The organism is Tessaracoccus zhenghani (assembly GCF_055326325.1).
This window is the reverse complement of record NZ_JBUZNQ010000002.1, coordinates 115344-169204: the sequence shown is the minus strand read 5'-3', so window position 1 is coordinate 169204 and position 53861 is coordinate 115344. Positions and strand designations below refer to the sequence as shown.

Below are 53861 nucleotides of genomic sequence, written 5' to 3'. Positions count from 1 at the left end.
CCCTCAAGGATGGCATGCATGACGGCGGCACTACTGCCGGAACGTTGGGAACGCACCAGCAGCGTGGCGCCGTCGGCGAACTGGAGCCTGGCCGTCCGCTGCACCGGGCCCGGGGACACGTTGCGAACCGGGATGCGCCGCTGGATCAACCGGTCCAGACGGATCATGAGCAGGGCGAAGATCCGCTCCTGCACCTCATAGATTTCCCGGTCCATACTCCAGTGTGAACCGGTTGTCCGGGGAAGTCACGGACTTGTCGTGGCAAAGGCCGCTGTTGACATCGCCTCAGGCCACCGTCGTATCGTCGGCGAAAGTCGGTGCGGCACCGCGCCACTGACATAGGGAGCCACGATGAGCCACTACATCATCTACTTCAACCAGCAATGGGTGGGCGACCACAGCGAGGAGTGGTTCGCCAGCCGCGGACCCCTCGCCAACGCGGTCGTGGACGAGATGAAGGAGGCCGGCGTCTACGTGTTCGCCGGCGGGCTCGAGGAGAACATCGACGAGGCGTGGAGCGCAGACGCGACGAGCGGCACGGTCGAGATCAACGACGGGCCATTCGGGTCGTCCAGCGAGTTTCTCGGCGGACTGACGATCATTGATGTCGCAGACGACGAGGCCGCGAAAATGTGGGCCGGCAAGGTCGCTGTTGCCTGTGGCTGGCCCCAGGAAGTCCGGCAGATCAAATGAGTCAGTCGCCGTATAGCCCGGAGTGAACAGTCGAACCGGTAGCGGTCAGGCGCGTTCGGCCATGATCTGTTCGACGAGAATCTCGGCGTGACCGGCGTGCTGGGCCAACTCGCGGATGCAGTGGTTCAGCACCCAGCGGAGCGAGAGCTCCCCCATGACGGGGTGCGTGCAGCGGTCGTCGAGTCCCCATTGAGCGATGACCTCGTCAGCTGCGGCAACAGCCAGCTCGTGATTGCGCGCAAGTCGCGCAAGCGTGTCATCCGGCTCCAGGGTGAAGCTCTCGTCCACCGTCTCCGGAATTCCCGCTTCTGCGCGAGTCAGGCCACCGAAGCGACAAGGGAACCAGGCCGTTTCGACGAAAGCTGCGTGCTTGAGCAGGCCCATCGGCGTCGTCAGCGACGGCACCAACCTTCGCCTCGCCTCCTCGTCGGTCAGCACGAGGACCGTCTCGCGGACGAGTCGGCGATGCTCACCGAGGAAGGCGAGAAGGACCTCGCGCTCGGTACCGGCACTCGCATCCAGGGCAGTGATGCCAGCCATATCACCCTCCTTCACCTCAGAGCGTCACACACCCGCTGCCGCACGGCACTGCTACGCCACAATCACGGTAGACGCTCACCCGGATCTCCACCGAGTTCCGGCGCGCGCACGTGTCCGATCAGTTGATGATCTCCGCGTCCGACTCCCGCATCTCCCTCAACCGCTCGCGCCACACGTCGAGCTCATCGGGCCCCAGACGGGTCCAGCTGGCGATCTCCTCGATGACGCGCAACGGAGCCGCGCTGCGGTAGGACAGCGTCGGGTTGCCGGGGAACTTCTTGTCGGTGACGTTCGGATCGTCCTCGAAAGGACCGGTCGGCTCCACGAGATACACGTGCGGTTCGGCGCCCACGGGACCGAGCATCGCGGCGATTTCGGCCGCCAGGCCACCGCCGTCGAGCCGCGCGGTGAAGTAGACGTGGTTCATGGTCACTTCGGCCCGGTAGTTCGAGGGGCGCCCCGGGGTGACCAAGTCACCGGGAGACAGCACCGCTCGGGTGCCGTGGTAGTACCGGGTGGGTTGCGACTCCTCCGACGTATCCACAACCTGAGTGTGCCACGACGCCACCGTGCCAAGAGCCGGCTCTTGGGCGCTCGTCACCTCCGCGAAGAATCCCCCGAGCCATTCCGCGGTGGAAGCTGGTCGACGGCGCGGCGCACGTCATCGAGTCGCGAATGCCAGCGGGCCAAGGCCACTTCGTCAGCACTCCCGGTCGCCCGCTCCCTGGTCATATCTGGGAGTCATGGCGAATCAGACGTTGAAGCGGAACTCCACCACATCCCGCCACGAAAAGGCCTCAGAGGTCCAGCTCTGCGTTCGCCCCGTCGGACGCAGCGCTCGCACTGTAGATTTCCGCCATGAAGCGTGTGAACGAGTTCCGCGATGCCGCGGCGCAGTGCAACGCGTCCGAGGATCGGCTGAACCAGGCGTGGAAGGGCGTCCCGCGCGCCCTCGAGGAAGTCCTTGCCCACGACAAGTTCGTCGAGGCCTTCCACGAGGCTTGGGATGCGGCCGTCCCAGAGTCCTCCCTCCATGGTGGCGATCCCAAGGCCGTGGAGGAGGCGATCCGCTTCCTTGAGGCCGACGCTCGATTTTTCCGGTCCGGCTACATCAAGGCCGACCTCTGCAACCAACTCAAGCGTCTCTCCTTGAGCGAGGAGGATCGGCAGCGCCTGCGCCGCGTGATCCTCGCCGTCGTCCAGGACCGCCGGCCCGGCATACGTCGCGAGACCCGCCACTTCGGCAGGCTCGCCGCCGTGGTCGCGGACGCTGCCCTGATCGCTGCACTGGTCGCGTACATCCGCTCCGGTGTTGCACCTCAGGATCGCCGTGCGTGGCTCATCCTCGATTCTTACCACTCGGCAGTCGGCGCCCCCGCTCGCGACCGAGAGCCTCTCGGCAAGCCACGTCGACGCTCGTAGACAGACCGAAATCGTCACAGGCACCAAGCACGTGCTGGTAGGCATCCGCGACGACCAAGACGCCGCGCTGAGCTGAGCTACGCCACGGCGCCTAGGAAAAGAACTGCGGCCAAGAGTCAGACGTTAAACCGGAACTCCACGACGTCGCCGTCGGCCATGATGTAGTCCTTGCCCTCGAGGCGGACCTTGCCGGCGGCCTTGGCCGCGTTCATCGAGCCGGCGGCCATCAGGTCGTCGAAGCTGACCACCTCGGCCTTGATGAAGCCCTTCTGGAAGTCGGTGTGGATCACACCGGCAGCCTCGGGCGCGGTGGCGCCCTTCTTGATCGTCCAGCCGCGGGCCTCCTTGGGGCCGGCGGTCAGGTAGCTCTGCAGGCCGAGGGTGTCGTAGCCCACGCGGGCCAGCACGTCGAGGCCCGGCTCCTCCACGCCCATCTCGGCGAGGAACTCGCGAGCTTCGTCCTCTTCCATCTCGACCAGCTCGGACTCGAACTTGGCGTCGAGGAAGATCGCCTCGGACGGGGCGACGATGGCGCGCATCCTGGCCTTGAGTTCCTCGTCGCCCAGTTCGTCCTGGTCGCAGTTGAACACGTAGAGGTACGGCTTCGCCGTGAGGAGGTGCAGTTCGTAGAGTTCCTCGGTGTCCAGACCCGCGGCGCGGACGCCCTGGCCCGACTCGAGGGCATCCTTCGCGGCCCTGAAGGCCTCGAGCTTCGGCTGCGCATCCTTCTTGATCCGCGCCTCCTTCTCGATGCGCGGCAGGGCCTTCTCGACCGTGGCGAGGTCGGCGAGGATCAGTTCGGTGGAGATGGTGTCGATGTCGGAGGCGGGGTCCACCTTGCCGTCGACATGGGTGACGTCCACGTCGTCGAACACGCGGGTGACCTGGCAGATCGCGTCGGCTTCGCGGATGTTGGCGAGGAACGCGTTGCCCATGCCTTCACCCTGCGAGGCACCCTTCACGATGCCGGCGATGTCGACGAAGCTGACGACAGCCGGCACGAGCCGCTCGGAGCCGAACACCTTCGCCAACTCCGCGAGCCGCGGATCCGGGACGCCGACCATGCCGACGTTGGGCTCGATCGTCGCGAACGGGTAGTTCGCAGCGAGCACCTCCGCGCGAGTCAGTGCGTTGAACAGGGTCGACTTGCCGGCGTTGGGGAGACCGACGATTCCAATGGTGAGTGCCACGAGAGCGCAGCTTACCGCTCCGCGCTGAGGCGACCGAATGCCGCGCACCGCTGGAGCCCCCGTCTCGGGTATCCCGGGCGCGAGACGGACCCCCGGCAGAGTTGAGTTGTGCAGCAAGTCCGCTGCACAACTTCACACTGCCCACCCCGACCAGGCTCCGGCTCGTGGCCAGAGTTGAGTTGTGCAGCAACTCCGCTGCACAACTTCACACTGTCCCCTGTCCGCATTTTGGCCACGTTTGCGTAGCGTTAATGGGTTGGTTAGGGTTGCCTAAGTCGCGACACCGACAGCTACTACTGAAAGACACCGATGAAGCAGACTCTGCGCCTCCTCGCCGCCACCGCAGCCGCTGGGGCCCTCGCCCTCACGGCGTGCGGCACCCCCGATACAGCCCCCGCCGCAGACGAGACCTCCGGTCAGACCATCTCCGTCGCCCACACCCAGGGCACCGCTGAACTCGACGGCACGCCCAGCAAGATCGTCGTCCTCGACTTCGGCGCCCTCGACACCCTGGACGCGCTCGGCGTCAGCGGCTCCGTCGTCGGAGTTCCCAAGGGCGGGGCCTTCCCCGACGCTGTGAGCTCCTTCAAGACCGAGTCCACCACGGACGTCGGCACGCTCCAGGAGCCCAACTTCGAGGTCATCGCCTCCCTGCAGCCGGATCTCATCGTCGCGGGCTTCCGCTCCGCGAAACAGGTTCCTGAGCTGAGCAAGATCGCGCCGACCATCGACATCACCTACGACTACTCCAAGAGCTTCTACGACGGTGTCGCCTACGCCACCGACATCCTCGCCCAGGCGACCGGCACAGAGGAACAGGCCGAGGCCGAGCTCAAGGAGCTCGAGGAGGCCATCGCCGCCGCCAAGGACAAGGTGCCCGCGGGCAAGAACGCCATGGTCCTCATGACCTCCGGCGGCAAGGTCTCGGCGCACGGCACCCAGTCGCGCTACAACGCCCTGTTCAACGACCTGGGCATCGAGCCCACCATCTCCGACGTCGAGGCCGAGGCCCACGGCGACGCCATCTCCTTCGAGGCCATCCAGCAGGCCAACCCCGATCTGCTGTTCGTCGTGGACCGCGACGCCGCCATCGGGGAAGAGGGTGCCGCCGCCGAACAGGTGCTCGACAACGAACTGGTGGCCACCACCTCTGCCTGGAGCAACGACGACGTCGTGTACCTCGAGGGCCAGCGCTGGTACATCCTGATCCACGGCGCCAACAACGCCGTCGAAATGATCAACCAGGTGGCTGCCGAGCTGTGAGCGTCGCCGCCCTGCGCACCACGCGTCAGCCCGCCACCCGTCCCCTGAACCGGGGATGGGTCGGCGGGCTCGCCGCGCTTCTCGTGCTGGCGGCGGTCTCGCTGTTCGTCGGCGTCGCTGACCTCTCCCCCTGGGATTTCGTCTCGGGGCAGGCCACAGACCAACAGGTGCTGAACCTGTTCGCGTCTCGCATTCCCCGCACCGTCGCCGTGCTGCTGGCCGGCGCCTCCCTCGCACTCTCCGGCCTGTTGATGCAGTTGCTGGTGCGCAACCGGTTCGTCGAACCCACAACGGTGGGCACCTCCGAGTCGGCCGGCGTGGGCATCCTCATCGCGGTGATGCTATTCCCCTCCGCGCCGCTGTGGGTGAAGATGCTCATCGCCGTGGCCACCGCGCTGGTCGGCACCGCCGTGTTCGTCCGGCTCGTCAGGGCCCTGCCGCCTCGCGCGCCCATCGTCGCGGTGCCGCTCGTCGGCATCATGCTCGCCGGCGTCATCTCCGCCGGCACCACATTCGTCGCCTACCACTTCGACCTCCTCCAGAGCCTCGGCATCTGGATGCAGGGGGACTTCTCCGGCGTGCTGCGCGGCCGCTACGAACTGCTCTGGCTGCTGGCCATCGTCGGCGTCGTGTTGTGGGTCTTCTCGGACCGCTTCACCGTCGCGTCGCTCGGGGAGGAGCAGGCGACCTCGCTGGGCCTGTCCTACAAGACCACCCTCAACCTCGGCCTCGGCATCGTCGCCGTGGCGTCCGCGGTGACCCTGGTGGTGGTCGGGGCCATCGGCTTCGTGGGCCTGATCATCCCCAACCTCATCGCCATGTGGCGCGGCGACAACCTGCGCCGCAACATCGCCTGGACGGCCCTCGCAGGCTCCGGTTTCGTGCTGGTCTGCGACCTCCTCGCGCGCACCATCAACTACCCCTACGAGATCCCCGTCGGCACCATCTCCGGCGTGCTGGGCGGCACCGTCTTCCTGGCGCTGCTGCTCACCGGCAAGCTGAGGACCGCCAGATGACCACTGTCGCCTTCGTCCCGGACACCAAGGTCCGACGCCAGGTCGGCCCCGACGCCCGACTCTGGCTGGCCGTCGCCTTCTGCCTGCTGGCGGCCGTCGCGTTCGTCACGATCAACGCGGCTGGCAACCTCGAGTTCATCCTGCCGTTCCGCGGCCGCAAGCTCGCCGCGATGGTGCTCGTGGGATGGGCCACCGGGGTGGCGACGGTGGCCTTCCAGACGGTGACCAACAACCGGCTGCTCACCCCTTCGATCCTCGGTCTCGACGCGCTGTACGCCTTCATCCAGACGCTGTTGATCTTCCTGCTCGGGGTAACCTTCGTCTCGGCCGTCGGGCCCTACACGATGTTCGCCATCACGGTGGTGATCATGCTGGCTTCCGCCATGGCACTCACGGGCCTGCTGTTCGGCCGCAAGGGCCGCTCCGTCTACCTCGTGGTGCTCGCCGGCCTGGTGTTGGGCGCGATCCTGCGCTCGTTCTCCTCGCTGATCAGCCGGATGCTGGACCCCACGAGCTACCTGGTGCTGCAGGGCAACCTGTTCACCTCCTTCAACGCCGTCCACCCGGAACTGATCTGGGTGGGCTTCGCCGTCGTCGCTGCCTGTACCTGGTGGCTGTGGCGGGCACGCAACACGCTCGACGTACTCACGCTCGGCAGGGAAGCCGCCGTGTCGCTCGGTGTCCCCTACCACCGCACCGTGCGCACCGTGCTCCTCGTCGCCACCCTGCTGGTGTCGGTGTCGACGGCGCTGGTCGGACCCATCACGTTCCTCGGCCTCATCGTGGCGGCCGTGGCCTATCAGGTCGCCGGCACCGGCAAGCACGCCTACACCATGCCGATGGCGGGGCTGCTCGGCGTGGGCGTCATCGTGGCCGGCCAGGCCATTCTGGAGCAGGTGTTCGGGCTGGGCACCGTGCTCTCCGTCATCATCGAATTCGCCGGTGGCATCGCGTTCATCTGGCTCGTCATCAGGAAGGCTGCACGGTCATGATCGAGGTCAAGGACGTCACCAAGCGCTACGGCAAGTCGGTCGTCGTCGACGACGTGTCGGTGTCGCTGCCCAGCGGCGGCCTGACCGCCATTGTGGGCGCCAACGGAGCGGGCAAGTCAACCCTGTTGTCCATGGTCGCGCGCCTGCTCGGAGCCGACACGGGCGAGATCACCGTCGGGAACCTCGACGTAGCGAAGGCAGACTCCAGGGAACTGGCCAAGCGGCTCGCCATCTTGCGGCAGAACAACGACGTGCAATCGCGGCTCACCGTCACCGACCTCGTCGGATTCGGGCGCTATCCCCACAGCGGCGGACGGCACACGAAGGCCGACCACGAGGCCATCGACCTGGCCATCCGCTGGATGGGCCTCGAGGACCTCCGGAACCGTTTCCTCGACGAGATGAGTGGAGGCCAGCGGCAGCGCGCGTTCGTCGCGATGGTGCTGGCGCAGGACACGGAGTACGTGCTGCTCGACGAGCCCCTCAACAACCTGGACGTGTCACACGCGCACGGCATGCTGCAGACGCTGCGCCGCGCCGCCGACGAGCTGGGCAAGACCGTCGTCATCGTGCTGCACGACATCAACTACGCCAGCTGCTGGGCCGACCAGATCGTCGCCATGAAGCACGGCCGGATCCATGCCGTGGGCACACCGGCCGAGATCGTGCGGCCCGGTCTGTTGCGTGAGGTGTTCGATCTGGACATTGAGGTGGGCGAGTTCCAGGGCCGGCCCATCGCGCACTTCTACCTGCCCATCCCGACGTGCAACAACTGCCACCGGTCGCAACGGGAGGGCTGCTGCCTGGACCGCCAGGTCGGCGCCCCCGTGCCGCTCGTCCTCAACGCCGGTTGAGCTGCCCGGTTCCTTATCAGGCCGCAGCACCGCCTGCGTAGTACGACTCCATCGCGCGGGCGAGGAACCAGGCGTCCTCGACCCCACACAGCTCGCGCGCCGAGTGCATGCTCAGCAGGCCGATGCCCACGTCGACGGTGGTGATGCCCAACCGGGTGGCCGTGATCGGCCCGATGGTGGAGCCGCAGGGCATCGAGTTGTTGGACACGAACGGCTGCGTCGGCACGTCGGCGCGCGCGCAGGCGTCCAGCCAGAGGGCGGCGCCTACCGCATCCGTGGCGTAGCGCTGGTTCGCGTTGATCTTCAGCAGGGGGCCGCCGTTGGCCTCCGGATGGTTCTTCGGGTCGTGGTGGCCCACGTAGTTGGGGTGGACCAGGTGCCCTGAATCCGCCGAGACACAGCTGGACCGGGCGAACATGGCGCGCGTGGCGTCCAGGCCCAGCCCGTAGCCGGCCGCGATCCGCTCCAGGACGTCCTGCAGGAGGGGCCCGCCGGCGCCGGTGGTGGTGGCGGAGCCCACCTCCTCATGGTCGAAGGCGACGAGGACCGACACGTCGGAGCCCACCTCGAGCGCCTCGAAGGCCGTGAGGCCCGCGTGGGTGGAGGACAGGTTGTCCAGGCGACCCGAGGCGAAGAACTCATCCTCAGCCCCGATCACGGCGGGCGGCTGGGTATCGAACAGGTACAGGTCGTGGTAGGCGACCTCCTCGGCCTCAACACCCGCCAGTACCGCGAGATGCTCCTTCACGGGCCGCTTCAGGTCGACGGCGACCACCGGCTGCATGTGCTGCTGCTTGTCCAGCTTGAGCGCGTCGTTGACGCCGCGGTCCAGGTGGATGGCCAGCTGCGGGATCCGGGCGATGGGCCCGCTCTTCACGAGGTGGCTCTGCCCATCACGGGTGACGAGGCGGCCGGCGATGCCGAGATCGCGGTCCAGCCACGCATTGAGCAGCGGCCCCCCGTACACCTCCACGCCGACCTGGACCCAACCTGCCGAACGGATCAGGTCACCTGGCTTGATCTTGAACGACGGCGAGTCCGTGTGGGTGCCGACGATGCGGAGCCCGGCGGTCTCGGTCAACTCCTCGGGCGCGACCCAGGCGACAACGGCGCCGTCGCGCTGGATGAACCGCTTGCCGGCGACGCCGTCGAAAGGCCGACGCGGGTCCAACTGCTCGAAGCCCGCCTCCCGCAGGCGCCGTGCCATCGTGCTGGCCGCGTGGTAGCTGGTGGGCGACGCGGTGACGAACTCCGCGAGATCTGCGATGTGGTCCTGGGCGGTGCTGAGCATGGCGTCAAACATAGCCCCAGCCCGATGGGCGTGCGACCAAGGGTGGCGTGGGGCCTCAGCCGGCGTCCGTGCGGCGGGGAAGCTGGCGGACCGGCGGATCGAGCAGCGTCTGCTCAGGCGAGAGCAGCGTGCGCTCCCGCTCGCGCAGGTCCTCGTAGTCGAGCATCTCCGTGACCGTCACCTGGCGGGTGGTCAGCTCGACGCCCTTCAGCTCCGTGAGGTCTTCCGACGCGACCTCGTAGTCACGGAACCTGCGGGCCGACACCATCACGCGGGTCTCCAGCGCACCCACGGCGCTGTTGTAGTTCGTCACGGCGCTGCGCAGCGAATTGCCGAGCTTGTCGAAGTGCTTTCCGAGGGTGGCGAGCCGCTCGTAGAGTTCGCGGCCGAGTTTCGAGATCTCGCCGGCCGTCTCCGCGAGAGCCACCTGCTTCCAGCCGTTCGCCACGATCTGCAGCTGAGGGATGAGCAGCCCGGGTGAGGCGAGCACGACGTGCTTGCGCGTGGCGTAATCATGCAGGTCCGGCAGCTGCTCCATGGCCAGGCGGTAGAACTCGTCCGAGGGCAGGTACAGCACGACGAACTCCGGCGAGCCCAGATCCAGCTGCCAGTAGTTCTTGCCGGCCAACTGGTCGATGTGGGTCTTGACGTGCCGGGCGAAGGAGGCGAAGTGCCCCTTCTGGGCCTCCGGGTCTTCGGTGTTGTACGCCTCGAGGACCGCAGACAGCGGCACCTTCGCGTCGACGAAGATCACCTTGCCGGCGGGGAGGTTCACCCGCAGGTCAGGGCGGAACAGGCCGTCGTCGGAGGTGTAGCTCTGCTGGGTGTCGAAATCACAGCGCTCCATGAGGCCGGAGATCTCGACGATGCGCTTGAGGCTGCTCTCCCCCCACGCGCCGCGCACCTGGGGCGTCCGCAGGGCCTGGCTGAGGCTGGTGGTCTCCTTGCGGATGGCCTCCCCCGACATGCGCACGGTGTTGACCTGCTCAGCCAGCTCAGCAGCCATCCGCACGCGGTCCTTCTCCACCGCCTGCAGTTTCTCCTGCATCTGACGCAGCCCATCCGCCAGCGGGGCGACGAGTTGCTCCGTGGCCTTCATCCGCTGGTCTGCCACGACGTCTGCGGCCTTGCCGTGCTTCTCCAGCGACTCCGAGGACAGGACCTTGAACTGGTTGAGGAGCACCTCGCGGTCTGCCGCCTGTTCCTTGGCCTTCTGGACCGCGGCGTCACGCTCCGCCTCTGCCGCCGCCACGAGCGCCTGCACCCTGGCGGTTTCGCCCTGGGCCTCGGCCACCAGGCGTTGGGCGTCTGCGGCCACGGCGCGCAGCTCAGCCTTGCCGGCCAGAACCTGGGCGATCTCCGCCTTGGCCATGGCAGCCTCTTCACGAGCGCGGCTGGCGTCTGCCCGGGCCTGCGCAGAATCGTCGCGGGCCTGCATCAACTGGCGCTGCTCCTGTTCACGGGCGGCTGCGTCTGAGGCGGCTGCGGCCGCGGTGCTGCGGCGGCCCAGCAGAAATCCGCCGACCAGGCCGAGGACGAGGGCGAAGAGACCGAAAAGGATGGCGAGTGCTTCCATGCCTCACAGCTAATCAGCAGCCTCAGACAAAACCTGAATCCCACTCCGGGCGGACCCCAAAGCCACGCCGATCCGGGCCACCGGCGCTGCCTCCATGTCCACCGGCGACCGCAGAGTGACACAATGGTCCGGGTGAGCACACTGGCCGACCTCGCCGAATCCATCCCCGACGCCGTTGAACGGCTCTCGGCCATCGTCACGCACACCCCCGTGCAGCTGAATGAGCGACTGTCCGCCGCCACCGGCTCCGAGATCTGGCTCAAGCGAGAAGACCTGCAGCCCGTGCGCTCCTACAAGCTGCGCGGCGCCTACAACCTCATGAGCCAGCTCAACGAGGAGGAGAAGGCCGCCGGAGTCGTCTGCGCCTCGGCCGGCAACCACGGCCAGGGCGTCGCCTTCTCCGCCGCGGCCCTCGGCATCCATGCCACCGTCGTGGTGCCCCACCCCACGCCGCGCCAGAAGCGTGACCGGATCCAGAAGATCGGTGGCCAGTACGTGGACCTGGTGCTGCACGGCGCCACCTACGACGAGGCCTCGGAGGAGGCCGTCCGGCTCGCCAGCCAGGGCATGGTGCTCGTCCCCGCCTTCAACGACCCGCGCACCGCCGCAGGCCAGGCGACCCTGATGGTCGAGGCCTTCGACCAGCTCGGCTTCGTCCCGGACGTCGTGGTGCTGCCCATCGGCGGCGGCGGGCTCGTCGCCGGATGCTCGGCGTGGCTGCGCGCGGTACACCCGGACGTGCGGATCATCGGCGTCGAACCGGAGGGCGCGCCCTGCATGGCCGCCGCCATCTCAGCCGGGCGCCCCGTCACCCTCAACAACATCGACACCTTCGTCGACGGCGCAGCCGTGCGCCGGGCCGGCGACTTCACCTTCCAGGCCATCCGCGAGGCCCGCATCGAGCTGGCGCGGGTACCCGAGGGCCAGATCTGCACCGAGATGCTGGACATGTACCAGACCGACGGCATCATCGCGGAGCCGGCCGGCGCCCTCGCCGCCGCCGCCCTCCCCACCGGCGGGGTGGGCCCCCGGGTGCAGATCCCGACGGGTTCCCGGGTGCTGGTGCTGGTCAGCGGCGGCAACAACGACGTCTCGCGTTACGCCGACGTGGTGGAGCGCTCGCTCATCCACGAGGGCCGCAAGCGCTACTTCCTGGTGGAGTTCCCACAGCAGCCGGGCGCGCTGCGCATGTTCCTCGACTCGGTGCTGGGGCCCGAGGACGACATCGCCTACTTCGAGTACGTCAAGCGCAACAACAAGGAGACGGGGCCCGCGCTGGTGGGCGTCGAACTGGGCAGCCCGGGCGACTACCGCTTCCTCCTCCAACGCATCGACGAGTGCGGGATGAAGACCGAGGAGATCGCCTACGATTCCCCGTACTTCACCTTCCTGGTCTGACCCCGCCGACAGACGTCCGGGCATGGAAAAGGCCGCCGGTCTCCCGGCGGCCCCATTCCTCAGCGTCAGTGCTTGACTGCGCGGCGCAGGTCCTTGCGCAGTTCCGGCGGCAGCGCGAACTGCAGCGTCTCCTCCGTCAGGCGCTCCTCGACCGCAGCCGGGTAACCCTGCTCCTCGAGGAACTTGAGCACGCCCTGCACCAGATCGTCGGGCACCGAGGCGCCGGACGTGACGCCCACCGTCTCCACGCCGTCGAGCCATTCGGGCTTGATCTCGCTGTAGTTGTCGACGCGGTACGAGGCCTTCGCCCCGGCCTCGAGCGCGACCTCCACGAGGCGCACGGAGTTCGACGAGTTGGCCGACCCCACCACGATCATCAGGTCGCAGTCGCCGCCGGCGATCTGCTTCACGGCGAGCTGGCGGTTCTGCGTGGCGTAACAGATGTCGTCCGACGGCGGGTCCATCAGGAGCGGGAACTTCTCCCGCAGCCGGCCCACCGTCTCCATGGTCTCGTCGACGGACAAGGTGGTCTGCGACAGCCAGGCGACATCCGCGTCATCCGGCAGGTCCAGCCCGGCGACATCGTCGGGGTGCTGCACCAGGATGGTCTGCTCGGGCGCGTGGCCCATGGTGCCGTCCACCTCCTCATGGCCCTGGTGGCCGATGAGCAGGATGGTCTTGCCGTCCGTCGCGAAACGCTTGGCCTCGTGGTGCACCTTGGTGACCAGGGGGCACGTGGCGTCGATGGTCTTCAGACCGCGCTCGGCCGCCTCGGATTTCACCGCCGGGGAGACGCCGTGTGCAGAGAACACCACGGTGGAACCCGGCGGCACCTCTTCGAGTTCCTCGACGAAGATCGCGCCGCGCGCCTGGAGGTCCTCGACGACGTGGCGGTTGTGCACGATCTCCTTGCGCACGTAGACGGGTGAGCCGTACAGGTCGAGGGCCTTCTCAACGGTGATCACGGCACGGTCCACGCCCGCACAGTAACCACGGGGCGCAGCGACAACGACTCGTTTGGTGGCAGTCATGCCTCTTAGTCTAGGTGAAATAGGAAATACCCCCGCTTCGGTAGCCTGGGGCCATGAAATCGCCTCAGCTGCACGCCGTCGGATTCGACTTCACCTCCATGGAGGCGCTCACCAAGGCCGCGTTCGACGGTGGGGTCAGGGGCGTCAACAAGGCGCCTGGCTTCGCGCTGATCGGCGCCTACACCGACCCGAGCGGCGCCCGGGTGGCCTTCGTGCAGCGCAAGGGGCAGGCGGTCAACGTGTCTGCGGGGCTCCGCTCGGACACGCGGTACCGGGCCCAGGTGATCCGGTTCACGGACCTCCTGGCGCGCGTCGCCGTGTACGCGCAGGGCGAGGACGGCGAACTGCTCACCCAGTTCCTCGCCATGGTCGACGACCCCATCGCCTACGAGCAGCACGACCTCGCCCCCGGCGGCGGCTTCTCGATCATCCAGGAACTGCAGGTGGGCGCGCTGGCCATGGACGTGCTGGTGTTCGCCGACGAAGAGGCGTTCAAGGCCTCCGACGCAGCCCGCGTCGGCTCGATGCTGATGGAGCCGCGCTCCATGGTGTCGCCGTCGCTCATGGGCTTGCAGGCTTCCTCCATCACCACCGAGGAGGCGGGGCCGACCCTGCTGTTGGGCGCCGTCGTCGAGGATGTCGAGGTGCGCCGCAACGGGCTGACGAAGACCGACTTCCAGTACGTGCGGGCAGCGAGCGTCATCGACCTGACGGTCGCCGTCCCCATGGAGCACCCCGTCGCCCCGGGCAACGTGATCCACGGCACGTTCTACGCCACCGTCAACGCCGGCACCTGGGACCGCAACGCCGGCGCCCACTAGGGTTGCCCGCATGGCACTGACCAGCTCCCCGGAACAACCGCAGCCGCTGGGCCGCGTGATCGGGGCGGTCAAGGACTGGGTGAACCGGTGCGGCGAGATCTGGGTCGACGCCCAGGTGGTGGAGATCAAGCGCCGCAACGCCCCCACCCAGTTCATGACGTTCCGGGACCGGATCGCCGACATGTCCTGCCAGGTCACCGCCTCCACCCTGGTGCTGGACGCCGCCGGTCCCATCCCGGAGGGCTCCCGCGTGACGGCCCGGATCCGGCCGCGCGTCTGGGACCGCAACTCGACGCTGAGCTACGAATGCCTGGAACTCCGTGTCGCAGGCGAGGGTCGCCTCCTGGCGCAACTCGAACAACTCAAGCGCAAGCTCCAGGCCGAGGGCCTGTTCGAGGCCCACCGCAAACGCCGCCTCCCGCTGCTCCCACGCGTGATCGGTCTGGTCACCGGCAAGAACTCCGACGCGGAGCGCGACGTCATCACCAACGTCGAGCGGCGCTGGCCCGGCGCCCACCTCCGGGTCCGGCACGCGCTGGTGCAGGGCGTCAGCTCGGCGGAATCCGTCATGACGGCATTGGCCGCGCTGGACGCAGACCCCGAGGTCGACGTCATCATCATCGCCCGCGGGGGCGGCTCCCTCGAAGACCTGCTGAGCTTCTCCGACGAGGGGCTCGTGCGTGCGGTCCACGCGGCCCGCACCCCGGTGATCACGGCGATCGGGCACGAGCGCGACTTCCCACTCGTCGACTTCGTGGCCGATTACCGGGCCTCCACCCCCACCGATGCGGCCAAGCACGTGGTGCCGGACCACGCGGCTGAGCAGGCCGGTGTCGCCCAGGCGCTCCAGCGGCTGCACCGCGCCGTCGACGGTGTGCTCACCCGTCAGCAACAGGTGCTGGACGCGCTGCGCTCGCGCCCCGTCATGGTGGACCCCACCAGCGCCTTCGACGCCCACGTCGAGCGGGTGTCACTGCTGCGCCACCGTCTGGAATCCGCCATCGGCCGCCGGCTCCGCGACGAGGAATCAGACCTCCGGGCCGCCGTCAGCACCATCCGGGCGCTCTCCCCCAAGCGGACCCTGGAGCGCGGGTACGCCGTCCTGGTGGACGAGGCGCACGCCTCGGTGTCCAGCATCGCCGACACCACCGTCGGCGCCCGTGTCCACGCCTACCTGGCCGACGGGGAACTCGCCCTCGATGTCGCCCGGGTCACGCCCGAACCGACGTCCTGAATGTATCGAAGGGAGCCCACGATGGCTGACGAGAAGCTGACCTATGAGCAGGCCCGCGACGAACTGGTCGCCGTGGTCGGCAAGCTGGAATCCGGCGGCGCCTCGCTCGCGGAGTCGATGGCGCTGTGGAAGCGCGGCGAGGAACTGGCGAAGATCTGCCAGGAGTTCCTGGACGGCGCCAAGGAGCAGGTGGCGAAGGCCCGCGAGGCCGACTGAGGGGCTATCGCTCCACGAGGGTCGAGGTGAAGGCTTCGAGTTCCGGGAAGTCGGTGTCCGCCGAGACCACCGTCGTCACGCCGTCCTCCTCGTTGACGAGGCTGCGCGTGCGGCCGTCCTTGCTCTCGTAGCGGGACCAGTCGCGGCCGGCGAGAGTCGTCTCCTCACCGATCTCGTTGCCCTCACGGGTGCCGCTGCGCACCAGGTCCCGGGCGGACTCGTCGCGCTGCAGGACGCCGTAGTAGATCTCGTCCGGCGAGAGGTAGCCCACCTGCCACGAGTTGCCCAGCGCGGGCTCCGTGGTGATCCACGGCTGGCCCTTCTGGGCCCAGGCGGTGCGAACCGGGACCCAGCCCTCCCCCGGGTTCTCAGCGACCAGCACCGGGAACGGCGACTCCGCCTCGGCCCGGGTGATGAAGGGACCGAGATCGAGGGGGTCCACCTCCTCCTTGGGTGTGGAGGTGAAGAAGATGATGACCAGCAGCACCGGAACAGCGATGACCGCCAAGGAGATGATCATGTCCCTGCCGCGGGCCTTCGGGTTGCGAGCCATGCGCGCCACCCTACCCAGCCGCCACCTCCGACAGCCACCCGCGCCCAGCCGCACGCGCAATGCCATCGACCGGACGACGCGGGGTTCAGCGCCCGAAGCGACGCTCACGCTGGGCGTAGGCCCGCAGCGCGCGGACGAAGTCGACGCGGCGGAAATCCGGCCACAACGCTTCGCAGAAGTAGAACTCGCTGTGCGCCGACTGCCACAACAGGAAGCCCGAGAGCCTCTGCTCGCCCGAGGTGCGGATGATCAGATCCGGATCCGGCTGGCCCTTGGTGTACAGGTGCTCGGAGATCTCGTCGATCTCCAGCGTCTGCGCCACCTCTTCGAGCGTGGCGCCTTGCGAGGCCTTCTCGGCGAGCAGGGAGCGCACGGCGTCGCGCAGTTCGTGGCGGCCCCCGTAGGCGACGGCGACGTTGACCACCATGCCGGCGATGTCCTCCGTCGACGCGGAGGCCGAGCGCAACGACTGGGCGCATTCCTCATCCAGCAGGTCAAGGGCACCCACCACCTGCACGCGCCAGCGCCTTCGGGCCGCGAGGTCGCGCACGAGGTCCTGGATGACCTGGAGCAGCGGGGCGAGCTCGGCCTCCTCACCACGGCTGAGGTTCTCGGTGCTCAGCACCCACAGCGTGATGACCTTGATCCCGGCGTCCTCGCACCACTCCACGAACTCGCGGAGCTTGGCCGCGCCCGCCCGGTAACCGGCGACGAGGGGCTCACCGGGGGCGTTCATCCGGGCCCACCGGCGGTTCCCGTCGGCGAGGACGGCCACGTGTTGCGGGAGCGATGCCTTGTCCAGCTTGTCCAGCACGCCCCGCTCGTAGGTGGTGTACAGCCATTTGGGCGGCCACCACCGCTCGCTGAACGGGCGCGCAAGTGACATGCGAGAAGCCTAGGGCATTGCGTCAAGGGCGCGGGAGGTACGTGTCGTCGAAGCGAACCCGCCTGACGTCCTGCAGGTGTGGTCGCCCCCCACCCGAATGAGGGCGGAGACCCCATCCGGAGGACAGCCCGCGGCTCTGCCTGTGGATCCGCCGACCAGGTGGTGGGATCGTGTTGGAAATGGGCGCGCAACGCGTTAACCTACGGTTGCGTAAGTTACGGAAGCGTAGGTCTGACCATGAACGACTCCTCCACCGTCGAAGCAGGCACCGGGACCACCCCGCAGCCCAGCGAACGGCCCAGGGCGGAAGCTCCCATCCAGGGCGGTGGGCTGTCGACGAGGGCGGACACCAAGCCCAAGCTGAGGGGCTGGCTGCACCTGGGGATGTCGCCCATCATCTTCATCGTCGGTCTGGCGTTCACCACCTTCGCGCCGGACCTCACCGCCCGCGTCGGCGCCGCCGTCTACACGCTGGCCGCAGTGCAGCTCTTCGGCACCAGCGCCGTCTACCACCGCGGGAACTGGTCCGACAGGACCAACGCCATCTTCCGCCGCATCGACCACTCCAACATCTTCGTGTTCATCGCCGGCACCTACACCCCCCTGACGCTCGCGCTGCTGGACGGCAGCTCCCGCTGGGCCCTGCTGATCCTGATCTGGTCCATCGCCGTGCTCGGCGTGCTGTTCCGCGTCACGTGGTTGTCGGCGCCCCGCTGGCTCTACACGCTGCTCTACGTGGCCATGGGGTGGGCGGCGGTCGGCTGGCTCAACCAGTTCTGGGCAGAGGGCGGCCCCGCGGTGGTCCTGCTGCTGCTGGGCGGCGGGCTCGTCTACTCGGTGGGGGCGCTCGCCTACGGGACGAAGCGGCCGCAGCTGTCGCCCACCTGGTTCGGCTTCCACGAGGTGTTCCACGCCTGCACGATCATCGCCGCCGTGCTGCACGCGGTCGCCATCGGGCTGGCCATTTTCTGATCCCCGAGCCACCTCCCGCCGGTAGATTGGCTCCATGACGGACCTGTTCCCCACCAGCTGGAATCATGCAGTGGTCGTCGTCGCGCATCCCGACGACCCGGAGTACGGCATCGCAGCTGCCGTGGCCAGGTGGACGCGCGAGGGGAAGCAGGTCACCTACCTCCTGGCCACCAGCGGCGAGGCCGGCATCCAGGGGATGTCGCCGGCCGAGGCCGGCCCGCTCCGCGAGGAGGAGCAGCGCCGCGCGGCCGCCCATGTGGGCGTCAGCCGGCTGATCTGGCTGGACCTCCCAGACGGCAGGCTGGCAGACACCCCAGGCCTCGCCGACGCCCTCCGGCACGCCACCGAGTCCCATCCCATCGATCTGGTCATCTCCACCTACCGGGGCCCCGAGTGGGAACCCGGCATGCCCAACCAGGCGGACCACATGGCCGTCGGGGAGGCGACCATCGAGGCGCTCGCGGGCAGGAACATCTGGCATTTCGAGAACGGCCCCGGCCCGACGCACCACCTGGTGGTCACGGACGACGACGTGCAGGCCGCCGTCCGGTCGCTCGCGGAGCACCAGGTCTACCTGGCGGTGCTCGACCCGACCACCGACGTGTGGACGCAGGCCGAAGCGGTGGTGAGCCGCAGCATCGACACGGGGCACGGCGACAACCGCGTCCAGTTCAGGCTGATCTCGGCACCGGCGCGGAATTCCTAATCACACCATTGTCATTTAGGTCTTCCCGTTGCCCCACCGGCACGTTACTGTCTAGCCATGGAGAACCGCTCCATCACCGAAGATCCGGTCCCCTGACCTCAGGACGGGGGCAGGCAAGAGCGTCGCCCCCGCGAAGGGAGCAAACGTGCTCAACCTGTCAGACCAGCAGACTTCCCCCACCGCTGCGCAGCCCATCACGGCCATCAAGACCTACGTCGTCGACACCTCCGTCCTCCTTTCAGACCCGAAGGCGATGTTGCGCTTCAAGGAGCACAACGTCATCCTGCCGATCGTGGTCATCACGGAGCTCGAAGCGAAGCGCCACCACCCCGAACTGGGCTTCTTCGCCCGCTCAGCACTTCGCCTCCTCGACGATCTCCGCGTCGAACACGGCCGTCTCGACACCCCGCTGCCCACCAACGAACAGGGCGGAAACCTGCGGGTCGAGCTGAATCACAGCAACGAGGAAGCGCTCCCGCCCGGGTTCCGCCTCGGCGACAACGACACCCGCATCCTCGCCGTCGCGCTCAACTACGCCAACGAGGGCCACGACGTGGTGCTGGTCACCAAGGATGTGCCGCTCCGCGTGAAGGCAGCGGCCGTGGGGCTCGCCGCCGAGGAGTACCGCAACGACCTGGCGGTCCACACCGGGCACACGGGCATGGCGGAGGTCGCGGTCACCTCGGAGGATGTCGATTCCCTCTACTCCGGCGGCGTGCTCACCACAGCGGCGGCGGACGACATCTGCGTCCATTCCGGGGTGGTGGTGAACGCCCCTGGTTCGTCGGCGCTGGCCCGCAAGTTGCCCAACGGGGACCTGAAGCTCATCAAGCACGACCGCGAGGTCTTCGGTCTACGCGGCCGCTCCGCAGAGCAGCGGGTGGCACTCGAGATCCTCATGGACGACACCATCGGCATCGTCTCCCTGGGCGGCCGGGCGGGCACCGGCAAGTCGGCGCTGGCGCTCTGCGCGGGCCTCGACGCCGTGCTGGAGCAGCGCAAGTACACCAAGGTGATGATCTTCCGGCCGCTCTACGCGGTGGGCGGTCAGGAGCTCGGCTACCTCCCGGGCAGCGCAGAAGAGAAGATGCAGCCCTGGGGCCAGGCAGTGTTCGACACCTTGTCTGCGGTCACCAACAAGTACGTCATCGACGAGTTGCTCGAACAGGACATGATCGAGGTGCTGCCGCTGACGCACATCCGCGGCCGGTCCTTGCACGACGCGTTCATCATCGTGGACGAGGCCCAGTCGCTGGAGCGCAACGTCCTCCTGACGGTGTTGTCCAGGGTGGGACAGAACTCGCGGGTGGTGCTGACGCACGATGTCGCCCAACGGGACAACCTCCGGGTGGGTCGCCACGACGGAGTGGTCGCTGTGATCGAGAAGCTGAAGGGCAATCCCCTCTTCGCTCACGTCACTCTGACCCGCTCCGAGCGTTCGCAGATCGCCGCGCTGGTCACCGACATGCTCGAGGTCGACTCACTCGGCTGACGGCCACCCGGCACAGACTGGAACTCGGAAGGAGGTTCCAGCCACCTCGCCCGTGGAGAACGGGATGTGGCAGGCACCTCCCTCCGAATTCCGGTGACGGTCCCCTACTCGGCGCGAATGGCGGCCAGCGGGCTGAGTTTCATCGCGCGCTGCGCCGGCAGCACGCCGGCGACGGTGCCGATCAGGGTGGCGAAGCCGACGGCCCCCACCATCAACCACACGGGGATGATCGACACCTGGCCAGCCTCGGAACCGGTGACCATCTGCGATCCCAGGGTGGCGTTCAGCACCGCGGAGACGCCCAGCGACAACAACAGCCCGATGAGGCCGCCGAAGAAGCCGATACTCGAGGCCTCGATCAGGAACATCTTGCGGATGTCGCCGAGGGCGGCTCCCATCACCTTCATGATGCCGATCTCCCTGGTGCGCTCGTAGACGCTCATCATCATCGTGTTGGCGATACCGATGGCCGCCACCAGCAGCGAGATGAAACCGATGCCGCCGAACACCGCCTGGATGATCAGCCCCTGTTCCTGCGACTGCCGGATCCACTCGATCTCCGCATATGCCTGATAGCCCTGGTCCCGCAGCGTGTTGAGCACCGCCTCCGCGTCCTCCGGGCTGTCCGTCAGCACCTTGAACTCGGTGTAGATGAAGTCCTTGCCCAGCGGCTTCCCGTCCGATGTGGCGGGCTGGTTCGGCAACGCCTTACCCGGCATCGCCTTCCTTAGCCACTCGATCATGCCGTCGAGATCCGCCCACACCGACGTCGAGTACGGTCCCCACTGGTCGTCCGCGAGGTCGCTGTGGAGTTCGCCGACGACAGGCAGGATGTGCCGCTTCGCAGGTTTCGGGGGCGCCGCCGGGTCGTCGCCGGGCGCCGGGGCGCCGTCGATCGGCACGGGGCCGTACTCCCCCCAGGTGGTGACCGTGCCGAAGAGGGTCTGGGTCCTGAAGTCGATGTCCATGGGCATGCCGGTCATCGGGTCCCAGAACTGCTCGTCCACCTTGTCGCCCAGCAGCAGGCCGAACGTGCCCTGCTGCGGCATTTCGCCCCACGCGAGCTCGAGCTCCATCTCCGGGAAGGCTTCGGCTGGGAGGCCCTGAATCTGGAGGTACTGCTTGGTGGTGCCGACACTGATCTCCAGGTCGGCCAGGTACACGGGCCACACGGCCGTCGCACCCGGCGTCGACGCCAGGAAGGTGCGCATGGCCTCGTTCATCTTGGTGGGCCCGCCGACGCCCACCTGTTCGGGCGCCGGGGCCCCGCTCACGGACACCTGGCGCAGGTTGATGTTCTGGAACTGGGCCGTGAAACTCGACGAGAGCCCCACCCCCAGCGACACCATCACGATCACCGCGGTGGTGCCGATGAGCACGCCCAGCACCGTCAGCGACGTGCGGAACAGTCGCTGACGCAGACTCGCGAAGCTCGTTGCGAGGAGATCGGACCAACGCATCGAGAGCTCAGCGGACTTCCGCGCCGATGAGCGGGTCGCCGAGTGCCGCCAGCGACTCCATGTCCTCCGTCTCGGCGCGCCTGCGCCGGCGACGCCGGACGGCGAGCACCGTCATGATCAGGAACAGCAGGAGCAGGCCGCCGCCGACAAGCACCGGGATCCAGGGGAAACCCGCGCCCTCCTCCGGCATGGGCTCCTCCCACTGGCCCGGCTCCTCCATCGGCATGGGTGCCATCACGGCGACCTCGAGGGTCTTGTCCATGGTGCTCACGTTGCCGTCAACGTCCTCATAGGACACGGTGACGGTCACCGGCCCGGCGGCCTCCTCCACGGCCTGCACCGTCATGTCGACGGCTCCGCTGGCCCCGGCGTCGACAGTGCCGACGAACACCTCTTGACCGACGATGGGCTGGCCCTCGGCGATGGAGGCCTTGGCGTTGTAGAGCTTGGTCTTGCCCTGATTGAAGATGCTGAAGGTCAGCGAGGCGTCCTGACCCATCGTCAACTGCGGCGGCAGCAACTGCGGGGCCGACGCATCCGCGCGGATGTTCTGCTTGACCTGGATGGAGACCGTCTCCTGGGCCGAGTAGGCGTTGGCCTGGCTGTCCTCGTACTCGATGCTGATCGTCAGCTGGTACGGCTTCTCCTCCAGGGAGGGCAGCGAGTGGAAGTTCATCGTCCCTGACTCGATCTGGTCGGCGCCGATGCGGCTGAGGTACAGCGACGACGAGCCGTTGGCCGGCAGGAAGGCCGCGTCGGCCGACGTCAGCGTGACCTTCATGTTCTGCACGCGCGTCTTCGTGGAGGTGTTGCGCAGCGTGAAGGTGACCTGGAAGTCGTCGCCGGCCTGCACCTCCGCCGGGTTCGTCGTGAACCCCGACAGGATGACGCGCGGGGTGGACACGCCCGGCACGACGACGGGAGGCGCGGGTGGTTCGCCCACCGGCGCACCCTCGGTGCCGCCGTCGCCCAGCACGCCACCGTCCGTGGTGGGGTCCCCCGCCGCGCTGGCGAGCGGGATGAGGCTCAGGCTGGACACCATCATCAGCACGAGCATGAGGCGGTGGATCATCTTCATGGCGCGACCTTCTGGGTAGTGACGACGGGGCCCGTCTGGGCGTGTTCCGTCTGGGAGATGTCGGTGATGCGGCCGTCCCCGATGCTGATGATCGTGTCGGCGAACGAAGCGAGGTGGTGGTCGTGGGTGACCATGATCCACGTCTGCTGGAAGCGCTGGATGACGGCGCGGAAGAGGCGCAGCGTCTCTTCCGAGGTGCGCGAATCAAGGTTGCCGGTGGGCTCATCGGCGAAGACGAGGGTGGGCTGGACGGCCATGGCGCGGGCGATGCCGACGCGCTGCTGCTGGCCGCCGGAGAGCTGGCTCGGTTTGTGGTGGAGGTGCCCGGCGAGCCCGAGTTGCGTGAGGATCGCCCGGGCGCGGGCCTGCCGGGTGCGCTTCGGGATGCCCCGGAAACTCAAGGGCATCGCGACGTTGTCGAGGGCGGTGAGCGACTGCAGCAGGTTGAACGACTGGAAGATGAAGCCCACCTGCTCGCGGCGGTAGGTGACCAGTTGGGACTCGGTGAACCTGTGCAGCGGTTGGCCGGCGACGAAGACCTCGCCCGCCGTCGGCTTCTCGAGGCCGCCGAGCATGTTCAGCAGCGTCGACTTGCCGGAACCGGAGGTGCCCACGACGGAGGTGAAGCTGCCCCGCGGGATGGTGAGGTTGACCCGGTTCAGGGCGACCACCCGGGAGTCGCCGACGCGGAAGATCTTGCTCAGGTCACGCGTCTGCACGAGGGGTTGGCCGACGTCCGGCAGCGGCGGCCGCTGTGTCTTCGGTGGCACCAGGCACCCCCCTTGTGTCGTGGTAGAAGAAACATAGCGGTCCCCCGTCGTCGACGCTGCCCCGACCCGGGAGAAGGACGCAGTGCCGAGCGCCGAGCGGAAATGTCAGACGCCGGCCCTACCGTGGAAACACAAGCCAATAACGGGGGCAAGGAGGACGGCTTTGAATACTGAGAACATCCTGGACCTACGCGATGCGATCGCGGGTCTGCTACGTGAGGTGCACGGCACCGATGACAGCAAGGTCATCGATCTGGTCTGGGGGTACTACCAGATGGCCTCGGACGGGGACGACCTGATCATTGAGATCGAGTCCAACTCCTACATCGACGACGAGGACGTGCAGCTCACCGAGGAACAGTGCGCAGCGCTGGAACAGTTGGGCTTCACCCGCCCTGATGACGGCATGCCGAACTGGTGGATCGGCATCGAGGGCGGCCGCGAGGAGGACATCGAGGCCGCTGCCCTGGCCACGGCCCGGGGCCTCGTCGAGGTCCTCGGCCACGACCTGCCCGGGGCGCTCGCCGCCTCCCTGGCCTGGCGCCCCCAGCGGGCGTTCCACGTCTCGCGGGACAGGGCCGCGGGCCTGCTCGTCGGCACCGCCGTCGGGGATGCGCTGGGCGCCGGCTACGAGTTCGGGCCCACGCTTGCCCCGGATGCCCCGGTGGGCATGATCGGCGGCGGGCTGGGCGATTTCGCCCCCGGCGAGTGGACGGACGACACGTCGATGGCGGTGTGTATCGCGCACGTCTTCAACCAGCGGATGGATCCCCGCACGGCTCAGGCCCGCGACGCCATCGCCACGAACTTCGGGGCCTGGCTCGCCAGCAACCCGCCGGACGTGGGTGTCCAGACCCGCGCCGTCATGCGCATGGCAGACGCCGGGTACGCCGACGACCTGACGCAGGCGGCGCGGCGGTACTTCGCCGCCAATCCCACCCGCAGCGCGGGCAACGGTGCCCTCATGCGCACGGCCCCCGTCGCGCTGTTCGACACCACGCCGCTCATCGTGGCCAGCGTGGCACGGCGCATCGCGGAGTTGACGCACGCAGACCCCATCGCGGGCGACGCGTGCGTGATCTGGTCGATCGCCATCGCCCACGCCGTCCAGTTGGAGAACTTCGACGGCGTGCGGGAGGCGCTCCACTACATCCCGAACGAGCGCCGCAACTACTGGGCGGAGCGCCTCGACGAGGCGGAGACGCTGCCCCCGGCCACGTTCTCGAAGAACGGCTGGACAGTGCACGCGTTGCAGGCGGCCTACGCCGCCATCGTGCAGACGCCGGTCCCCCGGGAGGACCCGGCTGATCACTTCCGCCTGGCGTTGGAGAACGCGGTCAGGGTCGGACACGACACAGACACCGTCGCGGCCATCGCCGGTGGGCTGCTGGGAGCCAGGGTGGGGCTACTCGGCCATCCCCCTGCAGTGGACCCGCCGTCTGCACGGCTGGCCGGGGCTCCGCGCGAAAGACCTCAAGGAGATGGCCGCGCAGATCTTCCCCGCCGATTACACCGTGCAACCGGGCCTGGACAACTTCTTCCAGCACCCGCTCGACAGCGGCCTCTTCGTGGGCGGCTACCGCGCCGGATCCACGCCACCTGAGGGCATCGACGCGGTCGTCTCGCTCTGCCGGCCCTCGGACGCGGACGAGCTGGCCAAGGGCATCGCGCCGGACAACCGCATCGAGGTCTGGCTGTCAGACCGCGGTTACGAGGACAACCCGCACCTCGACCATGTGCTCACGGAGGCTGCCCATATGGTGGCCAGCCTGCGGGCCGAGGGCCTGACGGTGTTGATCCACTGCGTGTCCGGGCAGTCGCGGACCCCCACGGTGGCGTCCCTCTACGCCGCCGAGGCGCTGGGCGTGCCTGCCGCCGAGGCGCTGCGGGCGCTGCAGGAGATTCATCCAAACGCTCAACCGAATCCCACATTCCTGGAAATCATCCGCCGACACGCCGTCTGAAACGCACATCCGACACGCCCTCAGGATGACGCGACCCCACCTCGCGGTTTATCGTGAAGACGGCGATCCAAAGATCGCCGTTGCGGGAGGAAGCGGCATGCGGCACACGGAGCAATTGAAGGAACTTGAATTCACCCCGTCGAAGGTCAAGGTGACAGACTGGGACCTCCGCATTCCGATAGCTCCAAAGGCCGGTCCGTTCTGCCAGCTCGTGGTGGAGCCGTCGACGGCCGCCGGCCCCGGTCTTTTCGCCTGGGTTGTCGCTGACAAGGTCGTCTACCTCGGCCACACCGATGACCTGGCCAGCGTCTTGAACTCGCACGGGGACTACTCCGTCGTCTCCCCGTCCACGACGGACGGCGACCCGGCCAAGATCAACAACCTGATGAACGCGGCCCACAAGGCGGAGCACCGCGTCTCGTGGTGGTGGCGTCAGGAGACCACGGCAGATGACGCGGCCCAGGCCGCCGAAGACCTTGTGGCAGAACTGGATCCCATGGGCAACAAGTTGACCCGCCCCAAGGCAGCCCCGGTGAAGGCTCAGGCCCCGGCAGCGGCAGCAGCCACGCGGACGCCCCGTGTGGCGGCAGCGCCGAAGGCAAAGGCTCCCGTCAAGTACGACGCCGAGCGCGTCACCCCCACGGGCCTCGTCTGCCCCTCGTGCTTCATCCGGGTGTCGTTGGCCACGCGGTGGTGCGACGACTGCGAGATCCTGGTCGCCAGCTGACCCTTCCGCCCGAGTCGGTGCTGTCGGGCGCCGCTCCGTCGGGGAGCGGGCTAGCCTGGAAGCCACAACGAGCACGCTGTGACGAGGAGTGGCCATGGAGATCCTGTACACGACCAACAACGAGTTCGGCCAGGCAGTCTTCGCGCGGCGCGATGAGGCCCACCAAGTCGCCCGCATCCGCCGGGCGCTGAACAACGCCACCACATGGGCGGAGTTCAAGGAACTGATGGACCCGTACGAGTACCAGTACCTGGTCGAGAAGAACCTGGGCATGAAGATGGACGACATCGATCTCTCGGAGCCGTTCAGACCTGATGCCATCCCAGGAGTGGCGGACCGCTACTACCCCACGTGGCTGCAGGCGCGGATGTTGGAGTGGTTCCCCAAGTCGCTGATCCTCAAGTACGACGGCGACATCACGTCGCTCAAGGGTGACGCCCTCGTGCTGCCCGGCGAGTACGCCGACGAGGTGGCTGACGACCTGCGCTCCGAGGGCTACACCGTCGCCCGTACCGACCTGTCGTTCCTGTAGTCAGCCCGTCGCGGCGGGGCGGTCAGCCGGCCGCCACTGCTCAGTGCAATGACAAGTCTGCCGGGCCCAGCGACCATTCGTGGAAGCGCACCGACAGCCCGGCACGCTCGGGCGCACAGGTGAACGGACCGGCCTGGCCCTCCGCGTCGGCGGGGAACGCGGCAAGCCGGACCAGGCGCAGTTCACCACCGTCGAGGCCCGCCCGGACGGTGACCGCGTCGCCGGAGCGCGACAGCCGCACCCGGACCCGCTTCCCCTGCCACTCGTCGACGGGCGACGTCGACCAGTCGGAGAGCGGGTTGGTGACCACTGCTCCCACCATGGGGTGTCCATCGGCGAACTCCACGCCGGCCTTCACCCACGCGTCGGGACCGGCGGTGAGGAAGATGCCCGCCTGATCGAACTGCTCATCGAAGTTCGCGGTGAAGACCACCTCCATCGCGGAGTCCTGGGCAAGGGGCGCGACGAGGGCGTGCGCGTTGTAGCGCTCGAACCCGTAGGAGGTGATGCGCCAGGCGTCGGACTTCTCGGCTGCCGTGACGAGAAGGTCAGTGCCATCCTCGCGAGCCTCCACTGGAGGGGTGGTCCAGGTGCCGTCGTTCCAGTTCAAGCGCTGCATCGTCGCTGCCTCCGTGAGCAATTGGATGGGGTCACGTGCGGTTACAGATCCCCCGGCGTGTCGCATCACGACCCTATCCAATTGCTCACGGCGGTGAGCCAAAGCAGCGTCAGACGCGGGACCAGAGCGGCGTCTTGAGGTCGTTGTAGTCATTGACCGGGTCGAAGCACACGGTGCCCCGGCAGACATAGACGAAGCCGCCGGGTCGCTGGTCGAAGTGCGATCCCCAGCCCTCGGCGCCCTCAGGGGCCGTGACCACAAAGGACCCCGCCGGAGCGAGGCGCCAGGACGCGCGGGCCAGTTCACCGAACGGATCGTCGCTCACCACGACGGCGACGGCGGGCTTGAGGCCACGCCGCGCCTCGTCGGAGACCAGCAGGTCTGCCAGCGACGCACCGGCGAACCGCGGGTGCTCGGCCACGCTGGCCCAGGTGGTGCGGGCGGCTCGGTCTGCGCGCTCGCTGAAGCCCGGGCGTTCGGCCAGCTGTGCCACCACGCGCAGCGCGGCGATGAGGGCCGAGGTGCCGCTGGGCGACACGTTGTCGGTGAGGGAACGCGGGCGCTCGAACAGGCCGGTATCGACAGAGTCGTAGAACCCGCCGTCGGCGTGGCTGAAGAACTCGTCGGCCCGCTCCAGGAGGGCCTCCGCCCTGCGCAACCACGCGGAGTCGCCGGTGGCTCCGGAAAGCAGCGCGAAGGCTTCCGCCACCGCGCCGAAGTCCTCAGCGCCACCGACGGCGACGTCAGCCACCCCGTCGCGCGAGGTGCGGCGCAGCTCACCGTCGACCAGATGCACCTCGGCCAGGTACTCCGCAGCCCGCAAGGCGAGTTCCAACCAGCCCTTCTCGCCGAAGATCATGGCGCCGGTGACGAGGGAGGAGACCATCCAGCCGTTCCAGGAGGCGACCACGATGTTGTCCGACGCGGGCCGGAAGCGCGTCTCGCGCTCTTCAAGCAGCTTGCCGGCGACCTCGTCGAGGCGCGCGTAATCCGGCCGGCCACGCAACTGCAGCGTGGAGAGGCCGTCTTCGAAGGTGCCGCCCTTGGTGACGTGGAAGACGTCTGCGGCCCAGTCACCGAGCTCGACGCCCAGCGCGTCGACGAGCAGCTCGGGGTTCCAGAGGTAGAAGATGCCCTCGTGCACGGCGCCGCGGATGTCACAGGAATCCGCATCCAGGGCGGAGATGAACGCGCCCTGCTCGCTGACCATCTCCCGCTCAAGCCATTCGACGATGCCGTACGCGGTGCGCTCGAACAGCGCGCGCAGGCCACCGTCGTGATCTGCGGTGCGACGCCAGCCGCGCACGTAGGTGCCCAGCAGGAGCGCGTTGTCGTACAGCATCTTCTCGAAGTGCGGCACCACCCAGCCCGGGTCCACCGAATAGCGGTGGAAACCGCCGCCCACCTGGTCGTAGATGCCGCCGCGGGCCATGTGCTCCAGGCTGCGCTGCGCGATCTCGAGGGAACGGGGGTCACCCTTGACCAGGAGCGCGTCCAGCAGCGTGGGGTTGGGGAACTTCGGCTGGGTGCCGAAGCCGCCGTGGATCACGTCGAAGGCGGCCTCGACGTCGTCGATCGCCTTGCGCAGATCCGGCGTCTCCCCCGTGACTGTGTCCGCGCGGGAGGACAGCACGTTGACGAGGTACTCGGCCGAGCCGCGCACCTTGTCGCGACGGTGGTGCCACGCGTCGGCCATCGACTCCAGCACCTGCCGGAACGACGGCATACCGGGGCCGGCCTCCGGCGGGAAGTAGGTGCCGGTGAAGAAGGGCTTGCCCTCGGGCGTCAGGAACGCCGTCATGGGCCAGCCGCCCGAACCGTTGTTCATCGCCTGGGTGGCAGTCATGAACACGGCGTCCACGTCAGGGTGCTGCTGACGGTCCACCTTGATGGCCACGAAGTGGTCGTTGATGTACTCGGCGACCTCAGGGTCGTCGAACGACTCGTGGCTCATCACGTGGCACCAGTGGCACGACGCGTAGCCCACCGACAGCAGGATGGGACGTTCCAGTTCCCGCGCGCTGCCCAGCGCCTCGTCGGACCATTCCCACCAGTCGACGAGTTGATGGGAGTGCTGGCGGAGGTAGTCGCTGGACGACTGGGCAAGGCGGTTGACCATAGTCCCCAAGGGTATCCGGTGCGCCCCCGGGCCCCATCTGGCGGGTCCTGGCTGTTGCCCCGTCGGACACAATGGGGGCATGAGCGAAACCCGCACCACCCGTTCCCCACTGGCCGCCGCCCTGCTCGTGGTGGGAGGAATGCTCGCCGTGATGTGGGCGCTTGAGATCCTCGACGCGGTGACGCTCAACGCGCTCGACTCCTATGGCATCGAGCCGCGCGAGGTCTCGGACCTCCCCAACATCGTGTGGGCGCCCCTGCTGCACTTCGGGTGGGCGCACCTCATCAGCAACTCCGTGCCGTTCCTGGTGCTGGGCGTGCTGACCTACCTCTCAGGGGCGATCCGCTGGGTGGTGACAACCGTCGTGAGCGCCGTCGTCTCCGGACTCACCGCCTGGCTGCTCTCGGCCGCCGGCACCATCACGGCCGGCGCGTCCGGCGTGATCTTCGGCTACCTCACCTACCTGCTCGTGCGCGGCATCTTCACGCGGAAGATCTCGCAGATCCTGATCGCCGTGGTGGTGTTCGCGCTGTACGGCACCGTGCTGCTGGGGGTGCTCCCCGGCGCGCCGGGCGTCAGTTGGCAGGCCCACCTGGGTGGTGCAGCCGGCGGCGTGATCGCGGCGTACCTGCTCCACTCGAAGGCCTCGCGCGTCAGATCATGAACTCCGGCACCAGCGTCTCAGGCCGCAGGCCGGCGAACAGGTCGTCCTCCGGGATCATCGTGGGCACCTTCGACACGACGAGCTGGTAATCCTCGGTGGGCCAGCCCATCTGCTGGATGGCCAGCGGGACGGCGAACCACGGGCCGTCGGGGTCGATCTGGGTGGCGTGGGCCTTGAGCGCCTCGTCGCGGACGGGGAAGTAGTCGGCGCACGGCACGAACGTGGTAAGCCGGCCGTAGGAGTACGGGTCGTTGTCACGGGTGGGCACGCTGTATTCCAGGCCGTGCTCGTGCATGGCGGCCTCGAGTTGCTCGAAACGCTTCCGGTGGAAACTCATGTGGTAGTACAACTTGGCGGCCTGCCAGGGCGTGCCGTGCTCGGGCCACTGGTACGGATCGGCCGCCGCTCGGAAGGCCTCGACGGTGATCCGGTGGCACTGGATGTGGTCTGGGTGCGGGTAGCCGCCCTGCTCGTCGTAGGTGGTCACCACGTGGGGGCGGAAGCTCCGGATGATCCGCACCAGCCGGCCCGCCGCCACCTGCGGGTCCTCGAGCGCGAAGCAGCCTTCGGGGAGAGGCGGGAGGGGGTCTCCCTCCGGGAAACCGGAGTCGACGAACCCCAGCCACACCTGCTGGATGCCGAGGATGTCGCGGGCCCTGGCCATCTCGTCGCGGCGGATCTCCGCGATGTTGTGCTCGATGTCCGGATCACCGGCGAGCTTCGGGTTCAGGATCGAGCCACGCTCACCGCCGGTGCAGGTGGCCACCATCACCTCGACGCCCTCGGCCACGTACTTCGCCGTGGTGGCAGCGCCCTTGCTCGACTCGTCGTCTGGGTGGGCGTGGACGTGCAACAGCCTCAGTTGGGGAGCGGCGGCGCTGGACATGGACTGTATTGTGCCCTCCCCCGGATCGGCACCATGCCCGTCTCAGGGCACAATGGGTGCCGTGACCACCGACGAAGCCCGCATCAAGGCCCGCTACCCCAAGGCGGGCCCCGCCGACTACCTGCTGGGAGGTCTCGCCGCCGCTGCCGTGCTGACGGCCATCCTGCTCGCCGTGTTGTCCGGGGTGCGCAACTCCAACCCCGACGTCGTCGCGATGATCCGCAGCTTCGAGGTGTCGTCGGCCACGGAGATCACGGCCGAGGTGGTCGTCCAGCGCAAGGACCCGTCGGAGGCTGCGGAGTGCCGGATGTACGCCCAGGCGGAAAGCTACGAGACGGTCGCCGAGCGCATCGTGCAGGTGCCACCGGGCACTGACAAGCTCACGAACATCGACGTGACCCTCACCACGGTGAAAGAAGCAACCGCCATCAGAATCGAAGGCTGCCGCTTGGTCGGCTGATAGGCTGGCTCAATGTCCGAAACAGCTACTGATGTGGTGTGGCTCACCCAGGAGGCCTACGACAAGCTCGAGGCCGAGTTGAACGAGCTCAGGACCGTCGGCCGCGAAGAGGTGACCGCACGGATCGCTTCCGCCCGCGAAGAGGGCGACCTGTCCGAGAACGGTGGCTATCACGCCGCCCGCGAGGAGCAGGGTCAGATGGAAGGGCGGATCCGCCAACTGGAGGACCTCCTCCGCCGCGCGCAGGTGGGCGAACCTGAAGGCGCCGCAGATGAGGTTGCCCCCGGCAAGATCATCACGGTCGCCTACGACGGTGACGACGACGACACTGACACCTTCCTGCTCGGCTCGCGCGAGGTGCTCGGCACCGATGATTCGGTGGAGTTTTCCGTCTTCTCCCCGCAGTCGCCGATGGGCTCTGCCATTCTCGGCGCCAGGGTGGGCGACGAGGTGCGCTACACCGCGCCCAACGGCAAGGAACTGATGGTCCGGATCACGAAGGTCTCGGCCCTCTAGTTCGCAACAGGAACACCGAGGCCGCCGTCCAGGAGGACGGCGGCCCTGTTCGTTGTGGGCGCGTGCGCCGGGTCAGTCGCCCAGGAGTTGGGCGGCCAGCTCGGGGCTGAGCTCGCCGCGCGCGACGCGGGCGAGGATCTGCTGCTCCGGCGTCAGGTTCCCGTTGACCGCGTCGCCGTACTCCGACTGCTGCTCCGTGCCGTCCTCGTCAGCTAGTTCCTGGTGGGCGGGAGCCGGCTGTGAGGCGGGATCCGCAGGGTCGAGCCCGAGCTTGGCCAGGACCGCGTCGAGACGGGCGCGCGCCGTGGGGTACGAGACCTGGAGGTGCTTCTCCACCTCCCGCAGGTTGCCGCGCGAGGCGAGGAACACCTTCAGCAGCGTGAGGTCCGCCTCGTTCAGCGAGCAGAACTCGCAGCTGGCAAACTCACCGGCGATCTCCGTGCCGCAGTGGAGGCATCCCTTGCGGGTGGTGATGAGCTGGTCGCCACAGACCGGGCAGTCCGCCGGCGGGTGGTAGAGGTGCTTCGCCATGTCAGTCATCCGCCTTGATGGTGGCCATGCCCATGACGACGGCGATGTCGAGCCGCGCGGAGCCGTTGCCGACCACGTACTCGTCGACCTTGTCGCCCCCGTCGGGCCAGCTGATCCGCCCGAGCCGGGCCTCGCCACGGATGGTCACGTTGGCACCCTTGGTGAGGTGGATGTTGAGGGTGCCCGACTCGACCTTGAGACGCGAGCGGCCGAGGCTGATGGGCCCCTCGACGGCGATACCGCCGGCCTGGCTGAGCAGGTCCTCGACCTCCTGCACGTCTTCGAGGGTGGAGCCGCCCGCGGTCACGCGGATGCGACCCAGCCGGGGCACCCCCACCGTGCGGAGCCCGCCGGTGGTGACCTCCGCGTCGACGATGAGGTTGGGGTTCACCTTGACCACGAGTTCTTTGCCCAGCGAGATGTCGCGCAGGTCGTCGAGGTTGCGGGGCGGCCGGATCAGCGAGAAGCCCGTGAAACTGGGCCCGAACTCCCCGGTGGAGTTGACCTCCATGACGGTGCCGACGCGGCGCAGCACGTGCGGCCCGTCGATGGTGAGGGTGCTCACCGACGGGTCGCCCTCGATGCGCACCCGGCGCCCCACTGCGGTGACCGAGACGCGGGACAGCCCGCCGGCCTTCGGGCCGCCCTTCGTGGTGGTGTCCTGCGGGCGGTCGCCCGCTGCCGCGCGCTTGGCGGCCTCGATGCGGGTGGCGGCCTCGCCGGCGTCGATGCGCCCGGCCGCCAGGTCGTCCAGAATTGGACCGAGATCTGCGTTGCTCATGGTGAAAATGCTATCCCCCTTTTCCATAATGAAAAGCCGTTGTGCAGCTCTCGAAACCCTGGGCTTTCCCTGAGGGCGTGGAGAGCGCTCAGCCGGGCCGACGGCGGACCCACGCCTGTGCCAAGGTTGGACGTATGCGCAGACCCCTCCCGGACCTCATCGCGCCGGACTGGGCGGATGCCCTCGCCCCGGTCGAGGAGAACATCGCCGCCATGGGTGAGTTCCTCCGCACTGAGCTGGCCAACGGCTTCACCTATCTCCCTGCCGGCGAGCACATCCTGCGCGCCTTCTCCCGTCCCCTGGCGGACGTCCGCGTGCTGATCCTCGGCCAGGACCCCTACCCCACGCCCGGCCACGCGATGGGGCTCTCGTTCTCGGTGAACCCGGATGTGCGGCCCCTTCCGGGCAGCCTGCGCAACATCTACCGCGAGCTGGAGACCGACCTGGGCATCCCCCAGGCGACGCACGGCGACCTCACCGCCTGGTTCGAGCAGGGCGTGCTCCTCCTCAACCGGGTGCTCACGGTGCGGCCGGGGGCGCCGGCCTCGCACCGCGGCAAGGGCTGGGAGGAGGTCACCGCCTGCGCGGTCCGCGCGCTCGCACAGCGCGGCGGGCCCCTCGTCGCAATCCTGTGGGGCCGCGACGCCCAGTCGGCCGCATCGATGCTGGGCGAGACGCCCGTGATCGCCAGCGCACACCCGTCGCCTCTGTCCGCGCGCACCGGCTTCTACGGTTCCCGCCCCTTCAGCACCGCCAACCGCCTGCTGGAGGACCAGGGCGGGGAACCCGTCGACTGGCGCCTCTAACCGTTCGACGCAGGCCTCGAACACCTGAGACCGATGGCGGGCGATCTGGCGCTGTGGAGCCTGGCAGACTGGCTCCATGCAAGAGCAGCAGGCCGAGCCGGCCGACCCCGAGACCCCCGACGACGTGCCGCAGGCTGAGCCGGAGCCCCGCAAGCGTTACGAGAACGTGGGGCTGGGCAGGCGGTCGGTCTGGGTGCTGGGTGGCGCCGTGGGCGCCTACATGATCCTGCGCGGGCTCTACGGCATCATCACCGGCGAGGACGAGCAGCAGCCCTAGTCCGTTTCCCAGCCTCCGGGTAGCCTTGGCGAATGGAGATTGACGTTCTGGCCTGGCTCAACGCCCGCATGTCCACGCCGCAGATGGTGACCGAGGACGAAGCGCTCGAGGGCCGCGACACACCCGTCCTGAGCCCCATGCCCAGGCATGAAGTGCTCGGGCCCCCGCTCGACGAGGTGCCAGCGGGCGCCGAGGTCGCCTATTTCGCGCTGGGCTGCTTCTGGGGCGAGGAACGCATGTTCTGGCAGGTGGACGGCGTGCTGAACACCGCCGCCGGCTACATGGGCGGCTTCACGCCCAACCCCACCTACAAGGAGACCTGCACCGGTCACACCGGTCACACCGAGACGGTCAAGGTGGTCTTCGACCCCACCAAGGTGAGCTACGACGACCTGCTCACGCTGTTCTGGGAGAACCACGACCCCACGCAGGTCTACCGCCAGGGCAACGACCTGGGTACCCAGTACCGCTCCGCCATCTTCCCGGTGGACGAGGAGCAGCGAGCAGTCGCCGAGCGCAGCCGGGCCGCCTTCCAGGAGCGGCTCACGGCCGAGGGCTACGGCCCGATCTCGACCGAGATCACCCCTGGCCAGGCGTTCTACTACGCCGAACTCGAGCACCAGCAGTACCTGTACAAGAATCCGGGCGGCTACTGCCCGAACCACGCCACCGGCGTGAAGTGCGGGCCCGCCGACTGACCTGCCCTGCACCCACCCCGACCAGCCATGAGGGTTTCGAACATGCTGCAGTTCCGAGTCACCGATGCCGCAGATCCCGCCGCCGCGCGGCTGCTCGACGCGTACTTCGCCGAGCGCATCGCCCTGTGGGCCGGTGAGGACACCGCCTACCAACCCAAACCCGCCGATTTCTCCGAGGGCGCGCTGCTCGTGGCCGAGCGCGACGGCGAGGCGATCGGCGTCGGGGGGATCCGCCCCGTCGAGGGTGAGGGCATGGAGGTCAAGCACCTCTACCTCACCCCGGGGGCGCGGGGCGCCGGCCTCGGTCGTGCGTTCCTCCGCGAACTGGAGCGCCGAGCCGTCTCGCTGGGGGCGCAGCGCATGGTTCTGGACACCAACGCTGACCTGGACAGCGCCAACGGCCTGTACCGCGCGGAGGGCTACCACGCGGTGGAGCCGTTCAACGACAACCCGAACGCCACAGACTGGTACGCCAAAGACCTGCTGCCACCCGCCGCGCAGTGATCCCCGGCACCGAAGTCTGCCGATGATCTCCCTTTCCACCGAACGCCTGCGCCTACGCGCGTTCACCGACGACGACCTCGACTTCGTCTACCTCCTCCACCAGAACCCGGACCTGCAGCGTTTCATCCCGACGGCGGCGACGCCGGATCTGGCCACTGCCGGGCGCCACCTGGAGCGGTTCATGATGCTGCGGGAGCACCCGGTACACGGCTTCTCCCTCGTCGAACTTGCCGCCGGTCCCGGCGCCGGCACCCCCGTGGGCATCATCATGGTCAAGCCCATCCCCCCGTCGGGCGGCGGCGAGGCGGTCGACACCGAGATCGGGTGGCGCCAGGTGGCCGAACACACGGGCAACGGCTACATCACAGAGGCAGCCGACGCCACCCTCCGGGCCATCCTGGAAGCGGGTCTTCCCGAGGTGGTGGCCGTCACGCATCCCGAGAACCACGCGTCGCAGCGCGTGGCCGAGCGCATCGGCATGCAGCGCGGCGGGCTCACTGACGCCTACTACGACACCCAGACCCTGCTCTTCCGCACGGTGCGCACCTAGGCTGAGGCCATGACCAATCCCGCACTCGAGGAGCTCGCCTCCTCAGGCATCGACCACACCGTCACCCGGCACGGGCGGGTCCGTTCCCTGGCGGAGGCCGCCGCGGCACGCGGCGTGGAGCCGCGCGACATCATCAAGACGATGGTGGTGCGCCGCGGCGAAGGTGACCACCTCCTGGCCCTGGTCCCCGGGGACCGCACCATCTCGTGGCCCAAGCTCCGCGCCCTGCTGGGCGTGTCACGGTTGTCCATGCCCGACGCGGACGCGGCCCTGGAGGTGACCGGGTTCGAGCGCGGCACGATCACGCCCTTCGGCACGAAGACGCGGCTGCCCGTGGTGGCCGATGAACTGGTGCGGGGACGAACGGTCTCCATCGGGGCCGGCGAACATGGGGTTGCGGCCACCATCGACGGCGACGCGCTCATCGCCCACTTCGACGCCACCGTCGCCGACATCACGGAGCCCGAGGGCTGAGCCGACGCCGGATCAGCCCTCGTTGCGGCGCACCATCTCAGCGATCCAGCTGGGCGCGAACGGCGAGGTGCAATTGGGCGGCGTGGGATAGTCCTTCAGCACCCCGAGCCGCTCCCCGATGGCCACAGCGCGCTCGCGCAGCTCCGGGTTCTCGATCCCGATCTGGGCCAGGGTGGTGTTCATCTGCCACTGCAGCCGCTCCGGCGCGTCCCTCAGCTGAGCCTCGATGAGGCTCAGCAGGCCCGGCAGGTCCAGGCCGTCGGGGTTCTTCTTCACGCGGTCTGCCGTGAGGGACCACCCGGCGCTGGCGACCAAGGGATCCGCGTCGTCGAACCACCTCACGCGCAGTTCCTCAGCGTGCGGGCCCTTCATCACGACGTAGGCCACCAGCCAGTCGTGCACCTTGGGGACGCGGGCCTCGCGGAGCATGGCGTCGAGTTCCTCGGCGCTGAATTCCTTCGGCCGACACGTCAGCAGCGCCAGCAGCCTGGCGGCCGTGTCGCCCGTCGCCCACAGCTCCCGGGCGAAGGCGTGATCGGTCTTGAGCCGCTTGGCGACCGCCCTCAGCTTCGTCAGGTTGACCGCGTGGTCGTCGCCGTGGCGCTGATTCACCGCCATGATCTTCGGATCCGCCAGGTCGTCGAGTTCCGCCATCACCGCGTCGAGGTCGTGCATGCGACGAGTCTAAGGTCGGCCCACCGACAACCGCCACGAACCGGGTCGATGACAGACTGGCGGGATGCTTGATCCCGTGATCTACACGCGGCTGCTGCTTGACGTGGACCGCGGTGCCCACCCCGCCCCCACGTCGTGGCATGATGCCCCCGTGGGTTGGCAATTATGGGACGGACAGGCTCGGTTCCGTCGTTCGCTGGAACAGGTTGCCAACGATGTGCTCGATGCCGCCGGGGTGGACATCGACCCCAGGGCCTTCGTCGTGGCACTCCCCCTCAACGCCGAGGACGACGTGCTCGTGGAGCCGCAACGCGGGCATTTCGACCGCGCCATCCTCAGGCAGGCCAGCACACTGGCCACCCGACGCTTCAACAGGCTCCTGCGGGAGAACGACCTCGACGACGACAGCGAGGCGCACCTCGCCGCCCTCGAATCACGCACCCGCCGCCGCGCCGTGGCCGACAAACTCGACTCCGCAGCCCGGGCCACCGGGCGGGTTCACTTCGTGGGGGTCGGCGTGAAGATCCTGGAGCACATGGTGTTCCCCGTCCTCGCCCTGCAGGCAGACCCGTGGCGTGAACTGCCCCAGCTCGCGGATGACGCAGCCGATGCGTTCCTCACCGCGCGGTCCTTCCAGGAGGCCGTCGTCACCATGGTGCTGGACGTGGCGTCACGTGAACTCGACCGCCAGTCGCCAGGGCTCGTGGTGCGCGCGGACACCGAGGCGGTCCTGCGCGCCGCGGCGGATTCCTTCGTGTCCGCGGTGGTGGCACGGACCGGCCAGGACCACGCGTTCGGCGCCATGCAGGCCTTCGACGCGGTGGCCGCCACCCGCTACGAGGGCCGCGCCGGCAAGGGCACCCTCGTCCTCGTGCCGGCAGACGACGAGACGGTCACCCGCATCATCACGCTGGAGCACCCGGTACCCATCGGCCGGACCAGGGGGCTGCGCAAGATCCTTGAACTGTCCGGCCCCGGGCTGCACCTGCTCTGCGACGGCCGGGAGGTCTACGGGCTGGGCACCGTCGAGACCACAGAGCGCGACCACACGTTCGAGGTGCGCATCTCCGGCGACGGCTCCTGGGAACTCTGGGACAACGACGTGCCGTTCCTGCGCGTCGACAACGGCATTCCCGCCATGCCGCGCGACCTGTTGGACGAGGACGAGTTCGCGATCACCGTCGAGCGTGTCTTCCCCAACGTCTCCGCCCGCAACGCGCGGTTCCTCTGGCACGTGGCGGTCGCGTGTTCGCAGCAGGCCCACGGCACCATGCTGGTGGTGCACCCCGAGGCGGACAGGGAGGCGGCGCGTCTGCTCCCGCAGGCTTACGCCATCACACCCACCCGCCTGTCGGAGCGTGCGCTGGAGGCGGCCACCAGCATCGATGGCGCCGTGCTGGTGTCGCCGGATGGGCGTTGTCACGCCGTCGGTGTCATCCTCGACGGCCTCGCCACCGGCACCGGGGACCCGGCGCGGGGGGCGCGGTTCAGCTCCGCCATCCGTTACCTCGCCGGCGCGGGCAAGGGGTCCATGGTGATCATCGTCTCCGAGGACGGCCGCATCGACCTGCTGCCCAAATCCAAGCGCCGGATGCGCAGGGCGACGGTGCAACGCGCCGTGGACCGGCTCATCGCCGCCTCCGCCGAAGGCGAGGATCCCGAGGCGTTCACGCGGGCGGACCGCGCCGTCGAGAACATCGAGTTCTACCTCAGCCAGGAGCAGTGCGACGCGGTGAACGAGGCGCGCGAAGTGGTGGAGTCGCGGGAATGGGGCGAGGCCCGGGTGCGACGCCAGTACATCCCGATCGCGCCGGACCCGGCGATGGACGACTCGTACTTCGTCGACCGGGTGTCCTCCGACGACAGCGAGTAGTGGACCTGCTCCCAGGGGTGCCTACACTGTGCGGGTGAGGAAATGGACGGTCGGCGCGCTCGGAGCTGCCGTCGTCCTCGCCGGATGCACGCCGTTGTCGCCAGGCCTGGGGCCCACCTCCGCATCCCCGCCCAGCTCGTTGTCGCCGTCGGTCACGGGCGCCGAACCGAGCTCCTCCCCCGTTCCCGAGCCTGAACTCCCCCAGCGGTTCCCCATCGACGGCCCGCTGGTGGACAACGCGGACCTCGTCGTCGACGCACTGCATGCGGTGGCCGCCGGCCTGCCCGTGCTGAAACTGGACATCACCCGGGACCAGGCCACCCTGACCGCGCTGCGCCCGGACCGCTCGGTGGTCAGTTACCGCTGGACCGAGGACGAGATCACTGCGGTTGATTCCGACATCCAGTACCTCGAACAGGCGACGTTCGACCCGGCGGATTTCCCCCTGCAGTCGGTGGCGCGCATGTTCGACATCGCCGACCTCCGCGGGGTGCGGGGCGAACTCGTCCTGCAGATCGTGGAGTACCGCGAGGGGCAGGTGCTGATGACCATCACCTCGCGCCCCGAATCGACGACGGTGTTCTTCAGGGCCGACGGCACCGCCGTCGCCCAACTGGGTTACACGAGCGTCGCGGATCTGACCGCCGGCCTGGGTGAGGTCGTCGGCGACGCAACCGAGGCCTTCGCCGTCGGCTTCAACGACACGCGCGGCTACTGGGCCGACCTGCCGGATGAGCCGGGCGTCATCCTGAACAGGAGCCGGTTGGCGGGGCTGCCCGTCTTCGAGACGCGGCGCGGGGAGACGCCCGCTGTGGGCACGTTCGACCCGCAGCAGATCGACCCGGCCACGTTGGCGAAGGTGATCGCCCAGTTCCAGACCGACCCGGCCCAGCAGTGCGACGTTCAGATCGACCGCAGCACCGAGCGCAGCGGCGCCGTCGTCCGGGTGGGCTGCGGCGGCGAGGTCCACTACACGGACCTCGAGGGCCGCGACATGACCAGGCTGATCGAGGGCTGAGGCCACCCGACCGACGTTACTCGCCGAGGTCGTCGGTGCTGAAGGTGTCGCAGGTTGCCGGGTCTCCGCTCTCGAAACCCTTGGCCACCCAGTACTGGCGCATCTTCGACGAGCCGTGCGTCCAGCTCTCCGGGACCACCCGGCCGCCCTGCTGCTGCTGGATGTGGTCGTCACCGACGGCCCGGGCGGCGTCGACGATGCGGTTCAGGTCGTCCTGGGTCACGGCCTCGATCGGCGACTCCGGGTCCTGCGTCGTGTTCTTGAAGAAGACGCCGGCGTAGCAGTCTGCCTGCAGTTCCAGCCGCACCGCACCCGAACGCGGGCCGGTGTCGTTGCCGCCGGCGCGGGCCTTCTCCATGTCGCCTGTGAGGTTCGAGATGTGGTGCCCGTACTCGTGGCCGACGATGTACAACTCAGCGGCGTCGCTGCGGGTGGTGCCCAACTGCTCGAGCAGGCTGCCCATGAACTCGTCGTCGATATAGATGGCCTTGTCGCCGGGGCAGTAGAAAGGCCCCATCTGCGACGAGCCGGTGCCGCACGCCGTGGCGATCTGGCCGCTGTAGAGGTTGAGTGCCGAGATGGGCTCGAAGCCTGATTCGAACGCGCTGGACCAGTGCCGCTCCAACGCGACGTCGTAGGCGTCCCAGCGGCAGTCGCGGTCCTGTTCGATGTCTGCCGCGGTGCGGCATTGGCTCTGTTCCTGGCCCTCACCCTGCGGCGCGACCCCGCCGCCACCGCCGAGGACATCGCCGATGTTCCCGCCGAAGAGCAGAGTCAGCACCAGGAGGACGAGGCCGCCGATGCCGCCCACCGCGATGGGCCCACCGCGGCGTCCGCCGCCCACGCCGCCGCCGCGCCTCCGCACACGGGAGCCACTGATGTCGGTGCCAGAGCGATAATCCATGACCAGCCTCCGTCGGAACCGCTTCCCGGCCGCCCCGGAAATGCGTAGCCAAAACAATAACCCCATTCCAGCTCAGCGGGGCTGCGGCGGCAAAGGCCGGCGAATGGGCGGCCTACTAGACTGTCGCAATGCGCGTCATCGGTGTCACCAGTCCCCTGCGGGCGCCCGTGGCCGACTTCCCGGTGGAGCACGGCGCACATCCCCGCGTGACGATGTTCGATCACGGCTATGTACCCCTGCGGCCGCTCGCCGCCGCCATCCAGGACGGCGACATCGTCTTCACCTGGCTGGTCCGTGAGGTGCACGAGTCGGACCACCGCCCGGTTGAGCGGCACACCGTCTACGTCAACTCGCCGTCGGAGACCCCTGCGCGGTACCAGCGCATCGGTGCCTATGCGCTCGTGCTGTCGGAGCGCGGCATCCTCGGCACGGTGAATTCCCCGGCCACCCCCGCGCCGGGTACGTGGTCGCTCCCTGGGGGCGGCGTCGACCCGGGAGAGTCGCCGTCGGAGGCCGTGCTACGCGAGGTCTTCGAGGAGACCGGCCAGGAGATCGTCATCGACCGGGTCCTGACGCTCGAATCCGAGCACTGGGTGGGCCGCTCCATGAGCGGGCGGCTCGAGGACTTCCACGCCCTGAGGGTCGTCTACGGGGCGACATGCAAAGCACCCAGCGAGCCGGTCGTCCACGACATCGGTGGATCGACCATGAAGGCCGGCTGGGTGCCTACGCGCGCGTGGCGCTCGTTGCACTGGACGAACAGCTCGCGGACGCTACTGAGTCAGTACGCCCGCAAGCTGTCCTCCGTCAGTCCCTGAAGTAGCTCATGATGCGCAGGAGCTCGACGTACAGCCACACCATGGTGACCGTGATGCCGAGAGCCGCGCGCCACGATTCCTGAGCGGGCGCCTGGGCAGCGATACCGCGTTCGACGGAGTCGAAGTCCGTCACGAGGTTCAGCACGGCCAGCACGACGGCCAGGATGGAGATCCCGATCGCCAGCCAGCCGGCGCCGGAACCGATGCCGCGGATGGCGGTGTCGACGCCGAACAGCGCGAGGCCGAAGTTGACGAGCAGGACGCCCAGCAGGGCGACCGTGCCGATGGAGACCATCTTGCGGAACTTCGGGGTGACGCGGATGTTGAAGAACTTGTACGCCGCCAGAGTGGCGGCCGCGGTGACGAAGGTGGCCAGCACGGCCTGCACCACGATGCCCGGATACAGGTACTCGAAGAACTTCGAGAACGCACCCACGAAGATGCCCTCGACCGCGGCGTAGAACAGCACACCGCCGACGGGGAGCTTGCGGCGGCCGGCCACGAACAGGATGGTGACCAGGCCCACGATGCCCGAACCGATGACGGCGGGCAGCATCAGGCTCATGGGCAGCAGGATGAACGTCGCGACGGCGACGATGGCCACGGTGCCGAGCGTGATGGCGGTCTTGGCGAGCACGTCGTCCAGCGTCATCACGCCGCCGACGCGCGGATCTGTCTGCTGTGGCTGGTGGAACTGGTTCTGCTCGAACTGCTGCTGCGGGGGCAGGTAGCCCTGCCACTGGCCCTGGGGTTGGCTCTGCGGCTGCGCATATCCCTGGGGCTGTCCGTAGCCGGTGTAGCCGCGCTGCTGCGTGCCCTGATTCTTCGTGAACGAGTCGGGCCTGCCGATGATCGGGTTAGCCATGTGATTCTCTTTCTTGTCGTGGTCCCCTACGGGATCGTCGCTCTCCATGGTACGTGGTCTCCCCACCCGCCCCGTGGGTTTCCACGCCGGACGCCCAGGTGCGCCCGATACCTGCCACGATCGGATCATGAGCACCCCGCAGAAGGCGACCCTCACGTTCCTCGGCGCGGCCGGCACCGTAACCGGCTCCAAGTACCTCATCACCCTCGACGACCGGCGCATCCTGGTCGACGCGGGCATGTTCCAGGGCGACAAGCAGTGGCGGTTGAAGAACCGCGACGAGTTCCCCGTCGACCCCTCCACCATCTCCGACGTGCTGCTCACGCACGCCCACACCGACCATGCCGCGTACCTGCCCGCTCTGGTCAAGCACGGTTTCCGCGGACCGATCTGGGCCACCGAGGCCACCATCCGCCTGGCCGAGATCGTGCTGCGTGATTCCGGCAAACTCCAGGAACAGTCGGTCACCGACGCGGTGCGCGGCGGCTGGTCCAAACACGAGAACCCCGAAGCGATCTACACGACTGAGGACGTGGAGAGGACCCTCCCGCTGTTCCGGCCGGTGGAGTTCGACACGAACGTCGACATCGACGGCATCTGGGCGCGCTGGACCCGTGCCGGGCACATCCTCGGTTCCGCGTCGATCCACGTGGAGTTCGGCAACCGCTCGGTGCTGTTCTCCGGCGACCTCGGCCGCCACGACCACCCCATCCTCAAGGACCGCGCCACTCCCCCCGGCGCCGACATCGTGCTGGTCGAATCCACCTACGGCGACCGTGAGCACCCCGAACCCGACGTCGCGCACGAAGACTTCGCCGCCGCCATCCGCCGCACCATCGAGCGGGGCGGCCAGGTGGTGGTGCCGGCCTTCGCGATCGACCGGACGGAGACGGTGCTGCACGCGCTGGTGCAGATGCGCCGCGAGGGCCGCATCCCCGAGGTACCGGTCGTCGTCGACGGCCCCATGTCGTTGCGCGCACTCGCTGTCTACAGCGACACGTCGCTGGACGAACTGCGCGAGGACGTGACGGTCGCCGATTTCACCGACCTTGACCTCACCGCCGCGCGAGGCTCACGCGACTCGAAGGAACTCAACAAGCGCACCGACCCGATGATCATCATCTCCAGCTCGGGCATGGCCGAGGGCGGCCGGGTGCTCTACCACCTGCAGCGCCTGCTGCCGGACGCCCGCAACACCGTCGTGCTCACGGGCTTCCAGGCCGAGGGCACCCGCGGTCGCGCGCTGGAGGACGGCGCCCGCCAGGTGAAGATCAACGGAAGGTACGTGCGGGTGAACGCCGAGATCGTGCGCGACCGCGAGTTCTCCGTGCACGGCGACGCCTCGGACCTGCTCGACTGGCTGAAGGCCCTGGACAAGGAACCGGAAGAGGTGTTCGTCACGCACGGTGAGCCCCAGGTGGCGGCACTGTTCGCGGACCGGATCTCCGACGAGCTGGGGTGGGTCGCCGTGGCGCCGAAGTTCGGCGAGGTCGTCACGCTCCTGGGAGACGAAACCGACGACTAGTGCCCCCGACGGGACTCGAACCCGTACTGAAGCGGGTTTAAGCCGCCTGCCTCTGCCAATTGGGCTACGAGGGCCACGCCAAAGTCTAGCGACGATGAGCGAAAGACCCACGGCCCCCGACGGAGACCTGCCCGCCCGATAGACTGGGGGTTCGCACAAGGGGAGGGGCCCGCTTTGACCGCGTTTCTGATCATCGGAGGCGTCGGTATCGCATTGGTCCTGCTTTCCCTGCTCGTCGGTGACGTGATCGACGGCCTGTTCGACCTCGACGTCCTCGGCGGCGACCTCTTCTCCGTCTCCTCCATCTCGGCCTTCATCGGTGCGTTCGGATTCGGCGGTGCGCTGGGCCTGGCCCTCATCGACACCATGGTGTTCGCCGTCGTCACCGGCCTGGTGATCGGCGCGCTGGCCGCCTGGGGCGCCATGCGGCTGACCCGTGCGCTGAAGAGCGGCGAGGATGCGGCCAGCTTCCGGTCTGATTCGATGATCGGCTATTCAGGCCGCGTCATCACGGCCATCCCCCAGGGCGGGTACGGCGAGATCCACATCAGCGTGGGCGGGCAGGTGCGCAAGATCGCCGCCAAGTCCGAGTTCCCCGTCGCGGCCGGCGATGAAGTGTGGGTCTCGGCCATCCTCTCCCCCACCGCCGTGGAAGTCACGCCCACCTCCGCCCCCGGCGAACTCACTCCCTAGCCTGCAGCCAAGACCGAACGAAAGGCATCCATGCCCGGCTTAAGTCCCGTAGTCACCGCAATCCTCGGCCTCATCATCCTTCTCGTGCTGATCGGCCTGCTGATCGCCAGCAGGTACAAGGTGGCCAAGCCGAACGAGGCCTTCATCATCACCGGCCGCAAGGGCAGGGAGGTCCGCAATCCGGAGACCGGCCTCGTGTCGACGGACCTGAGCGGCCAGAAGGTCGTCATGGGCGGTGGCGTGTTCGTCGTCCCGTTCATCCAGCGCCTGCACACGCTCGACCTGTCGTCGCGCCGCATCATGATCACCATCCGCAACGCCGTCTCCGGTCAGGGCATCAAGCTCAACGTCGACGGTGTCGCGATCGTCAAGGTGGGCGGCAACGAGGATTCGATCCGGGCCTCCGCACAGCGCTTCCTCGGCCAGCAGGACGAGATCGAGACCTTCACCCAGGAGACCCTCGCGGGCTCGCTCCGTTCGATCGTCGGCTCGCTGACCGTGGAGCAGATCATCCGTGACCGCGCCGCGTTCGCGCAGCGGGTCACCGATGAGTCCGAGTCGTCGCTGACCGGCCAGGGTCTCGTGCTCGACACCTTCCAGATCCAGGACATCTCCGACGACGGCAGCTACCTGTCAGACCTCGGACGCCCGGAGTCGGCCAAGCTCGGCCGCCTCGCCGCCGTCGCGGAAGCCGAAGCCCGACGCGAAGCGGAGCAGGCGCAGATCGCCGCTGAGCAGGAGATCGCCATCTCCCAGCGGGCACTCGTGCTGAAGAAGGCCGAGATCCAGTCGGAGACCGACGCCGCCAGGGCCACCGCCGCGTCCGCCGGCCCCCTCGCCCAGGCAGACCGTGACCAGGCGGTCCTCCTCGAGCAGGAGAAGGTCGCCGTCGCGCAGGCCGCGCTGAAGGAACGCCAACTGGACACCGAGGTGCGTCGCCCGGCAGATGCCGAGCGGTACCGCGTCGAGACCGCGGCCGAGGCACAGCGCAACGCCGCCATCTTCCAGGCCGAGGCCCAGAAGGCCGCGGCCATCGCCCAGGCAGAGGCCGAAGCGGAGCGTCAGCGCCTCACCGGTGTCGGCGAGAAGTCCCGCCGAGTGGCCGAGGCCGACGCCGTCCGCGCTGAAGGCGAGGCGAAGGCCGCCGCGGTGCTGGCCGTCGGCCAGGCTGAGGCCGAGGCGATGAACAAGCGTGCCGAGGCGTTCGCGCACTACAACGAGGCCGCCGTCCTGCAGATGCTGATCGAGGTGCTGCCCCAGATGGCCGAGAAGGTGGCCGCCCCGCTGGGCAACATCGACAAGCTCACCGTCGTGTCCACCGACGGCGCCTCGGTGCTGCCCCGCCAGGTCACGGAGAACGTCATGCAGACCATGCAGATGGTCAAGGACACCACCGGCTACGACCTGACGGCCGTGCTCGACCGGATGGCCGGCAAGAACGGCGCGCTCCAGGGCACCACCACCCCGGCGGAGTAACCCCCAACGCAAGAGAGCCGGTGTGCGGATCCTTCCGCACACCGGCTCTCTCCATACCGTCAGCCGAGCAGCGACTCGACGATCGCCGCGGCAGGAGCAGCGTGCACACCGTCGGTGTTCATCCCGCACCACAGGGGCGTGAAGTCCGTGCGGCCCTGCGCCTCTGCTGCTGCGCGCAGCGGGGCGAGTGGCCCGGCCGCCAACGGGAACGGGGGAACGGACTCAGGGAATGCGCCCAATTCCAGCACCAGCCGGTTGGGGATCCCGCGCGCCGGCCGGCCGGTCAGCGCCGTGGTGACGACGGTGTCGTGCGGACGCAGGACCGCATCGCGGTGCATAGGCGACGTGGTGGATTCGTCGGCCAGCAGGAACGCGGTCCCCACCTGGACGGACACCGCGCCGGCTGCGAGCGCCGCCTGCACGTCGGCGGCCGTCGTGATGCCGCCGGCCGCGATCACCGGGCAGGTGACCGAACCCCGAACCGCGCGCACCAGATCCAGCGTTGGCTGCTGCAGCGACAGGTCATCCGACAGGAAGTTGCCCCGGTGCCCGCCTGCCTCGATGCCCTGGGCGATCACCGCGTCCGCCCCGTGTTCCACGAGCCAGCGGGCCTCCTCGACGGTGGTCGCGGTGCTCATGACCACCGCACCCCACGCCTTCACCCGGCGCAACAGGCCCTCCTCGGGCAGGCCGAAGTGGAAACTCACGATGGGCGGCGCGAACGGCTCGATGGCGCTGCAGATGTGCGCGTCGAACGGGCGGCGGGGAGCGCCGCCGCCGGTCTCGGCCACCCCGTACTCCTCACGGTACGGGGCGAGCGCCGCGAGCCAGGCGTCCTCCCGGACCGGATCCGGCTGGGGCGCGTGGTGGGCGAAGAAGTTGACGCTGTAGGGCACGTCGGCGCCAGCCAGTACGCTCAGTTCGGCGGTCAGCGCGTCGTCGCTCAGCATGGCTGCGGGCAGGGAGCCCAGCGCACCGGTGCGTCCGACCGCCAAGGCCAGGGCACTCCCCTGCACACCCGCCATGGGCGCCTGCACGATGGGGAGGGTGGGCAGCATCACTGCTCCAACAGGCCCAGCGCGATGCCGTCGAGGATGTCGGTCTCGCTCACCAACACGCTCCCGCCGGGGACGCGGCTGGAGATTTCGTCGAGGATCAGTCCGCCCGCGCCGATCACCGCTGCGCGCAGCGGGTGCATGCAGGGTTCCTCGGCCGTCACTGCGGCCGGCTGAGTGAGCCAGTGGTTGAGGGTGGCTTCGATGTCGCCCCGGGCCAGGACCGTTTCGTGCACCGCCTCGCGGTGGTAGGTCTCCAGCCCGAGCTTCGCCGCCGCGAAGCTGGTCACCGTACCGGCGACACCCACGGCCGCCGCGAGCGACCCGAAATCCACGCCTGCGCCGCCGAGTTGCTCCCCGATGAACGTCCGCGCCGCCCGGATCTCCTGCTCCGACGGCGGGTCGCCGGGCAGGAATCGCTCCTTCACGCGCACCGCGCCGATGTTGAGGCTGATGGCGGACAGGATCGCCGGCCCCTCCCCCACCACGATCAGTTCCGTCGAGCCGCCGCCGATGTCGAACACCAACGACGGGGTCGGCACAGTCACGCCGCTGAGGACGCCCAACGTGGAGAGCTGCGCCTCCTCGGAGCCGGAGATGACGTCCACCTCCACGCCCAGTCTGTCGCGCACGTTCGCCTCGAACACCGCACGGTTGCTCACGTCACGCGCGGCGGAGGTGGCCACGAAACGGACGCGGTCAGCCCCGGCGCCGGTGATGATCGCGGCGAACTCCTCGAAGATCCGGTTGGCGCGCTGGAGCGCATCGGGGTGGAACTCCCCCGTGGCGTCGACGCCCTGGCCGAGCCTCGCGAGCCGAACCTCGCGGGCGAGTTCGGTGAGCGCGCCGTCGGCTCCCCTCCGGAGGATCAGCAGCCGGATGGAGTTGGTGCCGCAGTCCACCGCGGCGACGGTCGTCATTCGCCCTCCAGGCAGGGGGCGCACCAGAAGTCGCCGAGCGCCGCCACTGCCTCGTCGCCGAGCGGGTTGACGCCCGGGCCCTTGGCCAACGAGTGCCCGACGAGCACGTGTAGGCACTTCACGCGGGTGGGCATGCCGCCGGCGCTGATTCCCTCGATCTCCTCGACGTGACCCAGCGCCTCCCGGTCTGCGAGGTAGGACTCATGCGCTCGCCGGTAGGCGGCGGCGAGTTCCTCGTCGGCCGCCAGCCGCTCAGTCATCTCCGCCATCAGCCCGGAGGCCTCGAGAGTGGAGGTGGCCGACGTGGCCCGTGGGCAGGTGAGGTAGTAGGTGGTGGGGAACGGCGTGCCGTTGGGCAGCCGCGGTTCCGTCTTGACGACGCCCGGCTTGCCGCAGGGGCAGCGCCACGCCACCTCGGCGACGCCGCGGGGCTCGCGTCCGAGTTGCGCCTCGACGACGGCGAGGTCTTCCTGCGTCGGCCCGCTCATGCCTACTCCTCCTCCGCCGGGGTGTCCGTGAGCTTCACGGACGTCCACATCTTCTCGTACCACTCACCCTGCAATTCGGGTTCCTGCTCCGTCATGGTGGCCCCTTCGAGTGGGTTGCCGTCGGCGTCGATGACGCGATAGCCCACCTCGCCGGGCATCACCCAGCCCAGCCGGACCCGCGCGATGGAGCGAACGTACTCGGGATCTTCCCAGCGCTCCAACTGGTCCTCCATGTCGGCGATCCTGTCGCGCTCCGCGGCGATCTCCGCCCGGACGGCGGCCAGTTCCTGCGCCTGCGCGAAGTAGACGCGCAGCGAATGGGCGAGCACCAGGCCGATCCCGGCGATGACGACGAGGAGGACGGCGAGCCGCCAGGTGGCGGTCATGGCCCGGCTGGCGCGCGGTTGCGCTGCGGGCCGTGCGCTCATCGCCCTCGACACCTCCTGCTCAGGAAGCGGCTCGACGTGCGGTTTGCGGCTCCGTTCACCCGGGCGCGCCGACGTGCGTGACCGCGGGGTGCCGCGGCCGGGGCCGGGATTGGCCTGCCTGGATCGGGGTGATTGAGCCACCCGCCCAGTCTGCCGTATGTCCTTGCGGGCGCCGGAATCGACTCGCGTGTGCCCCTAAAGACAAGGGGCCCCGGAGTAGCAGCGCTACTCCGGGGACCCCGGTGTCACTTCAGGTGATCAGCCCTGGAAGCGGGGGAACGCCGAGCGACCGGCGTACACAGCAGCCTCGTCGAGGTCTTCCTCGATGCGCAGCAGCTGGTTGTACTTGGCGACGCGGTCCGTACGGGCCGGGGCGCCGGACTTGATCTGGCCACAGCCCAGCGCGACGGCGAGGTCTGCGATGGTGGTGTCCTCGGTCTCACCGGAACGGTGCGACATCATGGTGCGGAAGCCGTTGCGGTGGGCTAGGTCCACAGCGTCGATGGTCTCCGACAGCGAGCCGATCTGGTTGACCTTCACCAGCAGCGCGTTGGCGGTGTCGGTGTCGATGCCGCGCTGGAGGCGGGTGACGTTGGTGACGAACAGGTCGTCGCCGACGAGCTGGACCTTGCTGCCCAGACGCTCGGTCATGAGCTTCCAGCCGTCCCAGTCCTCTTCGTTCAGCGGATCCTCGATGGAGACCATCGGGTAGGCGTCGACGAGTTCGGCGTAGTAGTCGACCATCTGCTCGGCGGTCTTCTTCTCACCCTCGAAGACGTACGAACCGTCCTCGAAGAACTCCGAGGCGGCCACGTCGAGCGCGAGCGCGATGTCGGAACCGGGCTCGAAGCCGGCCTTGCGGATGGCGTCGACGATCAGGTCGAGCGCGGCGCGGTTGGAATCGAGGTTGGGCGCGAAGCCACCCTCGTCGCCGAGGCCGGTGTTGAGCCCGCGCTCCTTGAGGACAGCCTTGAGCGAGTGGTAGACGGCGGCGCCCATTTCGACGGCCTCCGCGAACGACTCGGCGCCGATCGGGGCGATCATGAACTCCTGGATGTCGACGTTGGAGTCTGCGTGCGACCCACCGTTGAGGATGTTCATCATGGGAACGGGGAGGATGTGGGCGTTGGGGCCACCGACGTACTTGTACAGCGGCAGGCCGGATTCCTCAGCGGCGGCGTGCGCCACGGCGAGGGAGACGCCGAGGATGGCGTTGGCACCCAGCTTGGCCTTGTTGTCCGTGCCGTCGAGCTCCAGCATCGCCATGTCGACGATGCGCTGCTCCGTGGCGTCGAGGCCGAGGATCTCCTCGCCGATGACCTCGGTGGCGTTCTTCACGGCCGTGAGGACGCCCTTGCCGCCGTAGCGGCCCTTGTCGCCGTCGCGAAGCTCAACGGCTTCGAAGGCGCCGGTGGAGGCACCCGACGGGACAGCGGCGCGACCCTGCGCGCCCGACTCGAGCTCGACCTCGACCTCGATCGTCGGGTTGCCGCGGGAGTCGAGAATCTCGCGTGCCTGGATGAATTCGATGGATGCCATTTAAGGTCCCTTTCAAAGAGTCGTCTCTCGGGCCCAAGCCTAGCTGTAACCGGTGCGGTCTCCCGCGCCGGGGCAGCCGGGATTCAGGCCCTATTGATGGGTGGTGGGTTCAGTGGCCCGGATCTGGGCTTCGAGGCTGCGGAGCGCCTGCCGGGCAGCGGCGTCCGCGTCGATCCCGTTGGCCTGGGCCCGCGCGATGAGCGCGAGGATCTCCCGCCCTACGGTGGCCTCGTCGATGGGTTCGGAAGGCAGTTCGATATCCACTGCGTGCGAACGTGTCCGCGAGACCACTTTGTGGGCCCGGCCGATCACGCTCAACGATTCGGCGATACCGTCGAGGGCGGAGGTGCGGCCCTTCTCGGCACGCTTGCGTTCCTCCCAGTTCTGCCACATGTCCTGCGGGATCTCCGCATCGCCGAACACGTGGGGGTGGCGGCTGATGAGCTTGTCCGAGATGCCCCGGGCCACGTCGTCGAGCGTGAAGCGGCCCTCGTCCGTGGCGATCTGGGCGTGGAAGTACACCTGCAGGAGGAGGTCGCCGAGCTCCTCGACCAGTTCGGTGTCTGACCCGGCCTCAACCGCGTCCACCACCTCACAGGCCTCTTCGATGAGGTGGTTGAGCAGCGAGCGGTGGGTCTGTTCGGCGTCCCACGGGCATTTCACCCGTAGTTCCGCCATCACCTGGCGCAGTCGCTCCAGCTCTGAGGTCACCGGGGCGCGACGACCGGTTCCGACAGCGAGCCCGAAGTGTTGAGCAGCTGCTGCGTCCAGGGCTCCCACTTGCCGTAGCGGGGGTTGAGCTGCACGTCGAGGTTGTTGGCGGCCTCCTCGATGAACTGCGGCTCGAGCTGGCCGAGCATGGTGGTCTTGACGTTGGCGAGGGCCAGGGGCTTGCAGTCCTCCACCGAGAAGAGCTGCTCCGAACCCTGCGCGCTCTGCGCACCTGCGGCGCGGAGGTCCTCCTCGGATATCTCAGCACCGAAGGAGTCGAACAGGCCGCCCAGCAGCAGCGTGCCGACGACACCCTGGCGACGCAGCTGGTCCGGCGAAACCTGCAGCGCCTCGGCGCAACCGTCGACGATCTGGGTGACTTCGCTCTCCGTGTACCGGTTGCCGTCCACGACCAGCGCGGTGCCGGCGGTGGGGCTGCAACCAGCCAGGAGACCGACGGCGGCGACAGCGGCGACGGCGGGCGCGAGACGCGTGAACTTCATCTGGGTCCTCTCGAACTACGGGGGTGCACAGGCACCTCGCTCAGCGTACCGCAGGCCCACCCGCGGTCCAGAAGCCGACCGGCCCTCCACCTGCCCCGGGGCTCAGGCGAACAGTTGGGTCAACAACGTGGTGACCCAGGTGAGGTGGTCGCCCTCCGGTTTCGGCACGAGGATCTGCTCGTTGGACTGCTTGATCACCGAGCCCGGGTACAGGCGGTTGAGTCGCAGCTGCTTCGATTCGGGCAGCGACAACGGCGACAGCCGGATCACCTTGCCCTGCGGCACGATCTCCTGGATCCCGTGCTCCCGAGCGAGGTTGCGCAGCGCCGCCACCCCGAGCAACTGCTCGACGGGGGCAGGCAACTCGCCGTAGCGGTCGAGCAGTTCGGCGCGCACGGCGTCGATGTCTGCCGCCGTGCGGATCTCGGCGATCTGCTTGTACATCTCCAGCCGCAGCCGCTCCGAGGTGATGTAGTCGTCCGGGAGGTGCGCGTCGACGGGGATCTCCACCCGCATCGTCGGCTCCGGCTCCGTGTCGACGCCGCGCCAGTTGGCCACGGCCTCGCCGACCATGCGCAGGTACATGTCGAACCCGACGCCTTCGATGTGGCCGGACTGGTCCTCGCCCAGGAGGTTGCCGGCGCCGCGGAGTTCGAGGTCGCGCATGGCGATGGCCATGCCGGAGCCCAACTCGGTGTTGGCGGCCATGGTGGCGAGCCGTTCGTGGGAGGCCTCCGTGAGCGTCTTGTCCGCCGGGTAGAGGAAGTAGGCGTACCCGCGTTCCCGGGACCGGCCGACGCGTCCTCGCAGCTGGTGCAACTGCGACAGGCCCATCTTGTCGGCGCTGTCGATGATGAGGGTGTTGGCGCTCTGGATGTTCAGGCCAGATTCGACGATGGTGGTGCAGACCAGCACATCCGCGCGCCGCTCCCAGAAGTCCTGCATCACCGCTTCGAGCCGGTGCTCGTTCATCTGACCGTGCGCCGTCGCGATCCGCGCCTCGGGCACCAGCTCCCGCAGATGCGCAGCGGTCTTCTCGATGGTGCCGACGCGGTTGTGCACGAAGAACACCTGACCCTCGCGGGCCAGCTCGCGGCGGATGGCAGCCTTGACCTGCCCGTCGTCGTAGGGGCCGGCGAACGTGAGCACCGGGTGGCGCTCCTCCGGCGGGGTGGCGATGACGCTCATCTCGCGGATGCCGGTGATGGCGATCTCGAGCGTGCGCGGGATGGGCGTGGCCGACATGGACAACACGTCGACGTTGACCCGCATGGACTTCAGACGTTCCTTGTGTTCAACGCCGAAGCGCTGCTCCTCGTCGATCACCACCAGGCCGAGGTCCTTGAACTCGATCTCCTTGCTGAGGAGCCGGTGCGTGCCGATCACCACGTCGATGCGGCCGGAGGCAAGGCCGTCGACGACCTTCTTGGCCTCAGCGTCGGTCTGGAAACGCGACAACTGTGCCAGCTGCACAGGAAAGCCCGCGAAGCGCGACGCGAACGTCTGGTAGTGCTGGGTCACGAGCAGCGTGGTGGGCACCAGCACCGCCACCTGCTTGCCGTCCTGGACGGCCTTGAACGCGGCACGCACGGCGATCTCCGTCTTGCCGAAGCCGACGTCGCCGCAGATGAGGCGGTCCATGGGCACGAGCTGCTCCATGTCGTGCTTCACCTCGGTGATGGCGGAGAGCTGGTCGTGGGTCTCGACGTAGCTGAAGGCATCCTCCAACTCGCGCTGCCAGACGGTGTCGGGACCGAACGCGTGGCCCTTGGTGGCCTGGCGGGCGGCGTAGAGCTTGATGAGCTCGG

At 68.4% G+C, this 53861-nt stretch carries 60 protein-coding genes and 1 tRNA gene (2 of these 61 cut by a window edge); 32 read left to right on the top strand and 29 right to left on the bottom strand.

Going from position 1 to position 53861, the window contains the following annotated elements; all coding sequences use genetic code 11:
* Positions 1-215: the 5' portion of a hypothetical protein gene (locus ACZK4S_RS04555; protein WP_463643503.1), read on the bottom strand. Its footprint begins 127 nt before the window's first position; only the first 215 of its 342 coding nucleotides appear in the window; it begins with the start codon at positions 213-215; its stop codon lies beyond the left edge, outside the window.
* A 136-nt stretch (positions 216-351) separates the two neighbouring features.
* Here ACZK4S_RS04555 and ACZK4S_RS04550 point away from each other — a divergent pair, with 136 nt between their 5' ends.
* Positions 352-693 (top strand): YciI family protein, encoded by a 342-nt coding sequence (locus ACZK4S_RS04550; protein WP_463643502.1) that lies wholly within the window; start codon positions 352-354, stop codon positions 691-693.
* A 45-nt stretch (positions 694-738) separates the two neighbouring features.
* On the opposite strand, the gene ACZK4S_RS04545 is transcribed toward ACZK4S_RS04550, so the two are convergent.
* Positions 739-1233: a DinB family protein gene (locus ACZK4S_RS04545; RefSeq protein WP_076059834.1), complete on the bottom strand. Its 495-nt coding sequence runs from the start codon at positions 1231-1233 to the stop codon at positions 739-741.
* Positions 1234-1351: 118 nt separating this feature from the next.
* A complete protein-coding gene (arr, locus tag ACZK4S_RS04540; RefSeq protein WP_076059836.1) occupies positions 1352-1777 on the bottom strand; it encodes an NAD(+)--rifampin ADP-ribosyltransferase in 426 nt (141 codons plus the stop codon).
* A 314-nt stretch (positions 1778-2091) separates the two neighbouring features.
* Here arr and ACZK4S_RS04535 point away from each other — a divergent pair, with 314 nt between their 5' ends.
* Positions 2092-2655 (top strand): hypothetical protein, encoded by a 564-nt coding sequence (locus tag ACZK4S_RS04535; RefSeq protein ID WP_182762067.1) that lies wholly within the window; start codon positions 2092-2094, stop codon positions 2653-2655.
* Between the two features lie 116 nt (positions 2656-2771).
* Here ACZK4S_RS04535 and ychF read toward each other — a convergent pair whose 3' ends face one another.
* On the bottom strand, positions 2772-3845 hold the full coding sequence (gene ychF, locus ACZK4S_RS04530) for a redox-regulated ATPase YchF (RefSeq protein ID WP_459397132.1): 1074 nt from the start codon (positions 3843-3845) through the stop codon (positions 2772-2774).
* Between the two features lie 309 nt (positions 3846-4154).
* On the opposite strand from ychF, the gene ACZK4S_RS04525 reads away from it, so the two are divergent.
* The 4 genes from ACZK4S_RS04525 to ACZK4S_RS04510 are packed head-to-tail and all read left to right on the top strand — an operon-like array spanning position 4155 to position 7970.
* Positions 4155-5108, top strand: a complete 954-nt coding sequence (locus tag ACZK4S_RS04525; RefSeq protein WP_463643501.1) for a siderophore ABC transporter substrate-binding protein — start codon at positions 4155-4157, stop codon at positions 5106-5108.
* Entirely contained in the window at positions 5105-6124 is a 1020-nt protein-coding gene (locus tag ACZK4S_RS04520) for an ABC transporter permease (RefSeq protein ID WP_463643500.1), read from the top strand. Before ACZK4S_RS04525 ends, ACZK4S_RS04520 begins: the two co-directional genes overlap by 4 nt.
* Positions 6121-7116 carry an iron chelate uptake ABC transporter family permease subunit gene (locus tag ACZK4S_RS04515; RefSeq protein ID WP_463643499.1) on the top strand — a complete coding sequence of 332 codons (996 nt, stop codon included), beginning with the start codon at positions 6121-6123 and terminating at the stop codon, positions 7114-7116. The genes ACZK4S_RS04520 and ACZK4S_RS04515 overlap by 4 nt, the downstream gene beginning before the upstream one ends.
* Positions 7113-7970, top strand: coding sequence for an iron ABC transporter ATP-binding protein (locus ACZK4S_RS04510; RefSeq protein WP_076059843.1), 858 nt, complete (start codon positions 7113-7115; stop codon positions 7968-7970). The genes ACZK4S_RS04515 and ACZK4S_RS04510 overlap by 4 nt, the downstream gene beginning before the upstream one ends.
* A gap of 16 nt (positions 7971-7986) precedes the next feature.
* Here the strand turns inward: ACZK4S_RS04510 and ACZK4S_RS04505 are convergent, their stop codons facing one another.
* Both ACZK4S_RS04505 and ACZK4S_RS04500 read right to left on the bottom strand, forming a co-directional pair.
* A complete protein-coding gene (locus ACZK4S_RS04505; RefSeq protein WP_463643498.1) occupies positions 7987-9261 on the bottom strand; it encodes a M18 family aminopeptidase in 1275 nt (424 codons plus the stop codon).
* A 55-nt stretch (positions 9262-9316) separates the two neighbouring features.
* A complete protein-coding gene (locus ACZK4S_RS04500) occupies positions 9317-10837 on the bottom strand; it encodes a DNA recombination protein RmuC (RefSeq protein WP_463643497.1) in 1521 nt (506 codons plus the stop codon).
* A gap of 123 nt (positions 10838-10960) precedes the next feature.
* Here ACZK4S_RS04500 and ilvA point away from each other — a divergent pair, with 123 nt between their 5' ends.
* The gene (gene ilvA, locus ACZK4S_RS04495; RefSeq protein WP_182762102.1) at positions 10961-12235 is read left to right on the top strand and encodes a threonine ammonia-lyase IlvA; all 1275 of its coding nucleotides are present in this window, start codon (positions 10961-10963) and stop codon (positions 12233-12235) included.
* Between the two features lie 65 nt (positions 12236-12300).
* Here the strand turns inward: ilvA and ACZK4S_RS04490 are convergent, their stop codons facing one another.
* A complete protein-coding gene (locus tag ACZK4S_RS04490) occupies positions 12301-13266 on the bottom strand; it encodes a 4-hydroxy-3-methylbut-2-enyl diphosphate reductase (protein WP_463643496.1) in 966 nt (321 codons plus the stop codon).
* A gap of 53 nt (positions 13267-13319) precedes the next feature.
* Between ACZK4S_RS04490 and ACZK4S_RS04485 the strand changes: the two genes are divergently transcribed.
* Genes ACZK4S_RS04485 through ACZK4S_RS04475 form a run of 3 tightly spaced genes read left to right on the top strand, consistent with a single transcriptional unit; the run spans position 13320 to position 15537 of the window.
* On the top strand, positions 13320-14087 hold the full coding sequence (locus ACZK4S_RS04485) for a hypothetical protein (RefSeq protein WP_463643495.1): 768 nt from the start codon (positions 13320-13322) through the stop codon (positions 14085-14087).
* Positions 14088-14097: 10 nt separating this feature from the next.
* Positions 14098-15321 carry an exodeoxyribonuclease VII large subunit gene (xseA, locus tag ACZK4S_RS04480; RefSeq protein ID WP_463643494.1) on the top strand — a complete coding sequence of 408 codons (1224 nt, stop codon included), beginning with the start codon at positions 14098-14100 and terminating at the stop codon, positions 15319-15321.
* A 21-nt stretch (positions 15322-15342) separates the two neighbouring features.
* Positions 15343-15537, top strand: a complete 195-nt coding sequence (locus ACZK4S_RS04475) for an exodeoxyribonuclease VII small subunit (protein ID WP_083665397.1) — start codon at positions 15343-15345, stop codon at positions 15535-15537.
* Between the two features lie 4 nt (positions 15538-15541).
* Here the strand turns inward: ACZK4S_RS04475 and ACZK4S_RS04470 are convergent, their stop codons facing one another.
* A complete protein-coding gene (locus tag ACZK4S_RS04470) occupies positions 15542-16090 on the bottom strand; it encodes a DUF4245 domain-containing protein (protein ID WP_463643493.1) in 549 nt (182 codons plus the stop codon).
* 85 nt (positions 16091-16175) lie between these two features.
* Positions 16176-16976, bottom strand: a complete 801-nt coding sequence (locus ACZK4S_RS04465; protein ID WP_463643492.1) for an isoprenyl transferase — start codon at positions 16974-16976, stop codon at positions 16176-16178.
* Between the two features lie 237 nt (positions 16977-17213).
* Here ACZK4S_RS04465 and trhA point away from each other — a divergent pair, with 237 nt between their 5' ends.
* From trhA to phoH2, 3 genes are all read left to right on the top strand, one after another.
* On the top strand, positions 17214-17948 hold the full coding sequence (trhA, locus tag ACZK4S_RS04460) for a PAQR family membrane homeostasis protein TrhA (protein WP_083665399.1): 735 nt from the start codon (positions 17214-17216) through the stop codon (positions 17946-17948).
* A gap of 34 nt (positions 17949-17982) precedes the next feature.
* Positions 17983-18654, top strand: a complete 672-nt coding sequence (locus ACZK4S_RS04455; protein WP_463643491.1) for a PIG-L deacetylase family protein — start codon at positions 17983-17985, stop codon at positions 18652-18654.
* Positions 18655-18907: 253 nt separating this feature from the next.
* A complete protein-coding gene (gene phoH2 / locus ACZK4S_RS04450; RefSeq protein ID WP_463643827.1) occupies positions 18908-20146 on the top strand; it encodes an RNA 5'-3' helicase PhoH2 in 1239 nt (412 codons plus the stop codon).
* 104 nt (positions 20147-20250) lie between these two features.
* On the opposite strand, the gene ACZK4S_RS04445 is transcribed toward phoH2, so the two are convergent.
* Genes ACZK4S_RS04445 through ACZK4S_RS04435 form a run of 3 tightly spaced genes read right to left on the bottom strand, consistent with a single transcriptional unit; the run spans position 20251 to position 23454 of the window.
* Positions 20251-21606, bottom strand: a complete 1356-nt coding sequence (locus ACZK4S_RS04445) for an ABC transporter permease (protein WP_463643490.1) — start codon at positions 21604-21606, stop codon at positions 20251-20253.
* 7 nt (positions 21607-21613) lie between these two features.
* Positions 21614-22684 (bottom strand): COG1361 S-layer family protein, encoded by a 1071-nt coding sequence (locus ACZK4S_RS04440; RefSeq protein ID WP_463643489.1) that lies wholly within the window; start codon positions 22682-22684, stop codon positions 21614-21616.
* Positions 22681-23454, bottom strand: a complete 774-nt coding sequence (locus tag ACZK4S_RS04435; protein WP_463643488.1) for an ABC transporter ATP-binding protein — start codon at positions 23452-23454, stop codon at positions 22681-22683. The genes ACZK4S_RS04440 and ACZK4S_RS04435 overlap by 4 nt, the downstream gene beginning before the upstream one ends.
* 163 nt (positions 23455-23617) lie before the next feature.
* Here ACZK4S_RS04435 and ACZK4S_RS04430 point away from each other — a divergent pair, with 163 nt between their 5' ends.
* The 4 genes from ACZK4S_RS04430 to ACZK4S_RS04415 all read left to right on the top strand — a co-directional run bounded on the left by ACZK4S_RS04430 (position 23618) and on the right by ACZK4S_RS04415 (position 26677).
* Entirely contained in the window at positions 23618-25057 is a 1440-nt protein-coding gene (locus tag ACZK4S_RS04430; protein WP_463643487.1) for an ADP-ribosylglycohydrolase family protein, read from the top strand.
* Positions 24969-25418, top strand: a complete 450-nt coding sequence (locus ACZK4S_RS04425; RefSeq protein ID WP_463643486.1) for a protein-tyrosine phosphatase family protein — start codon at positions 24969-24971, stop codon at positions 25416-25418. The genes ACZK4S_RS04430 and ACZK4S_RS04425 overlap by 89 nt, the downstream gene beginning before the upstream one ends.
* 97 nt (positions 25419-25515) lie before the next feature.
* Positions 25516-26145: a GIY-YIG nuclease family protein gene (locus ACZK4S_RS04420; protein ID WP_463643485.1), complete on the top strand. Its 630-nt coding sequence runs from the start codon at positions 25516-25518 to the stop codon at positions 26143-26145.
* A 94-nt stretch (positions 26146-26239) separates the two neighbouring features.
* A complete protein-coding gene (locus ACZK4S_RS04415) occupies positions 26240-26677 on the top strand; it encodes a hypothetical protein (protein ID WP_076059878.1) in 438 nt (145 codons plus the stop codon).
* Positions 26678-26717: 40 nt separating this feature from the next.
* Here ACZK4S_RS04415 and ACZK4S_RS04410 read toward each other — a convergent pair whose 3' ends face one another.
* Together ACZK4S_RS04410 and ACZK4S_RS04405 are read right to left on the bottom strand one after the other, a co-directional pair.
* Positions 26718-27296 (bottom strand): DUF1349 domain-containing protein, encoded by a 579-nt coding sequence (locus ACZK4S_RS04410; protein ID WP_463643484.1) that lies wholly within the window; start codon positions 27294-27296, stop codon positions 26718-26720.
* Between the two features lie 109 nt (positions 27297-27405).
* Positions 27406-29415, bottom strand: coding sequence for a thioredoxin domain-containing protein (locus ACZK4S_RS04405; RefSeq protein WP_463643483.1), 2010 nt, complete (start codon positions 29413-29415; stop codon positions 27406-27408).
* Positions 29416-29545: 130 nt separating this feature from the next.
* On the opposite strand from ACZK4S_RS04405, the gene ACZK4S_RS04400 reads away from it, so the two are divergent.
* On the top strand, positions 29546-30079 hold the full coding sequence (locus tag ACZK4S_RS04400) for a rhomboid family intramembrane serine protease (RefSeq protein WP_459398226.1): 534 nt from the start codon (positions 29546-29548) through the stop codon (positions 30077-30079).
* Here the strand turns inward: ACZK4S_RS04400 and mca are convergent.
* Positions 30069-30965: a mycothiol conjugate amidase Mca gene (mca, locus tag ACZK4S_RS04395; RefSeq protein ID WP_076059930.1), complete on the bottom strand. Its 897-nt coding sequence runs from the start codon at positions 30963-30965 to the stop codon at positions 30069-30071. The genes ACZK4S_RS04400 and mca overlap by 11 nt on opposite strands.
* Positions 30966-31026: 61 nt before the next feature.
* On the opposite strand from mca, the gene ACZK4S_RS04390 reads away from it, so the two are divergent.
* Entirely contained in the window at positions 31027-31425 is a 399-nt protein-coding gene (locus ACZK4S_RS04390) for a DUF4307 domain-containing protein (RefSeq protein WP_076059933.1), read from the top strand.
* A gap of 12 nt (positions 31426-31437) precedes the next feature.
* On the top strand, positions 31438-31941 hold the full coding sequence (gene greA, locus ACZK4S_RS04385; protein ID WP_076059935.1) for a transcription elongation factor GreA: 504 nt from the start codon (positions 31438-31440) through the stop codon (positions 31939-31941).
* A gap of 72 nt (positions 31942-32013) precedes the next feature.
* Here the strand turns inward: greA and ACZK4S_RS04380 are convergent, their stop codons facing one another.
* Both ACZK4S_RS04380 and ACZK4S_RS04375 read right to left on the bottom strand, forming a co-directional pair.
* Positions 32014-32481 (bottom strand): DUF2089 domain-containing protein, encoded by a 468-nt coding sequence (locus ACZK4S_RS04380; protein WP_463643482.1) that lies wholly within the window; start codon positions 32479-32481, stop codon positions 32014-32016.
* Entirely contained in the window at positions 32474-33253 is a 780-nt protein-coding gene (locus ACZK4S_RS04375) for a hypothetical protein (protein ID WP_083665404.1), read from the bottom strand. The genes ACZK4S_RS04380 and ACZK4S_RS04375 overlap by 8 nt, the downstream gene beginning before the upstream one ends.
* A 134-nt stretch (positions 33254-33387) precedes the next feature.
* Here ACZK4S_RS04375 and ACZK4S_RS04370 point away from each other — a divergent pair, with 134 nt between their 5' ends.
* From ACZK4S_RS04370 to ACZK4S_RS04345, 6 genes are all read left to right on the top strand, one after another.
* Entirely contained in the window at positions 33388-34059 is a 672-nt protein-coding gene (locus tag ACZK4S_RS04370; RefSeq protein WP_076059941.1) for a uracil-DNA glycosylase, read from the top strand.
* 76 nt (positions 34060-34135) lie between these two features.
* Positions 34136-34336: a hypothetical protein gene (locus ACZK4S_RS04365; RefSeq protein WP_076059943.1), complete on the top strand. Its 201-nt coding sequence runs from the start codon at positions 34136-34138 to the stop codon at positions 34334-34336.
* 68 nt (positions 34337-34404) lie between these two features.
* Positions 34405-35034: a peptide-methionine (S)-S-oxide reductase MsrA gene (gene msrA / locus ACZK4S_RS04360; RefSeq protein WP_463643826.1), complete on the top strand. Its 630-nt coding sequence runs from the start codon at positions 34405-34407 to the stop codon at positions 35032-35034.
* Between the two features lie 42 nt (positions 35035-35076).
* Positions 35077-35538 carry a GNAT family N-acetyltransferase gene (locus tag ACZK4S_RS04355; RefSeq protein ID WP_463643481.1) on the top strand — a complete coding sequence of 154 codons (462 nt, stop codon included), beginning with the start codon at positions 35077-35079 and terminating at the stop codon, positions 35536-35538.
* A 22-nt stretch (positions 35539-35560) separates the two neighbouring features.
* Positions 35561-36088, top strand: a complete 528-nt coding sequence (locus tag ACZK4S_RS04350; protein ID WP_463643480.1) for a GNAT family N-acetyltransferase — start codon at positions 35561-35563, stop codon at positions 36086-36088.
* A gap of 9 nt (positions 36089-36097) precedes the next feature.
* The gene (locus ACZK4S_RS04345; protein ID WP_463643479.1) at positions 36098-36562 is read left to right on the top strand and encodes an aminoacyl-tRNA deacylase; all 465 of its coding nucleotides are present in this window, start codon (positions 36098-36100) and stop codon (positions 36560-36562) included.
* Positions 36563-36574: 12 nt separating this feature from the next.
* On the opposite strand, the gene ACZK4S_RS04340 is transcribed toward ACZK4S_RS04345, so the two are convergent.
* Entirely contained in the window at positions 36575-37237 is a 663-nt protein-coding gene (locus ACZK4S_RS04340; protein WP_463643478.1) for a DNA alkylation repair protein, read from the bottom strand.
* Between the two features lie 64 nt (positions 37238-37301).
* Between ACZK4S_RS04340 and ACZK4S_RS04335 the strand changes: the two genes are divergently transcribed.
* Positions 37302-39110 carry a hypothetical protein gene (locus ACZK4S_RS04335; protein WP_463643477.1) on the top strand — a complete coding sequence of 603 codons (1809 nt, stop codon included), beginning with the start codon at positions 37302-37304 and terminating at the stop codon, positions 39108-39110.
* 34 nt (positions 39111-39144) lie between these two features.
* The gene (locus ACZK4S_RS04330) at positions 39145-40128 is read left to right on the top strand and encodes a hypothetical protein (protein ID WP_076059956.1); all 984 of its coding nucleotides are present in this window, start codon (positions 39145-39147) and stop codon (positions 40126-40128) included.
* 16 nt (positions 40129-40144) lie between these two features.
* On the opposite strand, the gene ypfJ is transcribed toward ACZK4S_RS04330, so the two are convergent.
* A complete protein-coding gene (gene ypfJ, locus ACZK4S_RS04325; protein WP_076059958.1) occupies positions 40145-41032 on the bottom strand; it encodes a KPN_02809 family neutral zinc metallopeptidase in 888 nt (295 codons plus the stop codon).
* Between the two features lie 128 nt (positions 41033-41160).
* On the opposite strand from ypfJ, the gene ACZK4S_RS04320 reads away from it, so the two are divergent.
* On the top strand, positions 41161-41850 hold the full coding sequence (locus ACZK4S_RS04320; protein WP_076059961.1) for an NUDIX hydrolase: 690 nt from the start codon (positions 41161-41163) through the stop codon (positions 41848-41850).
* On the opposite strand, the gene ACZK4S_RS04315 is transcribed toward ACZK4S_RS04320, so the two are convergent.
* Positions 41840-42715 (bottom strand): Bax inhibitor-1/YccA family protein, encoded by an 876-nt coding sequence (locus ACZK4S_RS04315; RefSeq protein WP_076059963.1) that lies wholly within the window; start codon positions 42713-42715, stop codon positions 41840-41842. The genes ACZK4S_RS04320 and ACZK4S_RS04315 overlap by 11 nt on opposite strands.
* 127 nt (positions 42716-42842) lie before the next feature.
* On the opposite strand from ACZK4S_RS04315, the gene ACZK4S_RS04310 reads away from it, so the two are divergent.
* Positions 42843-44240 carry an MBL fold metallo-hydrolase RNA specificity domain-containing protein gene (locus ACZK4S_RS04310; protein ID WP_463643476.1) on the top strand — a complete coding sequence of 466 codons (1398 nt, stop codon included), beginning with the start codon at positions 42843-42845 and terminating at the stop codon, positions 44238-44240.
* Here the strand turns inward: ACZK4S_RS04310 and ACZK4S_RS04305 are convergent.
* A tRNA-Leu gene (locus ACZK4S_RS04305) sits at positions 44241-44314 on the bottom strand.
* Positions 44315-44414: 100 nt separating this feature from the next.
* Between ACZK4S_RS04305 and ACZK4S_RS04300 the strand changes: the two genes are divergently transcribed.
* Entirely contained in the window at positions 44415-44933 is a 519-nt protein-coding gene (locus ACZK4S_RS04300; RefSeq protein ID WP_076059968.1) for an NfeD C-terminal domain-containing protein, read from the top strand.
* 30 nt (positions 44934-44963) lie between these two features.
* Positions 44964-46409 (top strand): flotillin family protein, encoded by a 1446-nt coding sequence (locus tag ACZK4S_RS04295; protein WP_463643475.1) that lies wholly within the window; start codon positions 44964-44966, stop codon positions 46407-46409.
* Positions 46410-46468: 59 nt separating this feature from the next.
* Here ACZK4S_RS04295 and ACZK4S_RS04290 read toward each other — a convergent pair whose 3' ends face one another.
* From ACZK4S_RS04290 to mfd, 8 genes are all read right to left on the bottom strand, one after another.
* Positions 46469-47467: an NAD(P)H-dependent flavin oxidoreductase gene (locus ACZK4S_RS04290; RefSeq protein ID WP_463643474.1), complete on the bottom strand. Its 999-nt coding sequence runs from the start codon at positions 47465-47467 to the stop codon at positions 46469-46471.
* Positions 47467-48384, bottom strand: a complete 918-nt coding sequence (locus ACZK4S_RS04285; RefSeq protein WP_076059973.1) for a Ppx/GppA phosphatase family protein — start codon at positions 48382-48384, stop codon at positions 47467-47469. The genes ACZK4S_RS04290 and ACZK4S_RS04285 overlap by 1 nt, the downstream gene beginning before the upstream one ends.
* The gene (locus ACZK4S_RS04280; RefSeq protein ID WP_076059976.1) at positions 48381-48872 is read right to left on the bottom strand and encodes a DUF501 domain-containing protein; all 492 of its coding nucleotides are present in this window, start codon (positions 48870-48872) and stop codon (positions 48381-48383) included. Before ACZK4S_RS04280 ends, ACZK4S_RS04285 begins: the two co-directional genes overlap by 4 nt.
* A 2-nt stretch (positions 48873-48874) precedes the next feature.
* Positions 48875-49300, bottom strand: coding sequence for an FtsB family cell division protein (locus tag ACZK4S_RS04275; protein ID WP_076059978.1), 426 nt, complete (start codon positions 49298-49300; stop codon positions 48875-48877).
* A 258-nt stretch (positions 49301-49558) separates the two neighbouring features.
* Complete coding sequence (eno, locus tag ACZK4S_RS04270) at positions 49559-50839, bottom strand: phosphopyruvate hydratase (RefSeq protein WP_076059980.1); 1281 nt, start codon at positions 50837-50839, stop codon at positions 49559-49561.
* Positions 50840-50929: 90 nt separating this feature from the next.
* Entirely contained in the window at positions 50930-51517 is a 588-nt protein-coding gene (locus ACZK4S_RS04265) for a nucleoside triphosphate pyrophosphohydrolase (protein WP_076060194.1), read from the bottom strand.
* Between the two features lie 29 nt (positions 51518-51546).
* A complete protein-coding gene (locus ACZK4S_RS04260; protein WP_463643473.1) occupies positions 51547-52053 on the bottom strand; it encodes a hypothetical protein in 507 nt (168 codons plus the stop codon).
* Between the two features lie 102 nt (positions 52054-52155).
* A protein-coding gene (gene mfd, locus ACZK4S_RS04255) for a transcription-repair coupling factor (protein WP_463643472.1) crosses the window boundary here: on the bottom strand, positions 52156-53861 show its final stretch. 1795 nt of this gene lie beyond the right edge of the window; 1706 of the gene's 3501 nt are visible here — the last part of the coding sequence; its start codon lies off the right edge, out of view; it ends in the stop codon at positions 52156-52158.

Coding starts and splice junctions, on each gene's coding strand:
- ACZK4S_RS04550 (WP_463643502.1), top strand. CDS start 352: ATGAGCCACTACATCATCTACTTCAACCAGCAATGGGTGGGCGACCAC.
- ACZK4S_RS04545 (WP_076059834.1), bottom strand. CDS start 1,233: ATGGCTGGCATCACTGCCCTGGATGCGAGTGCCGGTACCGAGCGCGAG.
- ACZK4S_RS04535 (WP_182762067.1), top strand. CDS start 2,092: ATGAAGCGTGTGAACGAGTTCCGCGATGCCGCGGCGCAGTGCAACGCG.
- ACZK4S_RS04525 (WP_463643501.1), top strand. CDS start 4,155: ATGAAGCAGACTCTGCGCCTCCTCGCCGCCACCGCAGCCGCTGGGGCC.
- ACZK4S_RS04515 (WP_463643499.1), top strand. CDS start 6,121: ATGACCACTGTCGCCTTCGTCCCGGACACCAAGGTCCGACGCCAGGTC.
- ACZK4S_RS04510 (WP_076059843.1), top strand. CDS start 7,113: ATGATCGAGGTCAAGGACGTCACCAAGCGCTACGGCAAGTCGGTCGTC.
- ACZK4S_RS04505 (WP_463643498.1), bottom strand. CDS start 9,261: ATGCTCAGCACCGCCCAGGACCACATCGCAGATCTCGCGGAGTTCGTC.
- ACZK4S_RS04500 (WP_463643497.1), bottom strand. CDS start 10,837: ATGGAAGCACTCGCCATCCTTTTCGGTCTCTTCGCCCTCGTCCTCGGC.
- ilvA (WP_182762102.1), top strand. CDS start 10,961: ATGGTCCGGGTGAGCACACTGGCCGACCTCGCCGAATCCATCCCCGAC.
- ACZK4S_RS04490 (WP_463643496.1), bottom strand. CDS start 13,266: ATGACTGCCACCAAACGAGTCGTTGTCGCTGCGCCCCGTGGTTACTGT.
- ACZK4S_RS04485 (WP_463643495.1), top strand. CDS start 13,320: ATGAAATCGCCTCAGCTGCACGCCGTCGGATTCGACTTCACCTCCATG.
- xseA (WP_463643494.1), top strand. CDS start 14,098: ATGGCACTGACCAGCTCCCCGGAACAACCGCAGCCGCTGGGCCGCGTG.
- ACZK4S_RS04475 (WP_083665397.1), top strand. CDS start 15,343: ATGGCTGACGAGAAGCTGACCTATGAGCAGGCCCGCGACGAACTGGTC.
- ACZK4S_RS04470 (WP_463643493.1), bottom strand. CDS start 16,090: ATGGCTCGCAACCCGAAGGCCCGCGGCAGGGACATGATCATCTCCTTG.
- ACZK4S_RS04465 (WP_463643492.1), bottom strand. CDS start 16,976: ATGTCACTTGCGCGCCCGTTCAGCGAGCGGTGGTGGCCGCCCAAATGG.
- trhA (WP_083665399.1), top strand. CDS start 17,214: ATGAACGACTCCTCCACCGTCGAAGCAGGCACCGGGACCACCCCGCAG.
- ACZK4S_RS04455 (WP_463643491.1), top strand. CDS start 17,983: ATGACGGACCTGTTCCCCACCAGCTGGAATCATGCAGTGGTCGTCGTC.
- phoH2 (WP_463643827.1), top strand. CDS start 18,908: ATGTTGCGCTTCAAGGAGCACAACGTCATCCTGCCGATCGTGGTCATC.
- ACZK4S_RS04445 (WP_463643490.1), bottom strand. CDS start 21,606: ATGCGTTGGTCCGATCTCCTCGCAACGAGCTTCGCGAGTCTGCGTCAG.
- ACZK4S_RS04440 (WP_463643489.1), bottom strand. CDS start 22,684: ATGAAGATGATCCACCGCCTCATGCTCGTGCTGATGATGGTGTCCAGC.
- ACZK4S_RS04420 (WP_463643485.1), top strand. CDS start 25,516: ATGCGGCACACGGAGCAATTGAAGGAACTTGAATTCACCCCGTCGAAG.
- ACZK4S_RS04415 (WP_076059878.1), top strand. CDS start 26,240: ATGGAGATCCTGTACACGACCAACAACGAGTTCGGCCAGGCAGTCTTC.
- ACZK4S_RS04410 (WP_463643484.1), bottom strand. CDS start 27,296: ATGCAGCGCTTGAACTGGAACGACGGCACCTGGACCACCCCTCCAGTG.
- ACZK4S_RS04405 (WP_463643483.1), bottom strand. CDS start 29,415: ATGGTCAACCGCCTTGCCCAGTCGTCCAGCGACTACCTCCGCCAGCAC.
- mca (WP_076059930.1), bottom strand. CDS start 30,965: ATGTCCAGCGCCGCCGCTCCCCAACTGAGGCTGTTGCACGTCCACGCC.
- greA (WP_076059935.1), top strand. CDS start 31,438: ATGTCCGAAACAGCTACTGATGTGGTGTGGCTCACCCAGGAGGCCTAC.
- ACZK4S_RS04380 (WP_463643482.1), bottom strand. CDS start 32,481: ATGACTGACATGGCGAAGCACCTCTACCACCCGCCGGCGGACTGCCCG.
- ACZK4S_RS04375 (WP_083665404.1), bottom strand. CDS start 33,253: ATGAGCAACGCAGATCTCGGTCCAATTCTGGACGACCTGGCGGCCGGG.
- ACZK4S_RS04370 (WP_076059941.1), top strand. CDS start 33,388: ATGCGCAGACCCCTCCCGGACCTCATCGCGCCGGACTGGGCGGATGCC.
- ACZK4S_RS04365 (WP_076059943.1), top strand. CDS start 34,136: ATGCAAGAGCAGCAGGCCGAGCCGGCCGACCCCGAGACCCCCGACGAC.
- msrA (WP_463643826.1), top strand. CDS start 34,405: ATGTCCACGCCGCAGATGGTGACCGAGGACGAAGCGCTCGAGGGCCGC.
- ACZK4S_RS04355 (WP_463643481.1), top strand. CDS start 35,077: ATGCTGCAGTTCCGAGTCACCGATGCCGCAGATCCCGCCGCCGCGCGG.
- ACZK4S_RS04350 (WP_463643480.1), top strand. CDS start 35,561: ATGATCTCCCTTTCCACCGAACGCCTGCGCCTACGCGCGTTCACCGAC.
- ACZK4S_RS04345 (WP_463643479.1), top strand. CDS start 36,098: ATGACCAATCCCGCACTCGAGGAGCTCGCCTCCTCAGGCATCGACCAC.
- ACZK4S_RS04340 (WP_463643478.1), bottom strand. CDS start 37,237: ATGCACGACCTCGACGCGGTGATGGCGGAACTCGACGACCTGGCGGAT.
- ACZK4S_RS04335 (WP_463643477.1), top strand. CDS start 37,302: ATGCTTGATCCCGTGATCTACACGCGGCTGCTGCTTGACGTGGACCGC.
- ypfJ (WP_076059958.1), bottom strand. CDS start 41,032: ATGGATTATCGCTCTGGCACCGACATCAGTGGCTCCCGTGTGCGGAGG.
- ACZK4S_RS04320 (WP_076059961.1), top strand. CDS start 41,161: ATGCGCGTCATCGGTGTCACCAGTCCCCTGCGGGCGCCCGTGGCCGAC.
- ACZK4S_RS04315 (WP_076059963.1), bottom strand. CDS start 42,715: ATGGCTAACCCGATCATCGGCAGGCCCGACTCGTTCACGAAGAATCAG.
- ACZK4S_RS04310 (WP_463643476.1), top strand. CDS start 42,843: ATGAGCACCCCGCAGAAGGCGACCCTCACGTTCCTCGGCGCGGCCGGC.
- ACZK4S_RS04295 (WP_463643475.1), top strand. CDS start 44,964: ATGCCCGGCTTAAGTCCCGTAGTCACCGCAATCCTCGGCCTCATCATC.
- ACZK4S_RS04290 (WP_463643474.1), bottom strand. CDS start 47,467: ATGCTGCCCACCCTCCCCATCGTGCAGGCGCCCATGGCGGGTGTGCAG.
- ACZK4S_RS04285 (WP_076059973.1), bottom strand. CDS start 48,384: ATGACGACCGTCGCCGCGGTGGACTGCGGCACCAACTCCATCCGGCTG.
- ACZK4S_RS04280 (WP_076059976.1), bottom strand. CDS start 48,872: ATGAGCGGGCCGACGCAGGAAGACCTCGCCGTCGTCGAGGCGCAACTC.
- ACZK4S_RS04275 (WP_076059978.1), bottom strand. CDS start 49,300: ATGAGCGCACGGCCCGCAGCGCAACCGCGCGCCAGCCGGGCCATGACC.
- eno (WP_076059980.1), bottom strand. CDS start 50,839: ATGGCATCCATCGAATTCATCCAGGCACGCGAGATTCTCGACTCCCGC.
- ACZK4S_RS04265 (WP_076060194.1), bottom strand. CDS start 51,517: ATGGCGGAACTACGGGTGAAATGCCCGTGGGACGCCGAACAGACCCAC.
- ACZK4S_RS04260 (WP_463643473.1), bottom strand. CDS start 52,053: ATGAAGTTCACGCGTCTCGCGCCCGCCGTCGCCGCTGTCGCCGCCGTC.